Source organism: Thermofilum adornatum, from assembly GCF_000446015.1.
In the GTDB taxonomy this organism is placed as follows: domain Archaea; phylum Thermoproteota; class Thermoprotei; order Thermofilales; family Thermofilaceae; genus Thermofilum; species Thermofilum adornatum.
Genome location: NC_022093.1, coordinates 57,672 through 115,342, shown reverse-complemented (window position 1 = coordinate 115,342; position 57,671 = coordinate 57,672). Strand labels below are relative to the sequence as shown.

Here is a 57,671-nt window from a genome sequence, read left to right as displayed (position 1 = left end):
TCACAAGGCACGAGCAAACAATCCAAGACGTGACGAGGACCATGTTTCTCAATAGTGACGTTGCGAAGAAGTATAATATTCAGAACATAGTTTTCCTCCCGATAAACGCCGAGCAGTGGCCCGACTACATCAAGAACGCGGCCCAGAAGGGCCAGGGAATAGACGTAGCCTGGGGCGGCGGTCCGACACTCTTCAACCTCATTGACGACTTGGGTCTTATTGAACCAATAGATGTCGACAAGCATCCAGAGTTCAAGGTAATACTAGACGAGGTTGCAAAGCTACCAAAGACCATAGCTGGTGCAGAGACATACAAGGTGGGAAGCGACGGGAAAATACACTGGATAGGAGCAAGCGTAAGTAGCTTCGGCTTCACAGTAAACAAGGACATTCTAGCTAGATACAAATTGCCCACACCGCTACGCTGGTCAGACCTTGGAAGCCCCAGCTATGCAGTAACTCTTCCGGCCCTACAAGTAGTGGGAATCGCAGACCCCACAATGAGCACGAGCAATACAAGGATCTTCGAGATTATTCTACAGGCCTACGGCTGGGACAAAGGATGGAGGGTTCTCACACTAATCGCGGCAAACTCCAAGATATATAGCGGGAGTAGCGATGTCAGAGATGCCGTTATACGTGGAGACCTCGCAGTCGGAACAACGATCGACTTCTACGGTTACACTGCACAGCAACAGAACCCGTCGTGCCTCTACATTATTCCGAAGGGTGAAAGCATTGTAAATGCAGATCCAATCGCAGTCCTCAAGGGAAGCAGAAACCCGGCGGCGGCAGCAGCATTTGTAGCATGGGTCCTCAACGAGAATGGGGGACAAATCGTATGGCTTGACCCGAACATCAACAGGTTGCCTATAAATCCAAGGATCTTTGATACTCCACAGGGAAAGCAGAGGCCAGACCTAAAGAAGGCTCTTGACGACGTCATTAATGCTGGGGGAATACCATTCAACGAGACCCTCTCATCTCTATGGGTAACGGCCGTTGTCGACTACTTCAAGGCAACACTCGTAAACGCCCACGACGATCTCCAGCCCGTATGGGCCCAGTTAGTCAAAGCCTACAACGACAAAAAGATTACAGATGCACAGTTCCAGCAACTAGTCAACATGCTTACTGACCCCATAACATTCACAGATCCACTAACAGGGCAACAAACAACATTCACAATTGACTATGCCATAAAGATAAGCCCGAAACTAGCAAGCGACCCCGCAATCTACCAGAGACTCATGAACGACTGGACAAATGCCGCCAGGGCGAAGTACCTCAAGGTACAGGCAACTCTAAAACAAATGACTGGAGGGTAGGCCCCTCATTAATGTATTTATTTTAAAACTATTCTTTCTTTTTGGAAGTATTGGGAACAGAGGTTCTCACACCCTAACTCATTTTCCGAAAAAAATTAAAAATAAAATATTGCATTAAACTTTAAATGGGGCTCCTAATGAGGCTGGGACGCAACTCGATATGGGTCGTGGGAATAGCTCTAGCGCTAACCTACGAATTCTTCTATATTTTTTCTCTTGAAGGAATTACGTCGCTCCTACTTTTGTTGCTAGGTATTCTCTTAGGCCCTATAATTCTGCGCCTCGGGTACGACTATAGGTGGATCAAGTTCAGTTCCACGCTCAGCTTTCTTTCGATTTTTTCCTTCATCTACAACTTCTTCATTTTCCTTATAAATATCCCATCTATACCGAAGGCTTTTGGTTTTTTCCTGCTTCCCTTGCTATCAACTTCTGCGACTGGATACCTATACGAGAAGCTGTCCAATCTGCGGGAAGCAAGAAGAGTTAGGGCAAAGGCAGTTCCGCTTTCTAGGAGGCTTAGAAGCGTCCTTTATCAGCTTGACCCAGTAATGTGGCTCTTTATACTGCTAAGTGCATTTATTCTTGTTACCTTCTTGGTTACCCCGATTCTTCTCGTGCTGATAGGCGCCTTTCAGCCTCCTGCAGGTTTGCCGTGGTATGCAAACTTTCAAAGGATATTCTCGTCTAGGGACTATGTGAGGCTAGAGCTTCTCCCAGGCGAACAGGCAATAACCGCTGTTCCCTATGGGGAAAGTGTACTCTACATCATTAAGGGGGTAAACTATGGAATTCTCCTTAATAGTTTGTTAAACTCTCTTGTTGTAACGATAAGTGCCACTGTTCTCGGTATAATAGTTGCCTTTATAATTGCGAGGTACAGTTTCCCCGGAAAAGAGCTTTTAAGGTTGCTCTCAATGATTCCCCTTTTCGTAACACCATTTGTGAATTCCTATGTGGTAAAGATTCTCTTCAGCGAGTATGGGCCCGTATCGATGATTACCTCTAAACTGTTCGGCTGGAGCATCAGGATAGACGGCCTTGCAGGTGTAGCATTGGCCCAGATAATAAGCTTCTATCCTATCGTATTCATGAATGCATACAGCGCTTTCCTCAACATTGACCCAAGCACAGAGGAACAGGGCGAGAACCTAGGCGCAAAAGGATTCTACCTCTTCCGGACAGTCACGTTTCCACTCGCGTTGCCTGGCATAGTTGCGGGGGCCATCATTGTATACATCTTCAGCATAGAAGATGTAGGCGCGCCGCTAATCTTCCAAGAATGGAACCTTATGAGCGCACAGATTTTCAAAGGCTTTATTACACAGACAGGCATTGTGTCGCCCGAATCAGCGGCATTAGGCTTTGTCATGCTTTTTATAGCCGTCATGGGCTTCCTCGCGATAAGGAACTATGTTGGAATGAGGAGCTACGCTATGATTAGTAGGGGAGGAAGGCTTGTCTCCAGGCAACGTCCCCTTGGAAAGCTCGGCCTGCTTGCCGTGTATTTACTTGTATTCCCATTTGTTCTGGTTACGGTTTTCCCACAGATAGGCGTCTTCCTGTTAGCATTCAACATTATGCCCCCCAGGGGCTTCTCGCTGAGCTTTTCTTCCCTCAGCTTAGACTACTTTGAGAAGCTGTTTCTAGATCCAGGAATCTTCAATTATATCAGGAATACCCTTATCTATGCCACCTTATCAGTTGTAACGGCAGTTCTCCTAGCAATAATGGTCGGCTACAGCGTGAGCAGGGTAAAGGTAAAATGGTTGTCAAACTTGCTCGACACTCTTGCAACGATACCACTAGCTATACCGGGCCTAGTTATAGCTCTAGGCTACTATTTCTTCTTCACGAGGTTCTTCGCGAAGACCCCGCTAGACCCAGCATCCATAGGCGCGTTCCAAGCATGGGTGGTTCTTGTGATCGCATACAGCATAAGGAAGCTCCCATATGTCGTTAGAAGTGTTTTTGCCGGTTTCCAGCAAGTACACGAGGGACTCGAGGAGGCGGCACTTAACCTTGGGGCAACGAGGTCTAAGGTCATCTTCGGCGTTGTCTTGCCATTCATTATCTCGTACGTGTTCAGCGGCGCGGTCCTCGGCTTCATATACATGGCTACAGAGGTCAGCACAAGTATAACGATTGGCAACTTTAATCCGTCCCAGGCCCCCATGACGTACTACATGATGAACGTGTATAAGGGAGGATCCCCCATTGGCGTCCAGATAGCTGCGGCGATGGGTGTGCTATTAATTTTAATACAGCTTGTTGCAATATTGATAGTGGTAAGAGTCTTTAAGCAGAGGTACGCGTTTATAGGAATATAGGTGGGTCCCGTGACAAGGATAAGGCTAGAAGGAGTAACTAAAACATATGGGGCAGTAAAGGCAGTCGACAATGTTTCTCTCGAGATAAGGGACGGCGAACTCTTCACAATTCTCGGCCCAAGCGGGTGCGGAAAAACTACGACCCTCAGGATGATTGCAGGCTTCGAGGTTCCAGACGAGGGAAAAATCTACTTTGACGACGAAGACGTGACTTTCCTAAAACCCTACCTGAGAAACACTGCCATGGTTTTCCAGAACTATGCCTTGTGGCCCCACATGACTGTCTTCGAGAACGTCGCGTATGGTCTCAAAATAAGGAAGAAACAGCTCAAGCTCAGTGACGAGGAGATAGAGAAAAGGGTCAAGGAAGCGCTCCGCCTTGTGAAGCTTGAGGGCATGGAAGACAGGTACCCGTTGCAGCTCAGCGGTGGGCAACAGCAAAGGGTAGCTCTTGCACGTGCACTCGTCGTACAGCCAAAGGTATTGTTGCTAGATGAGCCTCTCAGCAATCTTGATGCAAAGCTTAGGATAGAAATGAGGGAAGAAATCAAGCGTATACAGAAATCTCTGGGAATAACTGCGGTATACGTTACTCATGACCAGCTCGAAGCCATGAGTATAAGCGACAGGATAGCTATCATGGACAAGGGAAAAGTTCTCCAATACGGGACACCTAGGGAAGTATACTTTAGGCCCACAAACCTCTTTACGGCAGAGTTCCTAGGCAGGAGCAACATCTTCCGCGGGAGAATAGTTGAAAAGCAAGACAGCTACCTCGTCGTCAGAGTTGAAGACCTAGACATCGACCTAAAAGCTACACCTATACAGCCAGACCTTACTGGAGAAGTAGCACTCGTAATAAGGCCAGAGTCTTTTAAGGTTGAACAATCCAGCCAGGAAGACAACATTGTTAGGGGAAGGGTCGACTTTGCCATGTTCCTTGGGGACAGGACAGAGGTCAGAATCAAAGTAGGAAAAAGTAGCTTAATAGCATATCTCCCAAACAACTTCTATCCAGAAATAGGCTCAGAGCTAGCTCTCGGAGTAAGCTGGCGCAACGTGATAGCCCTTCCATACAAGTAGAATTCAGAAAAACAATTTATCTTTCTTTCACAACATTATTACTGATTAAAATGCCACCATTCAAACTTGAAGAGTTCTCATACAAGGAACTAGAAGAATTCATCAAAAAAGAAGGAATAGACACCTTCATTCTACCCGTAGGGACAATAGAGCCGCACGGCACCCACCTCCCCCTAGGTACAGATGCACTGATCCCAATCGCGATGGGAGAATATATAGCAGAAAAACTCAAAGCAATACTTCTGCCCCCCATCTATTATGGCGTAACCACAAGCCTTCACGGCTACACAGGCTCGATTAGGATAAAACCAGAAACACTGGAACAATACGTCTACCAGATACTCGAAAGCATGAAAATGCACGGCTTCAAATACGCCCTAATACTAAACGGGCACGGCGGAAACACACAGGCACTAGAAAACGCCGCTAGGAACGCCTGGCTTAACCTCAGAATGGCAGTCATGGTCGTAGACTGGTGGACCCTAGCAAGGGAAAAAGGACTAACACAGAAAATACTTGGAAAAGAAGGCGGCCACGCCGCAACAGACGAGACAGCAATGATCCTTGCAACCTTTCCAAACCTTGTCAAGAAGAAGCTCTACGACCCAAAGTCCATATATGTTTACTCCAATGGCATCAGGGCATATCCAACCCCCGGCACGATCATCAATTATTCGGAGAAAGAGGGAGAGACAGAATTCAAGGACCAAGGCTCCCGAGAATACTTTGAAGCTGTCTCAAAGCTTATCCTCGAAGCCTTCATAGAATTTAAAAGCAAGGTTTCGAGCATAGTTGAGTAGTGTTCGCAGGTTTTTTTATCATTTTTATTTCTAAATAACCAGTTAAAACAAATTTAAGTATAAAACTTTACATAATGATTTTTATATTACCATATCATGATATAAACTCGACCAAACATGACAAAAGGATTAGCAATAATAATGTTCTCAGGAACCGCCGACAAATTCATACCACTAGGAGTACTAACACAAACAGCTGCAAACCTAGGTGTCCCCGTAAGGATCTTTGTAACAGGCTTTGCAACACCCTACTTTACCAAAAACAAGCCCCAGCCACGTTTCCCAAAGGAATTTGAGGACATGGTTCCCGCACTGCTCCAAGGCATGGAAAAACTAAAGGCACCAAGCTGGTACGACATGGTTAAAGAGGCCAAGGAGACAGGAGATGTAAAAGTTTACGTCTGTAGCCTAATGGCTGAGATGCTGGGTATAAAGAAAGAACACCTCGACCCAATCGTGGACGACATTGTGGGAGCAACTTTCTTCATGAAAGAGACAGCGGAATACGAAGTAATATTCATCTAAAGGGTCCATAGACATGCCAGAAATAACTGTTGACGCTAGAGGAATGGCCTGCCCAGGACCCATCTCAGCGTTGACAAGGGCATATAGGAACGCAAACAATGGAGACGTCATAATAGTGATGGCGACTGACCCCGGCTTCGAGCCAGATGTAAAGGCATGGATAGAGAGAACGAAGAACGAGTTGCTGGAGCTGAAGAAGGAAGGAGGAGTAATAACTGCCAAAATAAAGGTCGTAGCTAAAAAGTAATTTTTTTGTGTTTGGTGTTTTTGTATGAAAAAAGTTGTTATTCTAGGTGGCGGAGGAGGCGGAGCAATCCTCGCAAACCTCTTGCCACGTGAAGAGTTCCAAGTGACAGTTGTTGACAAGAGTCCTCTACATTTCTTTCAGCCTGGGAATCTATGGATAGCGTTCAAAGGTGTCAAAAAGGAAAAGTTTCTAAGGCCATTGAGAGAGCTTCTGAAGCCTCATGTAGATTTTGTCCAGGACGAGGTTGTAGAGGTAGATTTGCAGAACAGGTCTGTGAAGACGAAAAATGGGAAGCAGCTAGGCTACGACTACGTTGTTTTCGCAACTGGGGCAGAGCTGGACTACGATGCCCTGCCTGGGCATAGGAAGCTTTTAGAAACCTATGGAGACTTTTATTCTTCACCTGAAAATGCTGAGAAACTCTACAAGACGCTCTTGGGAATGAATTCAGGCAGATTCGTTATTGCTGTTGCTGACCCAATCTACAAGTGTCCCCCGGGACCCCACAAGGGAACATTTCTTTCTTGGGAGCTATTTTCAAAGAGGGGCCTAAGCAACAAGGTGAAAGTTGTCCTAGCTGTTCCCGTGCCACACGCGTATCCATCCAAAACGATTGCCGACATTATTGAGCCCGAGCTCAATGCGAGGGGAATCGAGCTACATACCTTCTTTACAGCCAACGAGATTGATCTAGACAACAAGAAGATAATAAGCCTTGAGGGCGAAGAGCTCTCCTTTGATGTTGCAACAGTTATACCGCCCCATAGGGGTCCCAGCTACATGGTTACTCCTGAAAGCGTCAAGGATGGAAACGGCTACATAAAAATAGACAAATACACAAGCAAGGTAGAAGGCTTCGACGACGCATTCGCCATTGGAGACTGCACAAACGCGCCAACCTCTAAGAGCGGAGTAACAGCACACCTACAGGCAGAGGTTGTAGCTGCAAGGCTCCAGGGCATCGATGCTAGGTACAGTGGCAGGACAAATTGTCCCCTAATAACTGACGGGAAAGGGCTATTCGTTATAAGCGATTATGACCATCCGCCGATCCCTGTACGCTTTTCCAAATTCAAGAGGCTAATGGAGGATCTCTTTGTTGCCACGTACTGGAGTGCAATTAGGTATCCAGAGTTCTGGAGCCCAGTATTTAAGGCATATTTTGAGGCAACAGACGAGATGATTAGAAAAGGTGAAGGGTGGTAAAGGTGGAAACAATATTGACCAAGGAAAGGAGAGAGGCGCTAGAAAAATTCCTAGACATGCTCGTTAAAATGAACGAGCTAGGCCTGCTAGACACCATACGAGACCTACTCGACCCAGAATTCATTGGGAGACTGTCCGAGCTCTTAATGACTCCGGGCACACTTAAACTATTAGACCACATAGACGACCTCCTAGATCTTGCAGGCTCAATAGACGTTGAAGCCATAAAAGGAAACATGCCCGTCATAAAGGCCGCACTAGAGGCTCTATCCCGTGAACCTAAACCAGTTGGCATTACCGGCCTTATGCGTGCAATGTCGGACCCAGACGTCCAGAAGGGTCTCGGCTTAATGGTGGAGCTTCTGAAAGCGATAGGAAAAACCAAAACAAAATAATTTTTTCTTTTTTTTCCTAGCAACCAAGCATTAAAGTAGCTCGCGCTACCAAACACATTCAAGGAGCTTAGCCCCTAACCCTAATACCTAACTCTTTTTCAGGAAACTCTTGGGGAGACATCCTTGTGAGGAGCCTTGCAACCCTGTTTCGTAGATCTGTGGCAAGCGTAGCTAGTTCTGCAAGTTCCCTATTGTCAAATTCATAATTTGGGAAGAATAGCTTAATCATTCCTGACAACAATTTTTTCACGGCTTTCTCGTCACGTATCGTATAGTTGCCAATGAGTTCAAAGTGCTCGTTTACGACTCCCTCGGCAGACTCAGACCTAAATCTGTGTAGAACCTCTGCCAAATAGTCGGAGGCCAGCCCATAGCCAGAAGCTAGGGAAACCTCGCTCTTCATTATTTTTGGAAGCTCCCAGCCAGGGATAAACCCATGTATCCTGTCGAGGAAGGCAGAGTCATGCATAAAGCCTGGTAGGTAGCTTAGTACGGATCCCACGTCCTGGACTTTTTCCATGTCTATGTTGCCTACGAAGACAAGTGAACATGTGCTGTGTGCTCTTTTCAGTGCTCCTCTTTCAAAGAAGCCGTCGACCATGTAGTCCTTCAGCTTGGACGCAAGCTCGTCTGGGTTTTGAAGCTTCACCTTGCTTATCTCGTCGAAGACAAGTATGTCATGGAGAGCCAGGTCTCCTGGGATAGAGAGCCTAGCATCGAAAAACAAGCGGGCAGGAGTAATTGTGCCCCCTGCATAGATCCTCGCATAGTAGACTGTGTTTCTGTAGAGCGACGTCTTCCCAGTAGCCCTCGGTCCGAGCTCCAAAAGGTTTACGTTTGTCTCAATTGCTGGGACGAGCCTAAACAGGAGCAATGTTTTCTGGAGTGGTGAATATGCTTCTGGGTTAAGCCCTATGCTTGTCACGAGCAGGTCTCTCCATTCTTCAAGACTAAAATAACGCCTCCCCTCACGGAAGAGATTCAAGTCAACATAGGAAGCCTGGAACGGCCTGAAATCCTCCAAAACGATGGGTGTCATGCTTCTCTTAGTCTTCAAGGCGTCAGGAGAATAATAGAGGAGGCCTATCCCCCATAGGCCAGAGAATATCCTCTCGTTTTTCTTGACAATTTCATCGTTTACATACGCGTCGAAAATCTGTAGCGATGGGATCTCCAGTATGTATGCGTTGTTTTTCAAGTCGACCCTGACTTTAAATTCGTCTAACAGCTTGAGCTGGCCGTCTTCCTTAAGCTTGCTTAGGAATAGGTCGCGCTGAGAAGGTTCAGGATAAAGCTCGGCTATGTATCTAGAGAGACTAGAGATACAGGAGGCGTCCTGTTTGTCCCCGCACTTATAGCTTATCAGGTACTCTGAGATAAATCTAGGTATTCTGGCAATCGAGGCATTGTTTGATATCTTCTTGTTTATTGCTACAGGTCCAAAAACCCTCCTTATCTTTGAATCTAGATTTTCCCTCATATTTACACCTCACGGCAGAAAATCGTCAATGAGATTTTTCCTTGCTTTATACGTATCTTCGTTATCTTTGCCAGCCTTCCTCTCTTCTGGTTTTGTATTTTCAAGCCCATCAGACATTCTCTCCGCGATAGGCAACCTTTCTTTTCTCGGGACTCGTTTCGCTGACGCCCTCTTTTTCAGCCTATCCTCAATCCTCGCCTTCTTAGGGACACCTCGTAGTTTGTAAACCCTTTCCTCTGTAAAAATCTCTATCTCCTGGAAAGGGGTACGAGTGAAACGGCTAGAAAGTTGATTTTTTGTTCTAATAAGATATTCGCTTGAAAGGTCTACTTTTCTACTCTTAAAAGATAAGTCTTCAACACTCAAGCCGTTAATCACTAGTTCGTTGGCTCCCAGAATGTAAATAGTATTATGTGCCTCAATGTTCAAGAGGACGAGAAATACTAAAGACGTAAAAGACAATACTATGCTGGGGAGAAATTGCTGAAGCCCCTCTATGCCAAAGTTTGGGACGAGGAAAGTTAAATAATAGAGTAGCACCAGTAGCCTCTCCATATTTGTAGTTTTTCCAAAAACAATGCTGGTCAGACCCAAATAGCCTAGGGGTAGCCATGTTAAGGTCTCCGAGAAACTTGTTGCTACGCCGGTGAGGAGTAAGGCAATTATTCTGAGGTAGCTACCAAGCCACCCTAGAGGCACAGGCTTTACGATAGTCTGGTTTGTGCTAGCCATTTAGACCTAGACAGAGAACATGGGACACGTAATAAAACTTACTGGGTTCCGGAAAGCGGGCCTATGCATGAACGATAGATACATCAGATTTATATCCAAGGCAGGAATATTATTAATTGTGGATACAAAAAGGTTTATTGAAAAAGTCAAGAAACGTGTAAGGATCCAGAGGGAATTCTTGGAAGAGCTCTATAGAGCTTTTCTCCCCAAAGAGCTTTTCAAGCCAGAGGAGAAAAAAGAAATAATTTAGGGGCGTGCAGGATATCTTGTATCAACTATTATGGCTAATGCTTTGAAGGTTATAGCCATGAGAAACGGTGACAGGATTAATGCTACTATGTTGCCAAGTGCAGAAACAATTAGATTGATAATGAGGAGCGCTATTAAAATGACTAGGTAGTTACCCAGACCAATTGTCTGAATAAGGCTCCATGCTTCGCCGAAGGCAAATATCTTTGAGGCATCACCAGTTCTTAGAATTATTCCCAGAAGTGGGTAAGCAATGAAAGCAATGGCAAGCAAGAGTATAAAGCCCAGCAAGAAAAATATTCCTCCAGCCAGTAGCCTGAGGAAACCTATGCCAGTCATTCCCATTGGATGGAAGGCCCCGCTGGTAACCATGCCGATACCTATTAAGAGAAGGGGGACGATGAAGTAGACCAGCGATATTAGGATAACCTTGAGACCCTCTACGAAATATTCACCCAGTCTCGATGTTTCTAGCTTCGGCGGCTCCTCGGGATTTTGCCAAACTATTTCTGCAAAGTAGCCTATAACAATAAAGTTAACAATTGGTATAATTGACAGGACAATCAAGATCAACAGGTTGCCAACGTCTTTTGTCAGCTTCACGGAAAAATCTATTGCTCTAGACAGTACATTTCCCGGGTCAATTGTTTGTTGAGTCATACATAATAAATAAAAACCCTGAATATAAAGCTTAGCATGAGTTACGGTTTTTTATTTAAGACGTGGAAAATTCTTTTCAACAATTACAGCTACTGGGACACCAATAATAACAATCGAAACAATGGAGCCGCCTAAAACTCCTAGCACTGACAATATCAGTGGGAGATCAATACCCATAGCCCACTCGAGCAAAAACTTGAGATAAGTACCCACGATAATAGAGACTACAACTGCCTCTGACGCCGCGCCCCAAATCTTAAGCTTAATCCCCGCTCCCCTCTTAGCAATCAAATAAGCCAACATACTCGCCACAAAGTTAGCAATAGATCCAAACACCGCATCAATCATTGATAAAGACAAGCTCCCCCACGGAGCGGCCAAAAAGTTTCCAACGAAGCATCCCAGACTGACGCCGACAGCCACCGGGAACCCATAAACCATGGAAAGAGGGAGCAATGCATCAGCGAGTCTAACCTGGAAAGCCAGGAAAGAAATTGGCTGGAGAACAACTACGAGAACGGCATATAGAGCCGCAATTAAGGCCGAGAGAGCTACATCCTGTGAACGCATGCCTTTGCAACCTTATTCAGTGATGTCTCGCACTTTATAAATGTTGCTTCATCATGAAGGAAGAACAAAATTACGGCTCGCAATGATGGATATAAAATTATACGTTAGAGTGAAATACGAAAAAAGAAATATATTTTTGATTTTACTCGGCTTACTTTGAAATTTCTTTTTCTGTTGAGCGTCTCTTTACAGCCTTGTCAAATATAATCCAGTTCCTGTACCACTCCTCGTTCTCCTTCTTGAGAAGAGTCAACACTTCTTTCATAATTTCTTTCGTAGAAACCTCTGTCACATTACTTTTAAGAATGTCCCCCTCCACAATTTTAGCTATTCTCCTAGCTACATCCAGGGGTGCACCAGCCTTTAGGCAACTAACAACAATTTTTTCAGGAGCGAATTCTTCCTTTGAGCCGTCTCTTTTAATAACATATACAGTCATACTAATCATTAATTAAAAGATTTTCTCATAGTTATAGTTTATCTTTAAAGATATTTATAAAAACGAGTCATTTAAAAATATTTCTTTGCAAGATATACTTTTAGGGGTTCAAAGGCTAGAGGTATCAATGAAGTAGTGGCAACTACTAAGAGAAGGTTTGGAGTTAGCTCCGTAAAGATTATACCAGTATAAGCGAGGAGAGTAAAAACAATCAATGTACCGAGCAATGAAATAGTTAGTTCTCTCCCAGGTCTAGAAGACCATAGCCATTTCCTTTCCCTAACCATAAGTATTCTCACTTGACTCGTGTAGATGAGTGACAATAGCACGGCAGAAACGGTAGCATTCCAAGATGAGTTAAGCACGGAGAGGGAGATATATGTGACAATCACTGGTGGTATGAGCATCGCTATAGATAAGGGGAGCGAGAAAATCATTATATTTTTCACATTCCACGTGGCAGGCTTCATTGATGGCCGAGCATTATCAGTCGAAATAGTCATTGTTAAAAAGTCGTTGGCGAGCAGAAGGACGGCCATCCCCATAGGTGTAATAGTCATTTTTCTTAACCAAAGCATTCCTACGAGGATTACGAGGATGGTCTGGAGTGTCTTAGTAATCTTGTTTATAACCCAGGTTAAGGCTCTTTGATGCAGGATTCTCCCAACTGTAATTGCATCAACTATGACGGATAATCCATCCTCGAGCAAAACGAGGCTTGCAGTCGCTTTTGCCGCGTCCGTAGCTTGTTTAACGGCTATACCAGCCTCTGCTTGGCTTAGTGCAGGTGCATCGTTTACTCCGTCACCAGTCATGGCTACTCTATAGCCTTTAGATTGTAGAGCCTTTACTACGTTGAATTTGTCTTCAGGATATACCTCTGCTAGACCATCAGCCTCATCAATAATATCTTCGAGTTTTACGTCCTTAGACATAATCTCACGTACTGAAAAAATCCTTTCACCAATAGCTACGTTTCTTGCAATCTCCTTAGCTATAGCTACATTGTCCCCCGTAAGCATGACTGGCCTCACGCCGTGTTCGCGAAGCTTAAGTATCATTTCCCGCGCATCCGGGCGAGGCGGATCCATAAGGTGGATAAGTCCAGCAAATGTGACTTCCCGTGAATCGCCTCTTTGGACAGCTACTGCAAGGGTTCGTGCACCTTTCCTTGAAGCTTCCTCGATGTCTTGGAGAACTTTATCTTTAAGGTGCTCATTATTTGTGCATAGAGATAAGACAGTTTTTGGCTCACCAAGGATAGCCCTAACCTTTTCGTTGCCGCAGAGCGCAACGCACTCAGACCTCTTCAAAGATGGTTCAAAAGGAGTAAAGCTTAGCTCCTTGCATAGATCTCTTGTGACACCAATTCTCTTACCATACGTTATAATTGCATCGTTTAATGGATCATGGGCCTCTTCTCGAGACGCCAAAACAGCGTATAGAACTACATCTTTCTCTGTGAAGCCATAGCCTTTAACACCGACAACCTCCAGCTGGTTGAGGGTTATTGTTCCCGTCTTATCAAGGCAGGCAACATTGACGGCACCGATGTCTTCAACTGCGCTTAACCTAGTCACTAAAACGTTTCTCCTAGAAAGCTCCATTGAACCATAAGCCTGCATTATTGTTAATACTGCTGGCAAAGCCACAGGGACACATGACATAAGGAAGACTACGGCTAAGTCTATTAGGGAAAATACGCTCCACTTCTCCATTATTCCTATAGGAATTGAGACTGCGAGGGCTACTAGCCCAGCATAAAGCATGTAACGTGTAATTTTGAGGACGGCTTCTTCCTGCATTGAAGTTGTCTTTGCCTCTTTTACAAGCTCAATTGTTTTACCAAAATATGTCTTTGTGCCAGTAGCAACAACAATGCACCTAGCTTCTCCCCTCTTCACTATGGAGCCAGAATAAATTATTCCTCCCGGTCCAACCTCTACTGGCAGAGACTCCCCTGTAAGTGCAGACTGGTCGACAAGCATATTGCCGTTGATAACTTTTGCGTCCGCTGGCACGATGCTTCCAATCCTTAGAAAAATAATGTCGCCTGGCACGAGTTCCCTTGCATCTACCTCTATCCACTTTCCGTCTCTTAGCACGCTAACCTTAACCGAGAGCTTTTTCTTGAGTAATTGTACCGTTTTCTCCGAGGATCTTGAATGGAGAAAACCTATTGTTGCATTCAGAACCAGGAGAAAGGCAATTATCTCAGCTTCAAGGATCTTTTCTGCAACAATAGAAGTGATAATCGTTATCTCCATAAGCCAGGGAAGCGGCCCCCAGTAACGCTTCAAATATTCGAGCAATGGATTCTTTTTCTTTTCTGGAACCTCGTTAAATCCATACTCCTTGAGCCTACGTGAAACCTCTTCAGAAGATAACCCCTCCTCGCTAGAAGAGAGATAGGCAATGACTTCATTAATACTCATGTTTTCCATGTCTCTGACAGAATACGTTCGGCTTTCTTTCAACATACAAGTCACACAAATTTCCTGAAATTACAAGTAAATACTTAACCCTTTTTCTTGTTCTTAGGTAGATAAACATAGATAATTATAAATAGAAGTGTAACAAAAATAATAACGGTATTGGTTAAATATGGAAGGTTACCGTCTAATGTTTTGGCTAGGTTCATTCGTCCTCGGACTTATCGTTGGCTCTTTAATTTCTCAATTTTTTATCTCGAAAATCCATGAAACATCTCTAGCTCCCTCATTCCAAGCAAATGGGCAAAACACCACCTGGACTCTAACATCTCGTAAGCACGTAGTCCTTAGGATAGCTACAACTACGAGTCTCGACGCGACGGGCCTTCTAGATGTAGTTAAGAAGAGTTTCGAGGACAAGTACCCCTGGATAGAGGTCACATGGGTTGCAGTCGGTACGGGACAAGCTGTTGAGCTAGGTAAAAGGGGTGACGCGGACTTAATAATTGTTCATAATAGAGATCTAGAAGACCGCTTCATCTCGGAGGGCTATGGGGTTCACGGAGTTACTTTCGCATATAATGATTTCGTGCTGGTGGGTCCGCCAGAGGATCCTGCGGGTGTAAAAGGGTCCAAAGGAGCTGTAGAGGCCTTTAAGAGAATATTCCAGGCAGGAGAGCAGGGTAGGGCCATATTTGTCTCTAGGGGAGACAAGTCGGGAACAAATCTCCGGGAGCTATCGTTATGGGCAATGGCGGGGGTGGATCCCTCTGGAAAATCCTGGTACAAGGAAGCAGGCCAGGGGATGTCCCAGACCCTGATGATTGCCGATCAACTTCGCGCATACACGCTGTGTGACAGGTCTACTTTCCTAGTTTTCAAAGACAAAGTAAATTTGGTAATTTTGAGTGAAGGCGACCCATTATACCTAAATCTCTACAGGGCGATACCAGTCAATCCAAAAAAGTTTCCAAATGTTCACTACAACGAGTCCCTGCTGTTCGTATCTTTTCTTGTGTCTCCCGAGGGACAAAAAATCATTGGGACCTACACTAAAGATGGAGCAAAGCTGTTCAATGTTTGCTTTGGAAACTTGACTAGTCTAGGCATATACGACCCATACGAGTACGACGAGGAAAGTGGACAGGTGAGATTTTACAGGGAGCTCCTCTCCAGGAGTTAAGGAAGAGTGGGAGACAAATGGATATAGCAGAGCTAATACAGATTACTTTGCTATCAATCCAAGTATCTGGCGTAGCCGTTGTTCTTTCGTCAATCATAGGGGTATGGCTGGGCGCATATATAGCTACAAGCGAGTTTAAACTGAAGAAACTCACTATCACACTGATTAACACCTTAATGGGTACTCCGCCTGTTCTCTTGGGCCTCATACTTTACCTCCTTCTGTCTAGGTCTGGGCCACTGGGCTTCCTTGGGGTCTTATTTACGCCGGCGGCGATGATTATAGCACAATTCCTCCTAACTTTACCCATCGTGACAGGGCTGGCTATATCTGCGGTGGAATCTCTACCTCGAGAACTCAGGGAATACATTAAATCACTAGCCCTGCCGGCTCACTACGAAGTCTTGTTGCTTATAAACGAGGCTAGAACAGGCATCATTAGTGGTGTTCTGGCAGCGTTTTCGAGGGCTGTCTCAGAGGTTGGAGCCGTAATAATAGTGGGCGGCAATATAAGGTACTATACAAGGGTTCTCACGACTGCGATAGTTTACTACACAAATAGTGGAGAGTTTGACACAGTGCTGTGGCTAGGGCTAGTGCTCACTCTTGTCTATTTCGCTATAAATGCTGTCGTCCTTCTACTGAGATACAGAATGGGTGAAAGAAGTGATTAAGGCATTAAACATTGTAAAATATTTTGGGAAAACAAGGATACTAGACAATGTTTCTCTCGAGGCCCACAGGGGTAGAATCGCCGTAATTATGGGCCCCAATGGCTCGGGTAAATCCACCCTCCTAAAGATACTAGCACTCCTTATTCCTCCCGACGATGGACGCCTAGAAATAGATGATTCGCCCATAGACTTTGATAACGAACTTGAAAAGAGAAGCTTGCAGAAGAAAATTGCTTATCTCCCTCAAAGGCCCCCAGTTCTCTCTGCTAGCATCTTCAATAATATCTACCTTCCCCTGAGACTTAGAGGGGCATCAAAAGAAGAGGCAAAAAAGACAACAGAAAGCATACTTTCAATGCTTAGGCTCAAAGAATATGCCAAGATAAATGCACATAGGCTCTCGGGAGGACAAAAACAGCTCTTAGCAATCGGCAGGACACTAGCCCTTAACCCAGAAATCTTATTATTCGACGAGCCCACGGCCAGCCTCGCGCCTAATACTGCAGAGATTGTCCAAGACATTGTAAAGAGATATGTAAAGGAGAAAAATTGCTACGCGGTAATTGTTTCCCACAGCATCACAGAGGCTAAAAAAATTGCAGATGATCTCTATGTCTTAGTCTCTGGAAAAATAAAGGAGAGATTTAGCGGTCAGATATCTGAAGAAGAAATTTTGAAGTGGATATAGTTTCGTTTAGTGTTTCCTCTAGAAAACCTGGGAGAAATTTTCTGGATCATGTGGCTCGTTGAATTATTATATTTGTACAAGGGATTATCTATTGATTGGTCTTGACGAATGCTGAAACGATGCGACTCTTACGTGAGCTTAAAGACGCAAAGCCAATAGTAAACGTGGAACTCGAAGTCTCCGGTCATAAAATAACACAAGAAGATCTAGAGTTGCTGGAAGCTATACGGGAAAAAGGATCTATTAGAAGGGTATCGGCAGAGCTTAACGTCAGCTACAGGACGATCTGGCTAAGAATAAAAAGAATGGAGGACGAGCTTGGCTTCTACCTCGTAAAAAGGGAGAAAGGCGGGCTCGGCGGAGGAAAAGTCATCCTAACACTACAAGCGCAAATACTAACTGAGAAGTACAGAGTACTCTCGAAGCTTGTCCAGAAAAGGATAAGGGAAACAGACCTCTCGCCAACCCTAAGAATCTCTGGAAGCGACTGTCCAGGGGTTGAGCTCCTTATCCACCTATATGAAGAAAAAGGAAAAGTGGCTGAATATTTGAAAGTGGGCTCACAGCTCGGCCTAGAGCTATTAGTAAATGGCTACTCTGACCTTGCAGGAATACATATCATAGACCCAGAGACAGGAGAATACAACACAAATGTCTTGAGGAAAAAACTGTACCAAGGCCTGGTATTGATACATGGATACTGGAGAGAAATAGGATTCATCGTGGAAAAAGGAAATCCAAAAAACATTCAGAGCCCAAAGGATCTCCTACGAAGCGACGTTGTACTGGCAAACAGGAATAAAGGAAGCGGCACCCATCTCTTTACCCAATACCTATTAAGGGAAATCTCCAAGGAAATAGGCTCTCCGATCCAAGCCTTGACACGCAGAATTAGGGGCTATAGTTCAGAATATTATTCCCATAGAGAGGCATCTCTAGCTGTGCTCATGAAAAAGGCAGACGTAACAATTGGCCCCAGGTGGGTTGCAGATGAACTAGGACTCGAGTTCATACCTTTAGCTAGGGAAAAGTTCGACTTCGCGACAAGAAAAGAGCTTCTCAGAAAAGATGCTATAAGAGATTTCATAAGTCTACTGCAGTCACAACAATTTAGAGAGGAGGCTTCAAGGATAGGTATCTATACATCTCAACAGACGGGAACTTTGCTGAATAAGTAAACTATAATACACACAGAAAGATAGCATAAAAACTGAAGACTAGAGGGTCATCTATAGTATGAGAAAAAAGAATGCTTTATTACGTGTGCGTTTACCTGAACTCTTAGTCCAGGAACTTGACAATCTTGTGGCTAAAGGCTACTTTCAGTCTAGGAGTGAGGCAGTAGCCGAAGCCACACGACGGTTACTACTAGCTTACTCAGTTTCGTCGAGGATCCCCGTATCAATGTTTAAGTTGACTATTGAAGGGTCTTCTCGACAAGACCTGGGACCAGGAGACACCTTTGAAATAGACGTGGAGGAAGCCAGGAAGCACATATTAGAATTTTTCGGATCAGACTCTGTAGATGATATTATTAGGAAAACGAGAATGAGAATTTGATAATTCTTGACTTAAGGCATTTTTGAGATATTGAGTCCTGAAGAATACTTAACAAAGCACCAAGGACAGGATACCTTCTAGCAAAAAATGTAATACACTATTGCAGTATGTAAAATTTAGCGTGCCGGTCAGACAGTAGCGGCTTCTTCACGGGGAGCCGAGCTTTGTCCCCTCTTCATCCCATTAGAAATTGTTTTACCATCCTTAAGTATTTTTCTAGCCTCAACACGTCAAGTGGAAAGCGCCGAGAATGCTCTTTTCACGTGTAGCTATCTCGTTGAATAGCCTAACCGCGTCACGTGTCGGCAGAGCGTATATCTCTATGCCTTTTTCCTCTAAGAAACTGTAAACTTCCCTCTGTACCTTGACAAGTCCATGGTAACCTGTCCCAAAAACGACTATCCTGGGAGAGTATTCTAGCAAAAATTGCTTAATGTCTTCAAGGAAAACTTTGTGGCCCTCTTTCCTCCACCACTTTTCGCATACTACTTTCTCAGGGGTAACAATTACATCGTTAGTGTATGTCTTTCCGTGTACGCGGATTTTGCCGAATGAGTATTCCTCAACAATCATATCTATGTTACATATTGTTCTGGGAGATAAATTTATGTGCCCCCCAGAGTAGTCTTCAAGTACATAACCGTTAAATATCGTGTAGTGTCCTTTCACACATATGAGCTATAGAAAGCTGTTTGCACCAATAATTTTAGTGATTTTCCTGCTGAGCCTTGTCCCTACCTCTTTGTCAGCGCCGTCCCAGGGCCAACTCAAGATAATTGGCTCCGCCTGGATACTAGCGCCGGCAGTGGCACAAACCTCGACAGGAATGATAGGCTCCGCTACAAACATCTCCGTATTTGTGACCGAGGGATGGGGAGACGTGTACGTGTCGACTTATTCACTCACACAGGAAGACTTCCAGGGCGCCGCTACAGCGGCTGCCAGGGTAGTTACGAGGCTTCTTGGTCTCAACTTTTCCAACTACAACTACTACTTCAAAGTCCAGGGAGACGCGGTAATCATTGGGGGTCCAAGTGCAGGAGTGGCCATGTCGATCGCGGTCTACTCGGCCCTAACAGGCAAGCCCATAAACCGCTCTGTAACAGTTACAGGAATGATCTCCCCAGACGGCACAGTGGGTCCAGTCGGAGGTGTATACGAGAAGGCCCAGGCAGTGGCCCAGGCTGGTGCAAAAATATTTCTTGTCCCCCCTGGACAGAGCATTGTCACACAGTACCAGACAGTTGTAAAGAGAATTGGACCCTTCCGCTACTACACAACCCAGCCGGTAGTCATCAATCTTACGGACTACGCCCACAAGAATTGGGGTCTCAGGGTTGTCGAGGTCACCACTCTGACTGATGCTCTGTACTACTTTTTCGGCGTCAAAATTCCTGCAAGCTATACCACAGCACCATATCTGAGTAGCGATGCTATAAAGATTATAGATAAGGTTAGAAGCCAGCTCACACAGATTGCACAAAGGGAGCTTAACGAGGCATACACAAAAGTCAACGCATCGAGGCTGACAAGCGTCGGCAAGTCCACCCTGAACTCTTACTTGGATAGATATGCAAAAAGCTACTTGTCTCGGGCATCCACCAGAGATGTATCATCCATTTCGCTACTCACATCAAGCATAGCCATCTCTAGATGGATAAAGCTCTTAGTAGACTACTATTCAAATGTACAGCTAGACCAACAAGTGCAGGCCATCTCGGACCAGATAACTGCAACAATTGATGAACTAAGCAACAAGGCACCCAGAAACGTCCTAGAACTCAACATCCTTACGCTCTCAATAGACAAGACAGTCCAGGCACTCAAACTATACAACGAGTCAGCAAACATGTGGAATACAGACCCATCAACAGCCCTTCAAAACATAGCTTTTTCGTCGGCCCTCATAGATGAAGCAAAAGCCTGGAGCAACGGTCTACAGGCAGGGGTTTTACCAGACTCTTCACAGGTAGCTGCAACATATATCTCAGTAGCTAGGAGTACGTGGCCATACATATACTCAGTACTCAGCGAGGCTGGTGGAGACCTAACATTAATCGACTCTTCACAGATATACTATACGCTGGCAACCAGCCTCTACTCTTCCAAGAAGCCACTGTTCGCCGCAATAGCGGCTGCTAGAAGCATTGCACTGGCAGAGGCGGCCATGCTCTACTTCCAGGCACAGGCATCAGGAAAAGATCCCTATACAGAAGTCTCGAGGAAAAACGCCATGGCAGTCGCGTCAACATATCCAGACATGATTGCCTCAATATACTATCTAAACCAGTCTAGCGGCGCCGAGCTACAGGATCGCCTGGCATATTTGAAGCTGAGCTCACAGCTTGGAGAACTCGTCCAAGACCTGCTTAAAACCATTAATCTCAAGGAAACAGTCCAACAGCCAAAGCAAGGAGAATCAACTACACCAAGCCAGCCCAGCCAGACACCTAGCGCTCCAAGCAACCCGCAACCCAGCAAAAACATTGGTGACTGGATACAAGACATCTTGCTGAAGATAAGCCTGGCGTTCGAAAATCTAGTAAACTGGATAAGAAAGATTCTAGGCCTATAAAAATAGAAAAGAAAAAATATTTTATTTTTTCCTAGCCGGTCTGCATGCAAATCTTGACTGTGCTATTAGCTGTCTAAGCTCGCCCATAAGCTCGTGGACCTTCTGCAGGTCCTTGTTATTCGTGGCAACCCGTATCTCTTGTACCTTGCTATCAATTAGGGACGCCAAAGTGGCGTTGCATGTGCGGATAACCTTGGCAATATTCTCAGTTTCTCGAAGTGTGGTTTCCACTCTTCCAAGCTCCATTAGACCGGCGACGACATGGTTCATCTCGAAGAAGCTTTGGCGTAGCTTCAATAGGGCCTCCACATTTTTTCCTTGTGATATCAGGGACTGGGCCTCCTTTATCCTGGTATCGCTCCAGTTCTTAAACATCTGGGCAATGTTTGGGGCGAATTTTTCAAGTCTCTCATATATACGTTGCGTAGCGTTGACAAAATGTTCCAAGTCTTTTTGTACCTGTCTGGCCCTAAGCTGTGTCGCTAGGTCCCGTATAGATTTCTCTGCCTGTTTTATTTGTTCCCGTGCTTGTGCTAGGAGCTGTAAAGCTTTCGTGGTGTCATTGTTCTTTAGGGATGTCTGTGCTTGGCTGAGTAGGTTCGAGGCGCTGGTAAGGAGGCTTGTAACGTTAGACACATCAGCTCCGAGGCTCTTGAATTTTTCAGCCACCCTTGACAATGCTGCGACCTGGTTGGTGAGGGCTCTTATCTCAGCCTCTATGAATCTTTGTTTTCTCTCTTGTGCGCGTTCCCTAATCTCTTTTGTAAGCTGGAGAGCTATCGCTCTTAGCTCGGATGATGCTTGCCTAATAAGCTCCCTTGTCTGGTTTAAGTCGCCAGCGGCAAGCGTGTTCTTAGCTTGGTCGAGGATGTTCTTGACACTTGATATTTCTCCCAGTAGTTCTTGTTTCTTTGTTTCATTCGCTACGTGGGAGTTGATGAAGTTCTCCAGCCTAACTGTTTGGTTATATAGGAAGCTAATGTGTCTGCTGAGTTTTTCTTGGTCTGTTGTTCCTGGCTGGGATACTACTATCGTTGATGCGAAGACCTGTGTCACTACTAGTAGGGCTATTACCAGTGCAGCTATTGTTTTGTTCATTGTTTTTCACCAGGGTACATTGTAAAATAAGTTGGAAATAAGGATTAAAGTGGTTTTAAGTGGAATTTGAAATTTACCAAAGAACAAAATTTTAGTTGAGTTTTATAAAACATAAAAATTAATCTACTCTCATTGTTGCCCCTAATGGTTAAAATGAATTTCAAAATGCTTGAAAAGTGGTTCTACGAGAGAAGCCCACAAATTGTAGCGAGGGAACTCTTGGGAAAAATACTCTACAACACAGACTCTCAACGCATGGGTATCATTATAGAGACAGAGCCCTATTTCGGCATAGAAGACCCCGCGTCACGAGCCCGCAGGGGAGGAAACCTCGCAGAAGTAATGAGGGGCCCTGTATGCACGGCTCTTGTCTACGGTATCCATAGACAGTGGCTCCTAAACATTGTTGCACATCCTCCGGGAGAATACGGGGCCGTCCTTGTAAGATCGATTCTGCCAGTGGAAAGACAAGGAGAGGAATTTAACATTTTTAGACCGATATTTGGGCCAGGAAGGCTTACAAGGTATCTTTCCATCGATAAGTCTCTTCACGGATGTTTTCTTTGCCGTGAAGACTCCCGACTAAAGATACTCGACTACCTAGCAATAGAAGACAAATGTGTCCTTAGAAGTCGTAGAGTAGGTGTCAGAGAAGACCTCCCTGAACCATTGAACTTCAAGGTAAATAATGAATGCCTAGAAGCATTGGCAGAACAAATAAAGTGAACAATAATTTTTTTGGATAACACGTTCTCTAATGGGATGTGGCACGAAAAATATTCATTGTAGCCCACAGAGGCTCAAGCACAAAGGCGCCCGAAAACACATTGCCGGCCTTTGAGCAAGCCATAAAAGACGGGGCAGACTTTGTAGAAACAGACGTGTATAGGACACGGGACGGAGCAATCGTATGTATCCATGATCCTTCCCTTAAACGGACAACAAACGGCGAGGGCTTTGTCTTCGAAAAAACAATCGACTATATCAGGAGCCTAGATGCAGGGTCATGGTTCTCAGAGAAATTCAAAGGCGTACAGGTTCCACTCCTAGAAGAATACCTAGACATAATAGCCTCCTCGAATGTAGGCGCCTTCATCGAGATAAAAATGCCTGGAATAGAGGAGGAAGTCCTCGGAAAAGTCCTCCAGTGGGGCCTCGAAGACAGGACAGTAATCCTCTCAGGCAACTGGGGCGTATTGCTCAACGTTAAGAGACTGGTTCCGGGCATACCTACCCTAGCAGACCTGCCAAACCCAACCCCCCAAGCCATTCTCTCCGCCGCAAAGGTAGCAGACATAGTCAGCATTCACAGCCTACTATTCGAGGAACAGTTCTCAGAGATAGCCCACAGAAAAGGGCTTCTAGTCAACGTCTGGAACATAAATACTCCCGAGGAAGCCCTCAGCGCCGTAGAAAACGGAGCAGACTTTATCACAGCTGACAACTCAGAATTAATCAGAAAAACTATTGGAAAATAAGTTGTGACTCTTTATTGGCGGGGGACAGCGAAGAGCCTTTTCGCGTCTAAAGTTATTCTTACCTTTTCGCCTGGCTGTAGCCGTATACTTGTAGACGTTCTGAGCCTTGTCTGGTATTCTCCAAGACCGAGGATGTATTCCATGTGGTCGCCTAGATACGACGAAGCCAAAATCTTTGCCTCGACAACATTTGTTTGTTCTCCACCGCTTGCTAGTTCGACGAGTTCTGGCCTCACTGCTAAGAGTACAGGATTGCCTAAGCTGGCTTTCTCGACACGGGTCCTTGCAACAAGCGTTATGTCGCTGTTCTCTATTTGAACTCTCACAATTCCAGCTGAGGGGTTAAGAACTTCTATGATATTTCCTGGGATAAGGGTTGTGACCCCCATGAACTCAGCTACAAAGGGGGTGGCAGGCGAGCTGTATATCTCTTCTGGTGTTCCAAGCTGTTCTATCCTGCCCTTGTTCATTACTGCAATTCTGTCACACATTACAAGTGCCTCTGCCTGGTCATGAGTGACATAGATAGACGTTATGCCTAGCTCTTTTTGTAGCCTGCTGAGTTCAAACCTAACTTGTTCCCTAAGTTTTGCATCAAGATTGCTTAAAGGCTCGTCGAATAGCAAAGCCCGTGGCTCAACTACAATGGCTCTAGCAACTGCAACTCTCTGCTGTTGTCCACCGCTGAGCTGGTAGGGATACCTATCCAAGAGCTCCTCTATGCGTAGAAGCTCTGCAGCCCACTTAACCTTTCGAGAGATCTCGTCATCTGGAACCTTTTTCAGTCTCAGGCCAAAGGCAATGTTCTCGTATACCGTGAGATGTGGGAACAGAGCCCAGCTCTGAAAAACCATTCCAAGTCCACGTTTTTCTGGCGGCACATAGGTTATGTCTTCACCATCTATCAGCACCTTGCCCCTGTCAGGCATCGTTAGACCAGCAATTATACGTAGTGTCGTTGTTTTTCCGCTCCCAGAGGGACCCAGCAGTCCAAAGAATTCTCTGTCTCTTATCTCTAGGTATGGAATCTCTGCTGCAACCACTTTGCCGCCATAATACCCCTTATATACGTCTACCAATTCTATTTTTACCATTTACCTACCACCTCCTGCAAGAGACAGGGATACACGCAAATATTTTTCAGACAAAATTCCACCAATCAAGCTCGGAAGGAGTATAAACAGGCTCACTGCCGCGGCCCTTGGAGGAGAAATTGCGTAGCCCCTTATAAGCTCGTAAACAACTATTGTGAGCGTCTTTACTGAGGGTGCTCCCAGTAGCTGTGTCATTACGAATTCATTGAGCGAAATCGCCATTGAGAAAATGAATGCAGAAAGCATGCCTCTCCAAGTCAGTGGAAGGTAAACCTTCTGTATCACCTGCAACCTCGTCGCGCCGAATACTCTCGCAACCTCCTCTAAGTCCTTTGGAACCTGCATAAACGAGGCTGTTATGCTTCTAAGGGAAAATGGAATGGCGAAGAACATGTGTGCAGGTATTAGAGCCCACATGTTGCCCCTAAGCCCCAGGAATGTATAGAGGACAAGTATCCCGGTTCCTACGACGATTGCTGGGAATGCCATTGTTAAGTTGACAATAGTCTCTGTTATTATTGCAACTTTGTCTCTTCTTGTTGCAAGATAGTATGCGGGAAGGATGCTTATTAGAATTGTAACTAATGCAGTGAGAGGGGCCAGGATATAGCTGTTTATAAAAGCCGTCTGGACATAGCTGTCGGAAATCATCTTTTGGATCCAGCCAAATCCCAGCTGTGAGGGGAATAAGTCTGTTCCAAAATACCATTTTTCTGCCAAGGCATAAATGATGGTCATGACTGTTGGAAGCAAATAAAAGATCGCCAGGAACCCAAGGACAATGTAGTCCCAAACCTTGACGTTATTCTTCATCTTATCTCACCTGGTACACAATTGCTTTTGTGGTAAACCTGAAGAAGAAGTACCCAGCAAGAATAGATAATACGAGGTAAACAAATCCCGAAGTAAAAGCCATCAAAAAGTTGTTAAACAATGTGACATCGTTGAGGATAACAACGCTTAAGTATTGAGGCCAAGCGGCGCCCAAAACAAGCGGCACAGATACCCCGGTCAGGTTGTCCAAGAATACGATCGAAGCAGATGCAAAGAGAGCATACCTCGATAATGGGAAGTAAATTCTCCTTATAATTGTCCTCGTTGATGCTCCAAGCATCCTAGCCGCTTCAACTATTTCCGGGTTTATTAATTGCAATGGTCCATATGTAAGCAAGAAAGTCAATGTAAAAGTATACCACACCTTGCCAAGAATTATACCTATACCATATGGATCGTTCACTAGATATAGTGGTTCCTTTATAACCCCTAAAGCTTGTAGCACGCCATTAACAAAGAGCGCAACATACCCCCGGGGCCAAAGCAGGGTCCACCACATAAATGCGGCTATAAGGTAAGGCGTATATATAGCGATTAATGGGATAAAGGAGAACTTGCCCCACCATGTCGGCTTCCTAATAGTAAGGTAAAGCGCAAACATGTAGCCTGCCACCACAGCTATTAGAGTCGCAACCGCACTGTTCCAAAACGTGAAGTAGAGCGACTCGAGATATTTGCTTCCACCCGAGAAGAACTGTTTAAATCCGTCAAGAGTAGGTCCACTGCCCTGAATTAAAGGCGAAATACCGAAAGCACCTAGGATGACAGTAATTAAAGGTGCCACAAGGTATATGGCTAAGTAAACATAAAGTGGCAAAAGATACCAAATAGATACACGCCGGGCCTCAGACATTAAAACCACCGAGAAAAATAAAAGAAAAAATATTTTTTATTTTTTGGCAACCTCGTCGATCCATTTCTGCATCATGTAGTTCATGTATTCTGCATGCCTAAAGTAGAATGGCCCATAATAGAACCAGGCTGTAAAGTTGCCATACGGGATGTTCACTGGCCACGCCGGGTTCTTCTTCACGTCCGCTGGAACGAGATCCCATGCTTTTGGAACAACCGGGAAGGTTCCCTCGTTAGCCGCGATATAAGCCTGGACATCATCTTCAAGCAAATAGTTGATGAAGAGAAGCGCAGCAGCCTTGTGAGGTGCATTGAAGGCAACTATTACCCCGTCCCATGGCTCTGGCATTCCAGGGTCTGGTATATACATTCCGACCCATTCAGGCTTCAGCCTGCCTTCGTTGATTTCAGCTAGCACGGTGTCTATCCACTGAGGCTCTAGCCATACTTCTCCTGCTTCAAAGAGCTGTACAGCTGCAACGTTGCCTTGCGGATAGTTTCCAGGCTGATACATGTATTTCTCTATCTCGTTTAGATAGTCCCAGAAGTTCATTCCACTCTTTCCGGGCGAATACATTATGTCGTGTGCTCTTTGCTCGCTGTACCCTGCAAATGAGAATTTGTCATAGCCGTACTGGCTGTAAAGCAGAGCCATAAGGAAGGTATGACCGCTTCCTCCCTTGTTAGGGTCACAGTAGGTAAACTTTCCTGGGTGCTTCTTTACCCAGTCAAGCAACTGGTCAAGGCTTTTTGGAACATCTGCGTTGGGCCACTGTCCGAGAATGTCTTTGCGGTATAGCATTACGACTTGCCACCATACTATTGGAATGTATCTTCCGTCAGTGGGATACATGTCTGTCCCGAACATATTGGCAAGCAAGGGGACTTTCTTTGCGTTTGGAAGAATTTCTCTGAGGTTAACATCCCAAAGAACGCCGTTTTCCTTAGCCATCTTGAATGGCAAGCTCCAAAGGAAGACCACGTCGTATTGTCCAACTGTTTTTCCAGCCTGCTTGTCAGCGATCAAGGCCTGAACAGTGCTGTACCAGTCACCTAAAACAACCTGACACTCAATACCGTATTTAGCCTGGAAGTTTTGACACACATGATTGAAAACGTCCTGTTCATGTGTGCCTCCAAATATGGCGAAGACAACTTTGCCCTCCTTTTTAGCCATTGCCTCTATGTCTGACCAGCTATACGTGTAGACTGTCTTCTCATTTATTCCCGTGGTCTGGGTTGTTGAAGAAGGTGTTGTAGTTGTCGTGGGGGTTGTGGGCTTAGGTGCAAGTAGCAAAGCGATGCCATATCCAATTATCAAGAATATTATGGCAACAGCTATGAGGGTCGCTAATTGTTTATTCTTATTTTCTTGCTTCGCCACAAGAATGTTATGCATATTCCTCCTTATAAATTTTTTGGGATTTATTTTATAAATCAAAAATTATGAATTAAAATGCATTTTAAAGTGATATAAAACATAAATAGTTAACATAAAAATTTTATATCAAAATATGAAGGAAATTTTCCCCATGCTAAAATAATTTTAGAAAATGTCCTTTAAATTCGCATATATTTTCAAGTATTTCTGATATAGTTCTTGATATACAAAAACTTCCTCCTTTTTTGGAAAGAAAATTTTTCTCATTGAAATATTTCCCATAAAGTCGCTCCACTTGTAGAGACCAGACATTACCTTTGCAACTATTGTGTCCCCTAACGGCTCAGAGGCCTCGCTGACGAAATATATCTTCTTGTTTAATACACTTGCCAATGTTTGGACAATTTCTGGCGTCTTTGTCATGCCTCCCGTGACTAGAGTAATGTTTGTCTTATATCCAAGTTTCTCTATTTCGTCCACGTTGTGTCGAATAGAGTATGCAACTGCCTCGACAGATGCTCTTATAGTGTCTTCCCTTGTTGTAGTGTTGGAGATCCCAAAGAAGATAGACCTGGCTCTCGGATCCATAATAGGGGTTCTTTCCCCCACTAAGTAAGGTAAAGCTACGAGTCCCCCAGCTCCAGGCTTGGTTCTCCTCAGCACTGATCCCAAGATGTGATATTTTCCTGTTAGATTCAACAAGTCTAGCATGAAGTCCACAAAGCTACCCGCGGAGGAAGTGGCGCCACAAACATAGTAAAGGTCTGGAACAGGGCTAAGGTCTATAAAGAGCTTTGAGCTTGGGATCGGCTTCTTCGTTGAATAGAATATTATACCCGTGGTTCCCAATATGATTGCCAAGATGTTTTCCCTCATGAGTCCCAGCGAAACTGCACCAGCAATGGCATCCACAGTTCCAGCATTTAACGTGATGTTGTTTCCGTTGTGGATTTTTCCAACAGCGTCGACCGTGTTGGCTAGCCCTGGAAGTTTATTTTCATCTAGACCCACGATGTCCAGAATCTCTCCTGAAAGTTTTTTTGTTCGGTAGTCAAGGAACCCCTCTTCTAGCATAACTGTTGAGTCTACTACTGTTTCCCCTGTGAGTCTATAGACAAGATACGAAGTTAAATCGAGAAGCTTCCACGCGTTTTCGAGCACTTTTGGTTTGTTTCTCTTGAGCCAGAGAATTTTTGGAAGCCATTGTTGCTGGTTTACAGGGTTGCCGTTGACTCTCAATATAAGATCTCCATATTCCCTCTTAAGGTCTTCTTGTTCTCTCCAAGTCCTCGCATCATTGTATAGGAGACCGTTCATCAGGGGCCTGCCATTTCTGTCCACTGGTATTAGAACGGGAGCCATAGCTGATAGGCCAAGGTATACATCGTAGCCTGAAAGACCCTTAAAGAGATCGTTAAACAGGCTTGAAAAAGAGGAAAAATACGCTTCAGGATCTACCTCTGCGTAGCCTGGCTCAGGCGTAGTTGGCTTCTCGGCCTGTACACTGTGCCTCCTGACGACTTGGCCGGTCTCGTCTACAATTATTCCCTTGATCACGGTTGTGCCAGCATCTATGCCGGCGAAAAGCGTCCTTGACATATTTACCTCGTCAAGATTATTTTTACAGAGTTCTCTTTGTCGTCCCAGGTTGCGACAGCCTTTTCAAATTCGTCTATATTGAACCTGTGAGAAATTATCTTTGAAAGCTCCCTTTGATACATTGAGACGAATTTCAGTGCCTTCGCGTATTCCACGTATAGGTAGCTAGAGCTCCCAACAAGTGAAACCTCGTCGTAGTGTACAATGTTGGGGTCTAAAGAAAAGCTTACAGAATTTGCCGGTACACCGGCAAAAATAACTACGCGTCCACCCTTCTTTACTAGTCTGAGGGACTCTTCCAGTGTTGTCTTATTAACAACTGTCAAAAACACTTTGTCGAAGCCGTCCGGGTTTTCTCTGAGTATATCCTCAATATTAGGATAGTTATTCCTATTGTAAAGCTTCTCTGCACCCAGCTCTTCTGCCAGCTTAAGCTTCTTGTCTACGAGACCCAAAACAGCTATGCTACCTGCTCCATAAATCTTGGCCAGAAGGACATGAAGGAGACCCATGGGCCCCTCGCCCACTATGGCTACAGAGTCTCCAGGAGAAACTTTTCCAGCATTCATCGAGTGCACAACACAGGCTACCGGCTCAGTCATACTGGCAACCTCTAGGCTCAGCCCATCGGGAACCTTGAATATAGCCTTTGGAACGCCCTCTCGGGGCACAAGCAAGTAGTCCGCATGTCCCCCGTCAATATTATAGCCAAAAGTCAGTGGTCTCTCGCATAAGTTTTCTCGCCCAGCCCTACAATACTTACACGTGCCACAGTAAATGTCAGCGGCGACGTTGACTCTCTCCCCGACCTCTATCCCTTTTACGCCCTCTCCCACTTCTTCAACTATTCCAGCCATTTCGTGGCCCAAGACGACGGGGTACCTTACAAGACGACCACCATGCCTAATAATCTTGATGTCTGAGGGGCAGAGACCAGAATACTCGATTTTGACAAGTACTTCGCCGAATCCTGGCTCAGGCCTTTCTCTCTTCTCAACTCTAAAATTATTTATGCCGTAAACCACGACAGACCTATTAACGCTCATAGTAGCTCACTCATGGCTTCATCCACAGAGGCCCCCCCTCTAACTATCCTCTTCATGGCCCTTATCATCTTTGAGGGGCTCTCTTGTTGCCACACATTTCTCCCAATACAGGTACCAACAGCACCAGCATCCATAACTGCCTTGACAAATTCGAGAACCTTCCTGGGAGAATCCATCTTTGGTCCTCCAGCCGCGATGACCGGAACGATTGAATATCTCACGAGGTCCCGGTACAAGCTGAAATCACTTGGGAAGCCAGACTTAACGATTGCAGCACCCTCTTCTCCAAGAGTCCTGACCCCTATCCTCAAATACTCGAAGGCATCCACCTTGGCATTTTCCCAAACAAGAACTTCGCCTATAACGGGCAGACCATAGTACTCGGCCTCCTCAACCAGCCTACTGAAGACCTCGTACATATCGTTTTCCTTGGGATGAGCCACATACACAGTATACGCTATCGCGTCTGCGTCGTACCTAACCGACTCTTCCACCGAAGACGTCAGTCTCTGGTCCCCCATGTCTCCAGACGTAAACGTGGCCCCACTAATCCTGTAGACAATGGCTAGCCTGCCAGCCACTAGGTCATAGGTTTTAGCCAGCGAGCCTCGACGTAGAAGAACACCATCTGCACCGCCATCGATAATTTCCTGCACTATACGCCTTGGTTCTTCCAATTCCCTAAAATAGCCCTCGATGGGATGATCAATAGGGACGATTATAGTTTTTCCTTCTTTCAAAATTTTCTTTAAACGTATCATTTTACCGATGGTCATTTGACGTCAACGTAAAATCGCACTCAAAGATACATAAGTATTATTCACTATAAAAATATATAAAAATTTAAAAAATAAAATAGCTTTTTATGCCATTGTGATATTATCTATCATGCAAATCGAAAATCAGATTATTTCTACGATTTCCCTAACAAAGAGTGTCTTCGACAGCACGGTGAGCTTGTTCAAGCCTCGATGTATTACAACTTTTCCACAGTCAACTATCCTTAGGATCTTCTCCTCGAACAGCTTTGTGTCCACAGAGGGGTCAAAGATAAGCTCGTCCACGCCTATAATGAAGAGGGGACCTTCTGCATTCTCGAGGTCTTCTCTCGAAAGCTCGAGCCGTCCTACGTGTCTGATAAATACGGGTCTCCTAGACTTTTCCAGTGCTACGAGGCGTCTGAGTATTCCGGGCGTGTCCTTTTTAAGTCCTATCAGCTGGGGACCGGCGTCTGCGAGGGCAATAAACGTTTTTAATGCCTGTGAGACAAGGTAGCCGACACTCACACCCATGTTTTTTGCAAGGCTGGAGATTTCCTCGTATGCATCGCTATCGACACCCCTAATCAGCACGTTCCTCTGCCTCTGGCTAGACATTCGACCCACCCATGATTCTCGAAATCTTGTCCCTTAGGGCATAAAGCCTGGCAAGCTTCTCCTCGTCGATGCTACTAGTCTGTTGTCCTTTTCTACCGATAAAGAAGGCTACACCCAGAACAACAGCTATAAGTGCTACAGGCCAAAGTGAAGCTATTCTTTTCTGAGGTGTTTCTAGTATAACATTTGAAACGTCTGGCTCGCTTCTCTTGATCTTTATAGAGGGCAAGGCAAAGTAATATGCTTCACCCATAAAATCTGTCCTGACGGAGACGCCCGGGGTCTCGCTCACTGCTATTTGTTTATAGAACGTCTCATTGAAGCTTTTGAACCCCTCGGGAAAATACTCTGCAGTCTCGATCTTGCTCATCTTTGCAATCATAGAGTCCAAGAGATCTGCCGCCCTAGCTAGGCCGTCTGCAAGCTGGTTGAGGTTGTAAGATGCCTCGCGGAGCATGTTAGCCATCAATATCAGCTTGTTGGCGGCTGTTGCCATGTTTTCTGCCGCAGCTGGGGACTGGTCTATAAGCCTGTCTAGGTCTCGGATTGTAGACCCATATTTTTCGAGCAAAGTCTCGATTTCGCCAATGCTTGAAAGTGAAGAGTCTATCATTTGTTTTATCTCTGTAAGGGTAACATTGCTATTAGTCAAGTTGAGTGTTTGAAGTATCACTTGTAGTTGTTCTTCGGTAACGGTAACGTTTTTAGAAACTCTTTCCAAGACAGCCCTGGTCCTGTTTATTAATGTAGATACGTTTCCAAGTTGCCCAGCAACATTGTTTCTCATCTCTTGTGTCATTTGGGCCAGAACCTTGAGCTGAGAAGAAGCCGTAAGTATAATGCTGGCCGCTGATTCGGCTTGGGAACCAGCCTCGCCTAGAAGCCTTGCCTGTTCCCTAAACCCCTTACTAAGATTGTAGAGAAGATCCCGAAGCTGTGTAGCGTTTTCCTGGAATGCCGACAAGTTTCCGAGACTGCTTCCTAGAAACTTCTTTGTGTACTCCTTATACTTCGAGATTAGCATCGACTGGACCCTAGGATCAAGAGTAATAGTGATTATTGGCGAAGGCACGAAAACCTCTCCCCATGGATTCTCGCCTCTAACCTCGAACACAACGCTTAGATAATAGGAGCCGTTCATTACAGAGCTCCACTGGAAGCTAACCTCGCTGCTCGACTCTCTCATGCTTTGGGGAGAATCTGAAAAAGCCACGGGATAAAGATACATGGGGTCTACACTCCAGCTGACTGAGACTGGCAACTGGAGATTACTGAACATGGGGTCTAGAGGCACTATTGTCAACGAATAGTTGATTGACCTTGCCTTGAGAGCTACACCAACGCAATAGCCACCGGAGCAGTTTAGTGTAACCTCTTTGCCGTCCGCCAAGATGTTAATGGAGATGTTAAACAGGTTCCTGACGGGGACACTATATTTCAAGGTATAGCCCTTGGTTACGTTTAGGTTTCTGAAGGACGTGGCCCTAAAGCCATCTACAAGCCGAGAACCATAAATGTCAACAGTTGACGATGCGTCTCCCTCGGAGCCATAGGCAACATAGTCCGTAAAATTCAGCACAGTATCGCTGTCGAAAACCAATGTGACAGTAGCTGTAGTATTGTACGTGCATCCAGGCAACACGTCCATTTCCCTAACAACCATCTTTTTGACTCCTACCACAGGCTGTCCAAAAACTTGCACGAGTATGAGTAGCGTAATGAGATACGATACCAGCAGTTGCCTCTTCATATCGCTCTTGTGTTTTTATTGTATATCATATATTTAAGTCTATCTCTTTTATTTGCTTAAAAATTCGTTCATTGTCGAAAAATCAAAAGCAATACAAAAAGAATAGCTATTTCTCGATAAATTTCTCAAGCCTCGCTATCCTGGCTTCTAGGGACTTCAGCTCTGCATCTAGGATTTCTGGGCTTATCTTCCCCTCCCTGGCAGCAGACTCAAGCGCGTCGAGCTTGATTTTTAGGAGCTCCAGCTGTAGCTTTTCAAGTTCTCCTTTCTTTGTCGAAGCTTTGACTTCTTTTACTTTATCTGCCAATGTTGTTGTCGGTGGCTGTTCAAAGATTTGTCCACCCCTAATATAGAATGTTCTCGAGGCCAGCTCAGCTATCTCTGGGTTGTGTGTAACTATAACTATTGTTTGTCCGAAGGCCTCGTTAAGCCACTTGACGAGGGAGAGCACCCTAGATGCAGAGTCCACGTCAAGGCTACCTGTAGGCTCGTCCATTAGAATGATGTCTGGGCTTGGTGCAAGTGCCCTTGCGATTGCTACCCTTTGCTGTTGACCGCCGCTCAGCTGTCTCGGGAACTTTTCCTCGTGTCCTTTTAGGCCGACGATTTCAAGCATCTTTTGGGCTATTTCTCTAGCCTGTTTCCACGAATATATGCCCGTAAAGATTAGGGGCATCATTACGTTTTCTAGGGCTGTCAAGTTTCTAATCAGGTTGAATGACTGGAACACGAAGCCGATCTTTCTAGCCCTTATCTTTGTTAGCTCGTCCTCGCTTAGATTAGTTATGTCTACTCCGCCAACAATCACGTTTCCACGGGAAGGGTTCTCGAGGCCCCCAGCTATTGATAGAAGTGTGCTTTTACCGCTTCCAGAGGGACCCATAATGATTGCTAGTTCTCCCTGGCGGACAGTGAGATTAATGCCTTTGAGTACTGGTATCTCCTCTGTCGCGGTCTTGTAGATTTTCCATACGTCCCTCAAGACAAGCGCGTCTTCACTCACTCTTTAGCACCTCTACTGGTCTAATAGACGTGGCCCTCCACACGGGATAAATCGAGGACAGAACACTGAGTATGGAAGCCAGGGCAAAGCTCAGCAACAAGCTCTGGGGCTCAAGTATTAGTGGAGGATTTAGGAACCCATACGAGGCAACTATCTCTATTCCCACTTGTGCCCCCATGATGCCGAAAACTATTCCCAGCAAGCCTCCTGCAACCCCGTAGACAAGAGCCTCGAGCATAAAGATGAGTGCTATATCTCTCCTCGAAGAGCCGCCCGCACGCATGATAGCTATTTCCCTTTGATGCTCCCTGACGGTCGAGGTAATAGTGCTTGTAGTTCCAAAGACAGCCACAGCCAGACCCACCATTGTGGTGGAGAGGAGAAGCCCCTCGATCAATGACATCACCTTGAAAACTATGCCTATCACTTCTTCCCGAAGCATAACCCTCGACCCTGGGAACACGACTGATATGAGGCTCTTAACCTCGTTTGGGTCCACCCCGTCCTCAACCTTTACTACAGCCATGCTCACATAGCCTGGCCTACCTAGTAGGTTTTGAGCTTCACGGAGAGGCAGGATAAGGTAGCCACCCGCGGCTCCAATCTCCTCGATCTTCATTGTGACCTCTGCTATGCCAATTATCTCGTATTGCCTGAAGGATGTTCCATAGGGAGGCTTAACAGTGACCTTGTCCCCAACCTTAAGGCCCAGCTTCTTCGCTAGACCAATATCTGCGATGGCATAGGGCCCACTGAGACTGGTAAATGCCTGGCCGCTCTCAAACTTCGAGACAACGTTTCCAATATCCTCTGGGCGAACACCCAGCAAGAAGACTGCGTTACGCCCAACGTAGCCAGTTACCAGAATAGCTGGGGTAACATCCTTTACTCCTGGGAGACGCTTGATATCTGCCAACACGTCTTCAGAAACATCGTATAGCCCTTGCCCATAGACAACAACCTCGCCGGGCAAGACCTGTTGGACAATGTTCATTGCCGCCGTCCTGCTGCCGATACTAAGAATCCTCAGGCTGACAAAGGTAGCCACGCCGCTCGCTATGGCTAGTATGGTCAAAACAGCTATCAGCTTCTTGAACAATATGTCCCTCTCGACAAACTTCAACGCGAGCCGCCATATACTCATATTGGTCACTTTTCATTAATTGAAGCAGTTAAAAACATTTTAGAACATTTTTATCTGTCTTGCTTTCTCTAGCTATCACGTGTTTTAATCCACGAGATCTGGATAGTATTCTCTCAGTACTCTTTTCATGTCAACGCGTGATGTTGTTGTTAGGACTGCGCTAAGCGATATTTTGCAGAATTCTTCCCTGTCGTTAACATAGAGGTTTTTGGCTGTTAGGAACTTTTCCTTGAATTCTTTGTAGTCTCTTTCGTCTATCTCTGGTACTCTCGGATCCCTTCCGAAGTCTATCAGCTCTCTTATGTCTTCTCCGAAGAGCCAAGAGTTTACGCCGTCCTCGAGAAGCTCTACCACTGCGCCGTCCCGTGAAGCAATGGACGGGACGCCGTTTATCGCGGCTTTCATGAAGCTTGTGCCTGAGGCTTCCCATCCCTGGAAAGGTGTAAAGGCCAGGACGTCGCTCCCGGAGAGTATTGTTTTAGCGGTTTCTATTCCATAGTCGTGGAAGTAGACTACGTTGGGCTTCTTTTTCTCGAGCTCCTTGAATTTCTTTATGTACTGTATGCCTTCCTTGTCTTCTGGGTGTGACTTGCCGCCGAGGACGAATACTACGTCTCTGTTTTCTAGCTCTTCTATGAGCCTTATTGGGAAGTATGGTCTCTTGTACTTTGTGACTCTCCTCGCCCAGGCGAAGATAAATGTGTCTTCCGTGATGTTCATCGGCTTCCTTGAGCTAATAAGCTTTACAAGTTGGCTTCTTGCCTCCTTCCTTGCTGTCTTGAGGGAGGATAGGTCAAGCTCGCCACGGTAGAGTAGCTCTCTCAGCTTGGGGTTCATCCACCTCTCGACGTCTACTCCGTTTGTTATGAACCGTGCCTTGTAGAGGAGGTGTGGAATAACCTTGCGCATGATGTCAAAGTGCTTGGAGGAGACCATTATCACCTCGTTGGCCATCGCGGCACCTATGCTTGTCAGGACGACTGGGTTGTCGATAAAGTGGTATCCAAGCTCCTTTGCGAAGAAGCTCCTCGGGAAGCTTGGATGCCCCCAGGGGCCAGGCGTGTGGATTATGAGTCTGTACCTGCCAGGTATCTTGAGGACTATGGGTATTATTGCCGTGTATGCTTCCTGGAGGTCGATGTAGGCGATATTCTCGAGCCCTATGACTTCTTTTATGAAGGCAACGGCTCCCTTCGCGAGGAAAAGATACTTGTAGAACCTCTCTTCCTCGCTCTTCTCAATAAAAACCCTTTCTGCAAGGGGCTTGGCCCATTCGGGTGAATCAGGCTCCAGAAAGATTGCTTTAGCCGTCTTGTACCTGTACTCCCAGGCCTTGACTTTTACCTTCTCGCCTCTCAATGTTATTTCGAGTTCACCTGATAGGCTTAGAGACTTTAGGAATTCTTCTGGCTGTCTTTGTGGAGAAGGGATAGGATTTCCATTCTCGTCCCAGGAATAGTCGATGTAGCCGCTCCTGTATAGCAAGCTGATCACGTAGTAGTCGAGTCCCAGCCTGCCTGCAGTATAGAACTTGTCCCCTTCCAAGACTCCTAGGCCGCCAGCGAAGGTATAGCCGTGGTCGAGAGCTATTTCTGGAGTAATGCTCACGATAGTTTTAGGCTCGCTATCCATGTGTAATAGTAACGAAAGCCTACACTAAAAAACCTTTAGTGATTAAGAAATGTTACTAAGAGAACAATTTTCCCAATACAGCTCCATTAGAAGATATCAATGTTTAATAGATTCCTAAGAGCATAAAAAGCAACTGTACCATGAGGCCAGTATACATTTGCACCAAATGCGGAGCACCCACAGAAGAGACGACTCACTGCGGGACAAAAACCAGGCTACTGCTTAGCGCCGAGTCTCGAGAAAAACTCAGCCACCTCATGAGCTACCTTCTAAGGCACAACCCAGGCATAGTTGGCCTGAATATGGACAAAGAGGGATGGGTAGAAATCAGCGAACTCGTTGAGGCAATTAGAAACAGGTGGCCCAAGGGCAACTACTCCTGGGTCAGGCAGGGACACGTCCTAGCAGTGGCCCTCCTAGACCCAAAGGGTAGATACCAGGTCGAAGCAAACAAGGTCAGGACGATATATGGTCACAGCAGGGAGCTTGGCATAAACATACAATACGAAGTCGACAACGACTCTAAAGTGCTCTACCACGGTACAGCACTCAAAAACCTAGAAAAAATCATGAGAGAAGGCGTAAAGCCAATGAAAAGGAAATACGTACATCTCACCACAGACCCCAGAGATGCCTACGAGGCCGCAACTAGACACAGCACGAACACAGCAATACTCACAATAGACGCGGAATGCCTAAGGAAAAGCGGCTACAAGGTCTACATCGCAACACAGAGGATACGCCTCGCAAAATACGTCCCACCACAGTGCATAATCACAATCAACTATTTCTAAGCTACATAAGCAAGGCCTCCACAGGCTTAAGCCTCTTAGCAATAGGGTCAGGGGCAAGCCCCAACTGCTCCATAGTTACACTGCCAAGCAGATATACCTCATCCTCTCCAAAAACAACTGGGGTAGCGCTCGCCCTGTAACCCTCGACCTCTATTCCCACTTCTCCCAAAGACTTTTCAAGGATACGGTTATCTGCAAGCCTTAGCCGGGCTACTCGGAAGGGCTTCACGCCGAGAGACTTCAACAAGCTCTCTGGCAAAACAGTATATGTAGCCCCGGTATCTACTAGTAGCTCAAGTAACACTTTCTTCTCGGGAGCCGAAGGGTTCCAAACCCAGGCATTAACTTTGAAGACGCCCATAGATACCTCTCAAGATTCTATTCATTGATATCAATTAAAAAACTTGCCGAAGAGATTCCAAAAATCGTTCCTACATGAAATTTGAAAAAGTTCAGGGAAGTAATCAATGTAAGAGCTTTTAGAACTACTAGAGCGTTGCATATAGCGCTCTCTCTATATTTGAATCTATTTGTAGTTAGATCAGAATATTGCAAATAGTTTAGTTTTCCTAATAAAAAGCATCTCCTTATGATGCACAAGGTTTTTTGCATTTTGGTTATGCTTCAATTTAATGTGATCACAACGTGTAGTTTGAGTGAGCCTTTTAGAGAATGTTCATGTATTCTGCTTTAGGAAAACTTGTTATATCCTAAAACAAGATTACTTTTAGGTGAGATGTTTGAGTAGGCTTGTGAATGTAATAATCAAGGTTCCCATAGAGCTAAAGAAACGCATGAAAGAAGTAAACATCAACTGGAGTGAATATCTTAGAGGGGTTATAGAGGCCAAAGTTAGAGAAGAGCTAGCAAAGAAGGCATCTCGAAGACTAGAAGAAATTCAGAGCAGAGTTAAAGAGATACCTACGGAGGAGATAGTTAAATAAATAAGGAAGGATCGACAACGATTCTAAGAGCTGTAGTCGATGCCAGTGTTGTCGTAAAGTGGGGTTTCCTGGAAAACCGTGGAGAGAAGAAGCTAATCTCTTAAAATAGAAAATAGTTTTTGGAGAAGTAGAAGCATATGCACCTTCCCTTCTCTTATACGAAGTGTCCTCAGTGATGTATAAGGCTCTTTCAAGTGGCGTGATTAGTATCGATGACGCATGGGAAATTCTCAGTAGTCTAAAGGACATAGGAATTAGGTTGGCTAACTTCTATTGGGATGAGTTACCCAAACTCCTTGAATTAGCACAGCAAAGCAGGCTTACCGTATATGATTCATCCTACCTTCTGCTCGCGAAGAAAATAAATGCTATTCTTGTGACAGCTGACGAAGATTTAAAAAAAGAAAGGAGAAAAAATCGCACCAGTGATACTAATAAGGGATATATCGAATTACTTATAATCTCTTCCTCCGCTAATAAACATTGTATTGCTGGCCAAAGTATCATTTAAATCTATGTGCGCGTTCCTGAAAAATTTAAATATTCACCTTAGAGATTCCTCGCCTGTGAATATTGGCATGGATATTCCATACCTGGACAACCCCATAGTTGTTAGCCTTTATCTTGGACTGTTGGCTGCGGCGACAACTAGCCTCGGCGCTTTACCTGTCGCCTTTTCGAGGTCAACTACTTGGCGTCACTTGGACGTTGCTTTGGCTTTCTCGGCGGGAGTAATGCTTGTGTCTAGTTTTACCAGCCTGATCTTGCCAGCTATTGAAATCTCGAAGTCTTTCCTGATTGTTAGTCTCGGCATATTGGCGGGCGTAGTTGCTATTAGGCTCATTGACAGGTTTGTTCCCCATGAGCACCTATACGCTGGCTACGAAGGGCCAGCTATAGGCAAGAAGCTCTTGAAGAAGGTCTGGCTTCTAGCCTTGGCCGTAATTATACACAACTTGCCTGAGGGTCTAGCTATAGGTGTCTCGACTGCCTACTCAATACCAGTAGGAATAGCGACTGGTATAGCTATATCTATCCAGGACGTGCCAGAGGGTCTAGCAGTAGCTCTGCCCGCATCTGCAACTGGAGGAGTCAGAAAGGCAACAGTAATAGCTATTCTCAGCGGTCTCTCAGAAACACTCATGGCTGTGCTTGGGGCAGTCTTGTTCACCACTTTTTCGATTCTGCTCCCAATAGGGATGGGCTTTGCTGGTGGAGCGATGCTGTACGTGACAGTCAAGGAACTCGTCCCCGAGATATACCGCGAAGAGCACTCGGAGCTAAAGGTTACAGCGGGCTTCATCACGGGTTTTCTGCTGATGCTTTTTCTTGACTCAGCCTTCTAAATCGGCGAGTAACAATCTTTTTATTTTTTTGACACTAATCATGAAGCATGTCTAGTGACAGGTATAACGCTATATTTACAAATCCACAGGTAGAGTCCGAGATACGCGACTTCGAGGAATGGCTGAACAAGTACGGGGAACACCTCCTGGCATATGAGCCATCAAAGATTGTTGTTAGAACCGCATGGGTCGTAAGGATCGCGCTAGACGAGGCCTACAGGTCTTTTCCAGGCGAAGAAAAAGAGCTAAGAGAATACGTTGCCAGCTATATGAGGGAGAAGCTCCTCCAACACAACGTACCAGTAGAGGCGATTACACGGGGAGACATCCACGGGACAAGGCAAGACGTAGTCGAAGTGCTGAAAACTATATTTCCAAACCTTTCACAGACACAGAGGCCCAGTCTTCCAGTTATCCTCAGGGAGGAAGAGGAAAAGAAGACCCACAAGCCGATACCTGTCCCTCCAACACCCAGAAGAGAGCTCTATTTGTCCAAGTATATCTATGCCTGGATAGCCACACTCCTAATTTCTGCAATCCTCATCCTTCTCCTAACACGGATATAACTCTTCTCTACATTTTCAGTTAATTATTTAAGATACCCTTATATTGTGCGCGCCAACATAGAACTTAAGCTCTGCCGAAGGGGTAGTAGATTTTCTCACGATAAGCGAGAGATAAAAGTTGTTTAAAAACAATCAATACATATTCATTCCACCCTTAGAGATGCAGATAGTCTATAAGGAAGAAGTATTAAAATCTGAGAAAGACCTGGAAGACGTCTTCCACATAAGAGAAGTCTTCAAGGAAAAAATAGACGAGAAAAAACTCGAGGAATAGCGCGCGCTTTCTCTTATAAATCCTTATCATATGCTTGACCATTTTTAGCGAAACATTTCAGGTGTATAACAATGTTATCATAGCTTTTTATGATTTTCCTCTGAATCTCTCATGCTGGGAGCAATATCCCAGACCTGGATTTCTGTCATAACCATATATTTTTATTCTTCTCTTTATGGAAATCTCTCGAAGAGACGCTTATTCAACGATTTTTTGTAGATACCTTGTTGCCAGGAGAAGAACTATTGAGGAGAATACAAGTGTAACGAGAAGTCCATTGATAGCAGAAACTATGTCTCCGTAGATTAATGTGTCTCGGAGGCTCGAAATGATATATGTCATTGGGTTTACTTTGGCAAATGCCTGGAGTGGCGCCGGCATTATCTCTATCGGGTACAAAGCGTTGCTTGTGAAGAAGAGAGGCATAACTATTGCCTGTAATATTCCCATGAATCTCTCTCTTGTTTTCATGAAGACTGCAAGGATTATTGATAGAGAGGTGAAGCCAACTGATCCAATAAGCAGTGCGAGTGTAGCAAATGTTAGGCTTAATGGGTCGATTTTTAGTTTAGCACCAAATAGGAGAGCCACTGGTAGAACAATAAAGAGCTGTGTAACTGCCCGAACAGCCCCAGCGAGGGAGCGTCCCAAGACAATTATGAATCTGTCCACCGGCGATGATACAAGCTTCTTCAATATTCCGGACTCCCGCTCCCAAACAAGCATTATCCCGTAAGCAAGGGCTATAAAGCTTGAAGACTGTAGAACGACTCCTGGAGAAATAAACGTCAAATAGTCTACATTGGCTGTGGGGATGCTACGTAGCCTCTCCATTGTGGTGCCAAAAACAGTAAGCCATAGTATTGGCTGAACTGCCCTAGTGAAGACTTCGGTTGGGTCGTGCCATAGCCTTCTCAGCTCTAGCTCTACAAATGCAACTGTCTGCTCCCAATACGACTTAAGGCTCATGTCAACCGCCCGCCCTTATTGCTCTCCTTACTGCGCGGACTTCTCGCAGCCCACTAGCCTTCTCGGCCTCCTCGATGCTCATACCTGTCAGCTTTATGAAGACATCTTCGAGGGTCGGTCTACTTACAGTGGTCGATCTAACCTCTATGCCCGTCTTAGATAGTGTCTGGACAATTTTTGGAAGCATGACAGAAGAGTCAGGCGTTACAATTATAAGCTGATTGCTTTTGGCTGACAATACCTGAATACCATCAATGCTTGAGAGGATCTGTGAAGCTCTCTCAGATTCCCCCTCTATCCATACTTTTAGGGTTTCTCCGCCAAGCAACCTAACCAGTTCTTGTGGAGTACCCTCGGCTATGACCCTACCCTTGTTTAGAACTGTAACTTTTTCCGCGTACCTTTCAGCCTCGTCCATATAATGAGTATTGAAGAGAACCGTTACTCTGTACTCCTTCTGGTATTCGAGCAACTTTTCCCAAACAACCTCGCGCGCTCGAGGATCAAGCCCAATGGTTGGTTCATCTAGAAATATGACCTTTGGCTTGACCATCAGGGCGGCTGCTATCTCAAGTCTTCTAATCATTCCGCCCGAATAAGTCCTAACCAGTCTACCAGAAGCCTCCGAGAGGCCCATCAATTCGAGGGCATCGCTTATAATGCTGTAACGCTTGTCGCTTGGTATCCCATATATCTTGGAGTAAAAAAGCAGGTTTTCATACCCAGTAATATCAGTCCACACAGAGAACTCCTGTGGCACATAACTTATCAGCTTCCTAACAGCGCCGCTCTCACTCCTAACGTCGTAACCTAGAACACGGGCATGGCCAGACGTGGGCTGGATCTGTGTTGTCAATATCCTCATAAGGGTTGTTTTTCCGGCGCCATTTGGGCCAACAACCGCGTGTATTTCGCCTTCGTTTACCTCAAGAGAAACGCCATCCAAGGCTTTTAGACCACCAGAATACACTTTTATCAAGTTCTCGACATAAATAGCGTATTTTTCGTCCTTTCTTTCAGACACGAAACCCTTAAACCCTTCAATCTAATAAAGGTTTTTTATATAGCTCTACAAAAATATCTACAGACCTAGCATTTACTGAAGCTATGAGCGTGCTGTAAGAGAAAAATACCTTCAAAAACATGGAAAAGGAAAGGACAAATGGGATGTTTTTATAATGAAAGAAAAAATTGTTTATTTCTAGAGCCTTATTCTTCTATTACAACGATTGGCTTACAAAGGTCTGGCAGGTCTTTCCTTCTCATTAACTCAAAAGCCTCTGGAATAGCGTCGAATCCCTTTAATCTATGAGAGATCATCTTAGAGGGATCCACACGGCCATATTTAATTAAAGCAAGAAGTCTCTCCATGCGCAGTCTTCCACCAGGACATAAACCGCCTCTTATTGTTTTGTGCGCCATACCTACTCCCCACTCAATCCTAGGAATCGGCAAGTAGTCGCCCGCTCCAAAGTAATTCACATTACCAATTGTTCCTCCCGGTTTAACAACCTTAACTGCATCAGCAATTACTGAAGAATCGCCGCCAGCAATGATAGCACTGTCTACTCCTTCGCCATTAGTAAGTTCAAGAATCTTTTGGACAGGATTTTCTCGCTTATAATTGACTATATCTGTGGCTCCATAATATCTTGCCAGCTCTATGAGACGTGGTCTACTTCCAACGGCAATGATTCTTGCGGCTCCAAGTAGCTTGGCGCCTGCTATTGCCATTAACCCTACAGGACCTATCCCGAAAACAGCCACTGTGCCTCCTAGGGGAATATCTGCCAGCTCTGCTCCATGGAACCCGGTGGTCATCATGTCGGTTGCGAAAACTGCCTGTTCTAGAGATACTCCCTCAGGTATCTTTGCCAAGTTCATGTCGGCGTCATTTACATGGAAGTATTCCGCGAAAACTCCATCTTTGCCGCCACTCTTAAGCGGATTACTAAACTTCCAACCTGCCAGCATCCCTCCCGAATGCTGGTGGTAGCCCCTTTGAACATCAAGCGTTCTCCAGTCAGGTGTTATTGCGGGAACAGCCACACGATCCCCAGGCTTAAAGTCTCTTACTTTTTCTCCTACTTTCACGACTTCTCCAACGGCTTCATGGCCTAGTATTCTTGGAAAATCGCACAATTCCCGAGGAAATGCACCCTCATAGACCGTATGAATATCTGAAGTGCATGGAGCTACAACCAAGGGTCTCACCAATGCATCGTATGGTCCCAAAGTGGGTACAGGTTTTTCAACCCAGCCAGTTTTCCCTAAATCTAACATTGCAAAGCCTTTCATTTTTTCTTTCATGGTCATCGGGTAAACATATGTCCAAACTTATTTATATTCATTTTTTAACATGTATTTTTATTCTATATCAACAAAAAATCTTTTAAAGATTGTGCGCAAAATTTTAATGGAAAAAGAACTGGGTTAAAGGATGCAAGAACTCTTTTTCCATCCCTAGAGAGAATTAAAAAAACTTTACTGAAAAAAAGATGCAAAGTCCCAATATACACTAACTTGTTCGCCCCTATTAGGAACTGTGCATAGTATTTCAAACAGTGTTTTACTCTGGGATTGATTTGGAAGAAAATGTAGACAAGGAGATCTTCACATCCATGAGTTCTCTGTAGATGTGAATTTAACTATTGGCAAAATTTATTTGGCCTTTTGGCGAAAAAATAGTGATTATATGAGTGTACTCCCTACGTATGAATGGATAGAAAAAAAGGCCAGTGAAAGCAAGTTTCTCAGCGACCCACACGTGAAAAGGCTCTTTGAACTCTCACAGGACAAAACTCTCTTCGAAAAGTCTCCAGACTACCTCGCTAAGCTTAGACGTGATTTGCTTAGGAGCTCTCTAGACTTCTTTGCTAGGAACAGCGAATTCTATCAGAGGATGTTTGACTCCCTAGGAATCGACCCCAAAGCCGCAGAAGTCGAAGACTTGGCGAAGCTGGCTGTCCCATCGGACTTATTGAGGGGAAACGGTATAGAGAAGTTCTACATCCCCAACAAGGACGAGGGAGGATATGTCTTCAGGTCTAGCGGTACAACTGGTAAGGATCCAGTAAGGGTCTACAGGAGCCCAATCGAACTTTTAATGATGACTATGGCTAATGCCAATCTATTCGAGTATGTATATGGGCATTTCCTTGAACCAGGCAAGGGTCTAGCCTTGTTTCTAGCCGCAGAGGAGCTAAAAAACCACTTGAACTTTGTAGCCTTTGTAGACCTTGCCTTGCAGTACAAGAAGATCCCCCTCCTTTACGGGATGGATCTCTTGCCTGAGTCCTCTGGCGGGCCACTATGGAAGAGGCTTGTTCCCAACAAGCAAAGGATACTAGAATTTATAAAAAGCAAAAAAGAGCCAAAGCTCTTCTTCTCTGCGCCTGCCGGAGTCCACCTGTTGTCAGAGCAATTTGGTAATCTTGGCTTTCTAAAGAGGATAGCCTACAAGCTTGTTGCAGGTGCGCCACCAATTAACCTGGGAAGGGGCGGAGTCATAGTTACAGGCGGCGGTTCAAAGGGCTTCAACATTCCCGAATACGGAGTCATAGTTGAAAAAGCTAGAAAGGTTTTCAGGGCCGAGGACCCCGACACGGGCCAGGAAGTTCCAGTTCCATTCATGGATGTTCTAGGGATGACTGAGACCCTCACGGCTCATCTAGACAACTACGGCGTAATGAACAAGATTCCTCATCCACTACAGGAGGTTTTCCTGTTGGACCCCAAGACCTACAAGCCGATAAACGATTACAACGTCGACGGCATCCTCGGAATCTTCGACCCCATGGCTATAACATGGCTGGAGGTATTTATTCCTGGAGACATTATGAGGCAGGTCCCTTCAGATAGGTACTATGGAAGAGAGTTCATCTATGTCAGGAGACTAACTGAGGATGAGGGATGGAGCCTTCAGAGGGCTTGCGGCGGGACACTGGAAGAGCTCATGGTTAAGGGTGGAAAAATAAATGCAGAGTGAAGTTTTTCCGCTTCATCCTTTGATCCAAAATGAAGCTGTTGAGGAAATCAATCTAAACGGGAATAAAATTTACGAGCCCAGGACAGACTGGCTCTTATCTTTCCTAAAAGAAGCACGAGGACTACAGCAGGAACTTTCAAGTACGCCCCTATCGAAAAGGCTCGGCGTCCTTGAGCACCTGAGGGAGATATGGCTTGAGAAACTTGAACATGGAAGGCTTGACACGTTGAAAAGGGAGCTTGCAAAGTCAACTGGTTACAGCGAGACACTGATAGGTCTAGAGCTAGAATTTGTAGGAGAAGTCCTAAGCCAGGACAACCTAAGGAGACTACTAAATGTTAGCTTAGTCGGAGGCTCCAGAAGCCTAGAGGAACCCGTAGAACTAGCCCCAGGAGAATATGTCAGAAACCTTCCGGCAGGCCCAGTACTCATAATAGGCTCCGGCAACTCTGTAGTCCCACCTCTGATACCTGGAACAATCTCCCTAGCTACAGGCAACTTCACAATCCTCAGGCCTTCTCTAACAAACTTCAAAGCCGTGCGCGAAGTTTTCCAACCACTCCAAGATATCCCATCGGACGAGCCAGTGAGGCGAGCCCTTCTCGTCGCCTACTTTACACATGAAAGCAGGAACCTGAAGACCCTCTTGGAAAAAGCGCCGCTAGGCGTAGTCAACTATTGGGGTGGCGAGCCGGGCAGAACCGTGATAGTTAGGACTATTTCCTCAAATCCCAACAGGCCGAGGCTCGTTGTAAATGGTCCAATGACGGGCTTCTCGATAATCGATGCGGAAAAAGCAACAGACGAGACAGCCGAGAAACTTGCCCTAGAAATGGTTCTCTACGACCAGCAACTATGTAGTTCACCAACTCAGGCGGCGTTCATTGGTACAAGGCAGGAGCTACAATTCTTTGCAGAAAAACTAGCCTCCTCGCTGGACCGTATAGGCAGGGAGTACCCCATAAAAATGGAAAGCCTCCCATACCAACTCTTCGTGTTACGGAGAAGCCTTGAACTAGCGGGAGCAAAAGTCATCGCAAGTCAGGACCCCAGCAATCCTTGGACCATAGTCTTGTCCGAGGAGAAGAGCCTTCTAACCACCTTGCCGCGCGGCTCTCTGCTACCCCTATATGCCAGGAGGAGATTCCTCGAAATAATAAGGGTTTCATCAATAAAGGAAGCTTTAAGCCTCGTATCCGAGCTTCCATCAAATCCCGCATATGAGGGGGTCGACAGGGTGCAGACCCTTTCCATAGCTGTCTCAATAGAAAAACTGCAAGAAATTATGCAGAACATCTATAGGACAGGCGTCTACAGGGTTGTCCCACTCGGAGAAAGCTACCTGAGAACCCCAAGCGAGCCATACGACGGGACTTTTATACCTTCGGCCTTCACCTATACAAGTTATATCAGGGTGAGGGACCAGTGAAGATACTAGTCACAGGGTCTACAGGCTTCCTTGGAGGACACCTCGTCGAGGAGCTCGTGGCAAAGGGATACAGCGTTAGAGCACTTGTACGCAGGACAAGCAACACGGCGCTCCTCAGAGAACTAGGAGTCGAAATGATAGAGGGCGACATAACGAAGCCTGAAACCCTCGGACCAGCAACACGTGGCGTAGACGTAGTCGTGCATCTAGCTGCCTACTACACATTTTTTGGCAAGAAAGAGCTATACGAGCTTGTAAACGTTAAGGGGACAAGGTGGCTCGCAGAAGCCTCCCTAAAAAACAATGTAGACCGCTTCATATACTGTAGTAGCACAGAGGCAATAGGGCCAGTGAAAAACCCGCCGGCAGACGAAACTACTCCACTAAACCCGCAGTTCGAATACGGGCGATCCAAGGCAAAGGCTGAAGCAGAGGTAAAGGCCTTGGCAGAGAAAGGGCTAAAATACACGATTATTAGACCTTCGGGGATATATGGCCCACGAAACGTTGACGACGTGTCGTACTGGTTTATCACGAGCTACGCCAGCAGGGGGCTTGCCAGCCTCGTGAAGATAGGGACAGGAGAAACACTTATCCAGTTCGCACATGTGAAGGACGTTGTCCAAGGCTTCATGCTTGCACTGGAAAAAGACGTCGCTGTCAACCAGACATATATAATCACCGAGGACAAGTGGTACACGTACAACCAGGTATACGAGATACTCTATGAATTAACAGGGATAAAGCCACCCAAGATAAGTGTACCACCTCTACTAGCGAAGATCCTTTTGGCACCCCTAGAAGCCTATGACCGTCTAACTGGAGAGGGAAACCTGATGCACAGGACGGCGCTTGTAGACTCCGTAACCACGAACAGGGCCTACAGCATACAAAAAGCCAGAAAGGAACTAGGCTACCAGCCAAGATACGACCTCAAGACTGGGCTCCGTGAAACAATCCAATGGTACAAACAAAACAACTATATCAAATAGTAAGAAAAACGAGTAAATAACTAAAGAGCCAAATAATAAGCCAAATCTCGTGGAATATACGATTTATTAAATTTGGTAGAAATAACTGAGCTAAGAAAATTTTTAAGCTAAGATTTCTTATAATTCTTAGGATTAGTTACGGAGCATAGCAAAGTAAGTAATAAGTATCTTACAAGTGATCCAGCAGGCATCAGGAAAGTTTTAGGATTAGAGGTCGGGGACATTCTAGTATGGAGGGTGGAAAATGGTAAAGTAATCATAGAGGTAATTAAGAACCCTGCAAAAGCTTTGCGCGCTAAGTACGAGGATCCCCTTCTTACTTATGACGTTGTAGAGGAAAAGGCCGACGAAGTCATCATGAGGGAGGCTGGAAAATGATTGTGGAGGTAGACTCACTGATTGCCTATGTTAACAAGAATGATAATTATCGCTAAGTTGTTTGCAAATTCTTTGAAAAGGTAGCTACAGGAAAATACAAAAATGTACGAGTTGCCTCCTCGGCTTATTTAGAATATTCCTTGCTCCTTAGGTAAAGGGGATACGGCGAGCGTGATATTAGGGAAGACCTATTCTACTTTTGGAACTCTCCAAACTTGAGAGAAGCGCCTCCAACGCTTGAAGTACAAATTAGGGCTTCAGTGCTAAGAGAGAAGCATGACCCTTCATTTTTTGATTCGTTGCACGCTGCTACTGCCTTGCTCTTTGACGGAATTATAGTCTCGCTTGACGGTGCTTACAAGTCAGTTCAGGGTCTACATGCTCTTAGGCACGACGAAGTTTGAGTATATTCTTTCCATTATGTTATTATTAAAGGTGCGATTACTACTAAAAGTGAAGGGAGTTGCGAGAAACTTATGGCTTGATTTCTCTTTCCAAGAATTCTTCCGTTGACTGGATAAGTTCCTCCACGTTAAGTATTATCGCGCCGTATTTTTCTAGACCCGTGTATCTCTCTGGGTCCCCAGTTACAAGAACCATTTTTCTCTGCAGGGCTATGACTACGTTGGCTACGTCTTCAAAAGTGGCAGGTATAGAGTAGTGAGTAAGCTCTCCCATCAGCATTGCGATTTTTTCAATGAGTGCATCGTCGAGGGTGTCAATCACGTTGTATATTTTCCGCATGACCTGCATTATACTTGTGGAGGGCGGTGTTTTTCTCGTATAGTATATAGACGCTGCGAACTCTACCAGCGAGAAAATTGTAACGTGAACATTGAATCTAGAAACAATTATGGGTATAAAGTCCCTATACTTTGAGCTGTGAAGTACAGCCAGAGCTGACGCGTCAAGCAACAGGTCGGATTGTTCGAGGAGCTCTTCACTGTTTGTCAATGTTTGGCGCCCTCATTTTTCTCATGCTTTTAAGTATGGAGACGGCTTCTTGCGGCTCAAGATCCAGGCTCAATGTGTCTACGGCTTCTTTTATTTCAGTGACGTGCCATCGCTCAACCAGGATGTTTATAACGTCGTTGTAGGACTGCAGTCCAAGCTTGTCTTTAAGTGCCCTTAGCTTTTTCCAGGTAGCCTCGTCTACCGCTATGGTTTTGGTCATATATTTTCACTGCTATGTTTGTTGAAGGATATGAGGGCTGATAAATGGTTATCTCTAAGGGAGTTCCCGGAGATTATCTCCTGCATAAGGCTTACTGACTTCCGCGGCCTCCGCTCCTTTGTAAGCAAGTCAACCTCGTAGAGACCGAAGCGCTGTCTAAATCCGTGGGGCCACTCATAGTTGTCTGTTAGGGCCCAGTGTAGATACCCCCTAACTGGGATGCCGCTTTCGATTGCCTCATGCAAGATGTAAAGGTGGTTTACGATTGACTTTGACCGAAGTATGTCCCTAGCGTCTGATACCCCATGCTCTGTGACATATATCTTGCTGGCGTATTTGTAGCCTATCTTTAGGGCATCTAGAAGACCTTCTGGATACATTTCCCACCCCATACCGTCACATGGTCTTCCAATCTTTGAGAAGCCGAATGGGACGCATGCATATCCGTAGCCTGCTACTCCGTCAAAGTCTAGGACTGGTCGACCGGGGAACCTCCCTTTCTGTTCTCTGACAACTATCCTTGTATAGTAGTTTACACCTAGCCAGTCAAGCTTGTTGCCTAGAACATTTGCCTTAACAATGGTTTTCTCGTCTAGTTCTAGGTCTACTTGTCCCTTTGTAATAGCGTCCAAAATATAGGTATTATGGAAATAGTTGTAGTGCTCAACAGCCCTATCGTTGCCTGCCGTGTCTGCAGGATAAGCTGGGATAATGTTGTGGATAATGCCCACCTCCGCGGGGGAAGAAGAGTCCGCATCAGCCTTGGCGGTGTCAAACCTCTTTATTTGTTCGTAGGCAAGTGCATGTGCAAGGGCAATATTAGCCATGGCTCTTGGTACAACGTCTGGTCTCATCACGCCTGGCGGAAAACCTGTATAGGGCCCAATAAGGCCGAGCTCTACTGGCACCATTGGCTCATTCATTGTCGACCACATGTCCACAAGGTCTCCGATTTTCCAGGCAATGTATGCAGCGTATTTTGCAAATTCTATCGGGAAGCTTTCCTCTACGAGCCCCCTTCTGTCGTTGTTGAGGTTTGTCTCCCTGGCCTTGATTGGATCGTGTAGCCAGAATGGCAGAGTGAAGTGGAACAAGTTTACAATTACTTTGAAGCCTCTCGACCTGAGGTCCTGTATTATTGCACGGTACATTGCAACGGCGTCCCTGTTGGCTATCTTGTCAAGCTTGGCTAGAGTCTCTTTATCTATCTTTACATCCTGGACGAGACCGTTCCCGTCGTAGGATACATCCGTCTCAATAAATGTTGTCGGATAGGGGAAAATACGGCTCCACTCTATACCCAGCCTATAAATATTCATTCCAAGGTTTTTCGCGTATTCGTGGTCGTGCCTGTAGAACTCGATATAGTTTATACCTTCCTCGGGCAAATCGCCACTAACAAGTTTGCTCGTTATGTTTTTGGGGTCTCGTACCCAGTGCCACCAGTCAGTGTTTACATCGATGTATCTCCTGTACGGGTCGCCCATCTCGAACTGGAATCCCGACTGAGAGACGCCCCATTTAAAGTTCTCAGGGAATTCCTTTCTAACCATTTTAGTCAATTTAGGTTTTTCTGAGGATGCTTATAAACCTATCCTCTTGCTGTAAATCAACCGAGGATTATAAAAAAATACTCAGTCTATACTTTTAAATACGTTCCAAGGTAACTTTTACCTTAAAAATAACTACCACAAAATTTATAAAGAGCCATGCTAATTATAACATGCCTAAAAAATACAACCGTGATAAACATGAACAAAGGGAAAATATCCCTGGCAATAGCCATACTCCTGATAGCAATCATTGTCGCTGTACCCGTCTTAGCGCAACCGCCAAACATCCCAAGAGAACAGACGCTAATAACTGGTGGAGCATGGTGGGAGCCCCCCAAGAAATTCAATCCACTCAATTATGGCGGCTCTGTCTCAGGAACAAACGGCCTAATCTATGAGCCGCTATACCTATGGATCCCAATCAAGCCTGAGAACGAAAGGTTCCAGCCGTGGCTTGCCGCAGCACTGCCCAACTGGATATCTCCAACCGAGGTCGAGATCAAGATTAGGCCAGAGGCCAAATGGTGGGATGGCAGCCCCGTAACAGCAGACGACGTAAGGTTTACGTTCTACGATGTTCCAAGGAAAGTTACTTCTGCCGCTTGGGCAGGAGTAAGAAACTACATCACAGATGTCGTTGTTGTTGATAGCAAGACCGTCCGCTTTAAATTTGACCCGCAGAACGTTAACTATGGAGATTTCCTGTACCAGCTCTACAGTGCACCAATTCTCCCCAAGAAATACTATGAACCCTATGTAAACCAGTACGGAAACGAGCTGACAGACCTCGGCAAGTGGCCCGTCATTGCCGAAAACAAGGATCCCACAAAGCTTCTGGGAAGCGGAATGTACAAGGTGCTATACACAGGTGACGACTACTTCATACTGGAAAGAGTCGACAACTGGTGGGGCAAAGACGTCTTCGGAAAGCTTCCAGGCCCCAAGTACATAAAGGGAGTAATTGTCTACAGCAACCAGGTAGCTGCCAACATGCTGGGAGCCGGCGAGCTCGACTGGAGTACCTTCTACATACCTGGAGGACCAACAATGGTTCAGAAAGGCTACGTAGTTTCATTCTATTCAAAGAGCCCATACTACTTGTCGGCAAACGTTGCATTCCTCTTCTTGAACACGGCTAAGAAGCCATTTAACGACCCCAACTTTAGGAAAGCACTTTACTATGCAATAGACATAAACAAGATAATTAACTCGGCTTATGAAGGTGCAGTCGTCGCCTCAAACCCTGTTGGCCTCCTACCATATTGGCAACAATACCTTGCCACAGACTTGTTGAACCAGTATGGATACAAGTATGACCCACAGAAGGCGAAGCAGATCCTAGACCAGGCTGGATACAAGGACGTCAATGGGGACGGCTGGCGCGAGACCCCAGACGGCAAGCCACTAAAAGTAACAATAATTGTTCCCTATGGCTGGACAGACTGGATGTTCGCCGCAATCAGCATAGCAGACGACTTGAAGGCTGTCGGAATAAACGCGGAAGCTGTCTTCCCAGACTTCGGCGCATATGTTGAGCAAATAGACAAGGGCACATATGACGCAGCTATAAACAACTTCGGAAGCTTCGCCGCGCCCACTCCATACCAGCTATACTACTGGGCCTACAACGCTACGCCTGGCATATGGACAGGAAACATGGGTAGATACCAGAACGCGAAGCTACAGCAACTGATTACCCAGCTCGGCAAGATACCTCCAGACCAGACGGACAAGATGAAGAGCGTCCTGAGGGACATCCAGCAGATCTTGCTAGACGAGATGCCAGCATTACCACTCTGGCTGAATGGTTACTGGTTCCTTGCTTCCCAGAAGTACTGGACAGGGTGGCCGAACGATAATAACCCATACGCTGTTCCAACAAACTGGAACGGACAATGGCAACACGGCGGCTTGCTGGTGCTCCTCAACCTCAAGCCGGCAACACAGCCAGCACAGCAACAGCCCCAGCCAACTACACAGCCAACAGCTCCTGCTGGCCCAGACTACACTACAATAGGCATAGTCATCGTAGTGCTTGTCATCATTGTCATAGCTGTCTACATGTTCCTTAGAAAGAAGCCCAAAAAAGAAGAGGCGGGAAAGAAATAAAGAAAATTAAAAAATATATTTTTTTGTTTTATATTTTTAGGTGTAGAAAACATGTCTGTTAAATCCTATATTCTAAAGCGCGGAGCAACATATCTAGTCGTTTTCGTTATTGCCATAACTATTGTATGGCTACTTATCCGCTTCGCCCCAGGAGACCCAGCCCTTACCAATGTAATGAGGTCCATGATGGCTCCAGGCGTAAGATACACAGAGGAACAAATCGAAGAATACAGGAGGAGAGCTATAGAGTTTCTAGGGTGGAACCTTCCCCTGCCACAGCAGTACGCACTGTTTTGGAGCAGGCTAATAATGGGTGACCTGGGCTACAGTACCTATTTCTCTGCACCGGTAACAAGCAAGTTGCGTGAGATACTCGTTAGAGATCTCTTACTCTTGACGCCAAGCGTCCTCGTTAGCTGGTTCATCGGGAACTATGTCGGTGCTCTAGCCGCTAGGAACAGAAAGCTCGACAAGTTTCTTTTGCCCATATTCTACGTTTTGACAGCTACTCCCTATTTCCTACTTGGGCTCCTCTTTGCCTATGAGCTCGGCGTGGTCTATCCCGTATTCAAGGCAACGATTATGTCTAGCGACATAGACGCTATTTTCACTTCTTTCAACGGGGAGACCCTGACAAATTTCTTGAAAGCTTACACTCTCCCCTTCTTGTCACTGACCCTCATAGCTATTGGTGGATGGGCGTCTGGAATGAGGTCTATGATGATTCAGGAGCTTGGCTCAAACTATTCCAGGTACATGGAGATGCTAGGCTTCTCCGACAGGAAAATTGCAGAGTACGCGTTCAGATACGCTATTAATCCACAGATATCTGGTCTCGGAATACAGCTAGGAACGATAATAGTCGCGGGCATCGTTGTCTCCTCTGTGTTTAATTATCCTGGAGCAGGCATAGCTTTGATTTATGCAATTAACTTCAGGGACGTCTTTCTCATCCAGGGCATAATTGTCGCATACACATTGATGGTTATTGTGGCCAATTTTATTGTGGACATTTTGTACGCAATGCTAGACCCAAGGATAAGGCTCGGCATATCGGGTGTGTAAAATGTCGAGAAGCATAACTATCTATTTGTTAAAGAGGAATAAGATGTTCTGGTTCTGCGTTTCAGCAATCTTCGCAGTAATCGCTTTAGCCATAATTGGGCCTTTTTTGACGCCATACAAGCCCAACCAGGTTCTCCCAGTGAGGTCCCAGCCACCCTCATGGGAACACCCCTTCGGTGTCGATAATATGGGATACGATGTCTTCAGTGCAACTGTGTATGGGCTAAGGGTATCTCTATCAGTAGGACTTATTGCCGCGCTAATTGCAACAATAGTCGGTGTCGGCCTCGGCATCATAGCCGGCTACGTAGGTGGAGTAACAGACTCAGTTCTAGACGGTTTAACAATTCTCTTATTGATGATTCCGCCGGCTTTTCTCTTAGTCATCCTGGGGACATTCTACATCTTGGGAGCCCCAGTGACAGGGCCATTTAAAGACCTATATACAATAGTGCTCCTCGGCGTTATGACGGGTCTGCTTTCTTGGCACTGGACTGCCAGGGCTACAAGGTCTATAGCTTCGGCACTAAAGGTCAGCGACTTCGTAGCCGTCTCGAAGCTTAGCGGCAACTCTACATTGAAAATAATCTTTAAGGATCTGTTGCCCAACATGGCGTCGTATGTCCTCCTAGTCTTCGTTATACAGCTTGCCAATGCCCTGGGAACCATCGTTACATTAGAGTTTCTCGGCATCAAGGCATCAGACTGGTCCCTATTCGCAAGGGTACAGCAGTGGCTCCAGATGGGGGCACTGGTATCAGGGGTATGGTGGGCATGGCTCCTTCCAGGAATAGTGATAGTCGTCCTGATAACTTCGCTTTACCTCCTCGTCAATTCGCTTGAGGAGGTATTCAATCCTAGGGCTAGAGGTGAATAGATGTGTCGGCAAATACGCTTGAGGTTAGGGGCCTTACTGTCCACTATAGGACACTGTTTGCAACCATCAAGGCAGTGAACAAGGTTTCATTTGATGTCCCCAAGGGAAGCATAGTTGGTCTAATAGGAGAGTCTGGTAGCGGAAAATCTACACTGGCCCAGTCACTTGTGTTGCCGAAGCCCCCAATGCATATTGTGGACGGCTCAGCCGTATTAAACGGGGACATAGACCTCGTAAAGATAGGTCCAGCTCTGCGCCGCAAAATACTCTTAAAAAAGGTCTCGATAATACCGCAGTACGTCTTAGATGCGCTTCCTGTGATAAGAAAGCTTAGAGTATTCCTACACGACTTGGCAGTCGAGAAAGACGTTGACCCCAAAGAGCTAGAGAAAATATTCGTCGAGAGGCTCAACATGATGAATTTACCAGAAAAGGTTCTAGACATGTACCCACTGGAGCTCTCAGGAGGCATGAGACAGAGGGTTGCAATAGCAATTGCGACACTTTTCAATCCTAGCTTGCTAATCGCGGACGAGCCTACCTCGGCATTGGACGTCGTTAGCCAGAGATACGTCTTGGAGCTTCTAAAAGACCTAAGAGACAGCGGCATCGTAGAGTCTATCCTCATAATTTCACACGACATCTCGTCAATTAGGCAGATCGCCGACAGAATAGTTGTAATGTATGGAGGAAAAATCGTTGAAGAAGGACCCATAGACGAAATTATCAGTAACCCGCTCCACCCCTACACGAAGATGCTAATCAAGGCTATTCCACCCAAAGGCGTACACTATACAACTACTAGGCTGGAGGGCGTAAAAGGTGTCCCGCCAAACCTCGCCGCTCCGCTGCCAGGCTGTGTTTTCCATCCAAGGTGCCCATACGCTGTTAAACGTTGCTTTACGGACGAGCCCCCAGTAGTCACTCTGGCAAACGGTCGCAGGGTTTCTTGTTGGTTATATTATGAGGTGAGAAAGGAATGAGTGAAAAAATAATTGAGCTCCGGAACGTGTCGAAGACATTTAAGCTCGGACTATTCGGCTCCACGGTCGTGCAGGCACTAAGTGATGTGTCCTTTGACGTGAAGAAAGGCGAAATCGTAGGCTTGCTCGGAGAGTCTGGTAGCGGAAAATCAACAATATCCAGAATAATACTCAAAGTATACAAGCCCTCGAGTGGCCAGCTACTTTTCAGAGACAAAGACATCACTAACATTTATTCTGCTAGCTTCCTCAAAAACTACTATAAACATGTCCAGGGAGTCTTCCAAGACCCCTACGGCTCCTTTAACCCCAGGAGAACAGTCCTCGAGCCCCTTTTCGACGTGGTGAACAACTACGAGCTTACACATGACAAGGTCGAGGCAGAGGGCATGATAAGGCAACACTTAGAAATGGTTGGGATTAACTACGACGAAGTTCTCCACAAGCATTCGCACGAGCTAAGCGGTGGACAGCTTCAGAGAATATCCATAGCAAGAGCACTTCTTGTCAAGCCCGACCTAATAGTTGCAGACGAGCCTGTCTCCATGGTTGATGCCTCAACCAGGGTAGACATACTCAACATCTTCTTGGATCTCAAACAGAAACTTGGGATATCGATCCTCCTCATAGGACACGACCTGGCAACAATGCACTATGCCTCAGACAGGATTCTGGTTCTCTACAAGGGCCAAGTAGTAGAAGAGGGTCCTGCCAGCATCTTATTGGACCCGCTCCACCCCTATACCAAAATGCTGTCAGAGTCTACTCCAAGCATCGACAAGCCATG

58 protein-coding genes (2 of these 58 cut by a window edge) are annotated in these 57,671 nt (G+C 45.6%); 31 read left to right on the top strand and 27 right to left on the bottom strand.

What is annotated here, in order from left to right; genetic code table 11:
• The 8 genes from N186_RS00595 to N186_RS00560 all read left to right on the top strand — a co-directional run.
• Positions 1 to 1,328, top strand: partial view of an ABC transporter substrate-binding protein gene (locus tag N186_RS00595; RefSeq protein ID WP_020961819.1) — the 3' portion only. The gene continues 235 nt to the left of window position 1, outside the view; only the last 1,328 of its 1,563 coding nucleotides appear in the window; its start codon lies off the left edge, out of view; its stop codon occupies positions 1,326 to 1,328.
• A gap of 125 nt (positions 1,329 to 1,453) precedes the next feature.
• A complete protein-coding gene (locus N186_RS00590) occupies positions 1,454 to 3,658 on the top strand; it encodes an ABC transporter permease (protein ID WP_020961818.1) in 2,205 nt (734 codons plus the stop codon).
• 9 nt (positions 3,659 to 3,667) lie between these two features.
• Positions 3,668 to 4,741: an ABC transporter ATP-binding protein gene (locus N186_RS00585; RefSeq protein WP_052885602.1), complete on the top strand. Its 1,074-nt coding sequence runs from the start codon at positions 3,668 to 3,670 to the stop codon at positions 4,739 to 4,741.
• Between the two features lie 50 nt (positions 4,742 to 4,791).
• Positions 4,792 to 5,541, top strand: a complete 750-nt coding sequence (locus tag N186_RS00580; RefSeq protein ID WP_020961816.1) for a creatininase family protein — start codon at positions 4,792 to 4,794, stop codon at positions 5,539 to 5,541.
• Between the two features lie 117 nt (positions 5,542 to 5,658).
• Entirely contained in the window at positions 5,659 to 6,066 is a 408-nt protein-coding gene (locus N186_RS00575; RefSeq protein ID WP_020961815.1) for a DsrE/DsrF/DrsH-like family protein, read from the top strand.
• Positions 6,067 to 6,079: 13 nt separating this feature from the next.
• Positions 6,080 to 6,313 (top strand): sulfurtransferase TusA family protein, encoded by a 234-nt coding sequence (locus N186_RS00570; protein WP_020961814.1) that lies wholly within the window; start codon positions 6,080 to 6,082, stop codon positions 6,311 to 6,313.
• 24 nt (positions 6,314 to 6,337) lie between these two features.
• Positions 6,338 to 7,519, top strand: a complete 1,182-nt coding sequence (locus N186_RS00565) for an NAD(P)/FAD-dependent oxidoreductase (protein ID WP_020961813.1) — start codon at positions 6,338 to 6,340, stop codon at positions 7,517 to 7,519.
• 2 nt (positions 7,520 to 7,521) lie between these two features.
• Positions 7,522 to 7,914, top strand: coding sequence for a helical membrane plugin domain-containing protein (locus N186_RS00560; protein ID WP_148681929.1), 393 nt, complete (start codon positions 7,522 to 7,524; stop codon positions 7,912 to 7,914).
• Positions 7,915 to 7,981: 67 nt separating this feature from the next.
• Here the strand turns inward: N186_RS00560 and brxL are convergent, their stop codons facing one another.
• Together brxL and N186_RS00550 are read right to left on the bottom strand one after the other, a co-directional pair.
• On the bottom strand, positions 7,982 to 9,394 hold the full coding sequence (gene brxL, locus N186_RS00555; RefSeq protein WP_020961811.1) for a BREX system Lon protease-like protein BrxL: 1,413 nt from the start codon (positions 9,392 to 9,394) through the stop codon (positions 7,982 to 7,984).
• A gap of 9 nt (positions 9,395 to 9,403) precedes the next feature.
• Positions 9,404 to 10,126: a hypothetical protein gene (locus N186_RS00550; RefSeq protein WP_020961810.1), complete on the bottom strand. Its 723-nt coding sequence runs from the start codon at positions 10,124 to 10,126 to the stop codon at positions 9,404 to 9,406.
• Between the two features lie 118 nt (positions 10,127 to 10,244).
• Between N186_RS00550 and N186_RS09850 the strand changes: the two genes are divergently transcribed.
• Complete coding sequence (locus tag N186_RS09850) at positions 10,245 to 10,376, top strand: hypothetical protein (RefSeq protein WP_020961809.1); 132 nt, start codon at positions 10,245 to 10,247, stop codon at positions 10,374 to 10,376.
• Here the strand turns inward: N186_RS09850 and N186_RS00545 are convergent.
• From N186_RS00545 to N186_RS00530, 4 genes are all read right to left on the bottom strand, one after another.
• A complete protein-coding gene (locus N186_RS00545; protein WP_020961808.1) occupies positions 10,373 to 11,035 on the bottom strand; it encodes a DUF4013 domain-containing protein in 663 nt (220 codons plus the stop codon). The genes N186_RS09850 and N186_RS00545 overlap by 4 nt on opposite strands.
• Positions 11,036 to 11,086: 51 nt before the next feature.
• Positions 11,087 to 11,605 (bottom strand): QueT transporter family protein, encoded by a 519-nt coding sequence (locus tag N186_RS00540; protein WP_020961807.1) that lies wholly within the window; start codon positions 11,603 to 11,605, stop codon positions 11,087 to 11,089.
• Positions 11,606 to 11,756: 151 nt separating this feature from the next.
• On the bottom strand, positions 11,757 to 12,044 hold the full coding sequence (locus N186_RS00535; RefSeq protein ID WP_020961806.1) for an ATP cone domain-containing protein: 288 nt from the start codon (positions 12,042 to 12,044) through the stop codon (positions 11,757 to 11,759).
• Positions 12,045 to 12,115: 71 nt separating this feature from the next.
• Positions 12,116 to 14,524: a plasma-membrane proton-efflux P-type ATPase gene (locus N186_RS00530; RefSeq protein ID WP_020961805.1), complete on the bottom strand. Its 2,409-nt coding sequence runs from the start codon at positions 14,522 to 14,524 to the stop codon at positions 12,116 to 12,118.
• A gap of 142 nt (positions 14,525 to 14,666) precedes the next feature.
• On the opposite strand from N186_RS00530, the gene N186_RS00525 reads away from it, so the two are divergent.
• The 5 genes from N186_RS00525 (at position 14,667) to N186_RS09625 (ending at position 18,581) form a co-directional block, all read left to right on the top strand.
• On the top strand, positions 14,667 to 15,659 hold the full coding sequence (locus tag N186_RS00525) for an ABC transporter substrate-binding protein (RefSeq protein ID WP_020961804.1): 993 nt from the start codon (positions 14,667 to 14,669) through the stop codon (positions 15,657 to 15,659).
• Between the two features lie 17 nt (positions 15,660 to 15,676).
• Positions 15,677 to 16,333 carry an ABC transporter permease gene (locus tag N186_RS00520; protein WP_020961803.1) on the top strand — a complete coding sequence of 219 codons (657 nt, stop codon included), beginning with the start codon at positions 15,677 to 15,679 and terminating at the stop codon, positions 16,331 to 16,333.
• Complete coding sequence (locus tag N186_RS00515; protein WP_187147031.1) at positions 16,326 to 17,021, top strand: ATP-binding cassette domain-containing protein; 696 nt, start codon at positions 16,326 to 16,328, stop codon at positions 17,019 to 17,021. Before N186_RS00520 ends, N186_RS00515 begins: the two co-directional genes overlap by 8 nt.
• Positions 17,022 to 17,122: 101 nt before the next feature.
• Positions 17,123 to 18,199, top strand: a complete 1,077-nt coding sequence (locus tag N186_RS00510; protein WP_148681927.1) for a substrate-binding domain-containing protein — start codon at positions 17,123 to 17,125, stop codon at positions 18,197 to 18,199.
• Positions 18,200 to 18,257: 58 nt separating this feature from the next.
• Positions 18,258 to 18,581, top strand: a complete 324-nt coding sequence (locus N186_RS09625) for a ribbon-helix-helix domain-containing protein (protein ID WP_187148131.1) — start codon at positions 18,258 to 18,260, stop codon at positions 18,579 to 18,581.
• Positions 18,582 to 18,803: 222 nt separating this feature from the next.
• Here N186_RS09625 and N186_RS00500 read toward each other — a convergent pair whose 3' ends face one another.
• Complete coding sequence (locus N186_RS00500) at positions 18,804 to 19,154, bottom strand: Mth938-like domain-containing protein (RefSeq protein ID WP_020961799.1); 351 nt, start codon at positions 19,152 to 19,154, stop codon at positions 18,804 to 18,806.
• 100 nt (positions 19,155 to 19,254) lie between these two features.
• On the opposite strand from N186_RS00500, the gene N186_RS00495 reads away from it, so the two are divergent.
• The gene (locus N186_RS00495) at positions 19,255 to 21,156 is read left to right on the top strand and encodes a S16 family serine protease (RefSeq protein WP_020961798.1); all 1,902 of its coding nucleotides are present in this window, start codon (positions 19,255 to 19,257) and stop codon (positions 21,154 to 21,156) included.
• Positions 21,157 to 21,177: 21 nt separating this feature from the next.
• On the opposite strand, the gene N186_RS00490 is transcribed toward N186_RS00495, so the two are convergent.
• Complete coding sequence (locus N186_RS00490) at positions 21,178 to 22,254, bottom strand: hypothetical protein (protein ID WP_020961797.1); 1,077 nt, start codon at positions 22,252 to 22,254, stop codon at positions 21,178 to 21,180.
• Positions 22,255 to 22,398: 144 nt separating this feature from the next.
• On the opposite strand from N186_RS00490, the gene N186_RS00485 reads away from it, so the two are divergent.
• Both N186_RS00485 and N186_RS00480 read left to right on the top strand, forming a co-directional pair.
• Positions 22,399 to 22,980 (top strand): DNA-3-methyladenine glycosylase, encoded by a 582-nt coding sequence (locus N186_RS00485; RefSeq protein ID WP_240366741.1) that lies wholly within the window; start codon positions 22,399 to 22,401, stop codon positions 22,978 to 22,980.
• A gap of 38 nt (positions 22,981 to 23,018) precedes the next feature.
• Entirely contained in the window at positions 23,019 to 23,732 is a 714-nt protein-coding gene (locus N186_RS00480; RefSeq protein WP_020961795.1) for a glycerophosphodiester phosphodiesterase, read from the top strand.
• Between the two features lie 11 nt (positions 23,733 to 23,743).
• Here the strand turns inward: N186_RS00480 and N186_RS00475 are convergent, their stop codons facing one another.
• The 12 genes from N186_RS00475 to N186_RS00420 all read right to left on the bottom strand — a co-directional run bounded on the left by N186_RS00475 (position 23,744) and on the right by N186_RS00420 (position 37,443).
• Entirely contained in the window at positions 23,744 to 24,826 is a 1,083-nt protein-coding gene (locus N186_RS00475; protein WP_020961794.1) for an ABC transporter ATP-binding protein, read from the bottom strand.
• Positions 24,827 to 25,639, bottom strand: a complete 813-nt coding sequence (locus N186_RS00470) for an ABC transporter permease (RefSeq protein WP_020961793.1) — start codon at positions 25,637 to 25,639, stop codon at positions 24,827 to 24,829.
• Between the two features lies 1 nt (position 25,640).
• Positions 25,641 to 26,513, bottom strand: coding sequence for an ABC transporter permease (locus tag N186_RS00465; protein WP_020961792.1), 873 nt, complete (start codon positions 26,511 to 26,513; stop codon positions 25,641 to 25,643).
• Positions 26,514 to 26,549: 36 nt separating this feature from the next.
• Positions 26,550 to 27,896, bottom strand: a complete 1,347-nt coding sequence (locus N186_RS00460) for an ABC transporter substrate-binding protein (RefSeq protein WP_187147030.1) — start codon at positions 27,894 to 27,896, stop codon at positions 26,550 to 26,552.
• A gap of 162 nt (positions 27,897 to 28,058) precedes the next feature.
• Positions 28,059 to 29,492, bottom strand: coding sequence for a xylulokinase (locus N186_RS00455; RefSeq protein WP_020961790.1), 1,434 nt, complete (start codon positions 29,490 to 29,492; stop codon positions 28,059 to 28,061).
• A 2-nt stretch (positions 29,493 to 29,494) separates the two neighbouring features.
• A complete protein-coding gene (locus N186_RS00450; RefSeq protein WP_020961789.1) occupies positions 29,495 to 30,538 on the bottom strand; it encodes an alcohol dehydrogenase catalytic domain-containing protein in 1,044 nt (347 codons plus the stop codon).
• The gene (locus N186_RS00445) at positions 30,535 to 31,314 is read right to left on the bottom strand and encodes a class I fructose-bisphosphate aldolase (RefSeq protein ID WP_148681926.1); all 780 of its coding nucleotides are present in this window, start codon (positions 31,312 to 31,314) and stop codon (positions 30,535 to 30,537) included. The genes N186_RS00450 and N186_RS00445 overlap by 4 nt, the downstream gene beginning before the upstream one ends.
• Positions 31,315 to 31,440: 126 nt before the next feature.
• Positions 31,441 to 31,914, bottom strand: a complete 474-nt coding sequence (locus N186_RS00440; protein WP_020961787.1) for a hypothetical protein — start codon at positions 31,912 to 31,914, stop codon at positions 31,441 to 31,443.
• Positions 31,907 to 33,664: a hypothetical protein gene (locus tag N186_RS00435; RefSeq protein ID WP_020961786.1), complete on the bottom strand. Its 1,758-nt coding sequence runs from the start codon at positions 33,662 to 33,664 to the stop codon at positions 31,907 to 31,909. The genes N186_RS00440 and N186_RS00435 overlap by 8 nt, the downstream gene beginning before the upstream one ends.
• 106 nt (positions 33,665 to 33,770) lie before the next feature.
• Positions 33,771 to 34,667: an ABC transporter ATP-binding protein gene (locus N186_RS00430; RefSeq protein WP_020961785.1), complete on the bottom strand. Its 897-nt coding sequence runs from the start codon at positions 34,665 to 34,667 to the stop codon at positions 33,771 to 33,773.
• Positions 34,660 to 35,811 (bottom strand): ABC transporter permease, encoded by a 1,152-nt coding sequence (locus N186_RS00425; protein ID WP_020961784.1) that lies wholly within the window; start codon positions 35,809 to 35,811, stop codon positions 34,660 to 34,662. The genes N186_RS00430 and N186_RS00425 overlap by 8 nt, the downstream gene beginning before the upstream one ends.
• An 84-nt stretch (positions 35,812 to 35,895) precedes the next feature.
• On the bottom strand, positions 35,896 to 37,443 hold the full coding sequence (locus N186_RS00420; RefSeq protein WP_020961783.1) for a glycogen/starch/alpha-glucan phosphorylase: 1,548 nt from the start codon (positions 37,441 to 37,443) through the stop codon (positions 35,896 to 35,898).
• A 140-nt stretch (positions 37,444 to 37,583) separates the two neighbouring features.
• Here N186_RS00420 and N186_RS00415 point away from each other — a divergent pair, with 140 nt between their 5' ends.
• Positions 37,584 to 38,237 (top strand): RNA 2'-phosphotransferase, encoded by a 654-nt coding sequence (locus N186_RS00415; RefSeq protein ID WP_020961782.1) that lies wholly within the window; start codon positions 37,584 to 37,586, stop codon positions 38,235 to 38,237.
• A 1-nt stretch (position 38,238) separates the two neighbouring features.
• Here the strand turns inward: N186_RS00415 and N186_RS00410 are convergent, their stop codons facing one another.
• On the bottom strand, positions 38,239 to 38,598 hold the full coding sequence (locus N186_RS00410) for an aspartyl protease family protein (protein ID WP_020961781.1): 360 nt from the start codon (positions 38,596 to 38,598) through the stop codon (positions 38,239 to 38,241).
• A 379-nt stretch (positions 38,599 to 38,977) separates the two neighbouring features.
• Here N186_RS00410 and N186_RS00405 point away from each other — a divergent pair, with 379 nt between their 5' ends.
• From N186_RS00405 to N186_RS00390, 4 genes are all read left to right on the top strand, one after another.
• Positions 38,978 to 39,181, top strand: coding sequence for a hypothetical protein (locus N186_RS00405; RefSeq protein ID WP_020961780.1), 204 nt, complete (start codon positions 38,978 to 38,980; stop codon positions 39,179 to 39,181).
• A gap of 175 nt (positions 39,182 to 39,356) precedes the next feature.
• Positions 39,357 to 39,692, top strand: coding sequence for a type II toxin-antitoxin system VapC family toxin (locus N186_RS00400; RefSeq protein WP_052885482.1), 336 nt, complete (start codon positions 39,357 to 39,359; stop codon positions 39,690 to 39,692).
• A 55-nt stretch (positions 39,693 to 39,747) separates the two neighbouring features.
• Positions 39,748 to 40,527 (top strand): ZIP family metal transporter, encoded by a 780-nt coding sequence (locus tag N186_RS00395; RefSeq protein WP_020961778.1) that lies wholly within the window; start codon positions 39,748 to 39,750, stop codon positions 40,525 to 40,527.
• Positions 40,528 to 40,574: 47 nt separating this feature from the next.
• Entirely contained in the window at positions 40,575 to 41,093 is a 519-nt protein-coding gene (locus N186_RS00390; RefSeq protein WP_020961777.1) for a hypothetical protein, read from the top strand.
• A 472-nt stretch (positions 41,094 to 41,565) separates the two neighbouring features.
• Here N186_RS00390 and N186_RS00385 read toward each other — a convergent pair whose 3' ends face one another.
• The 3 genes from N186_RS00385 to N186_RS00375 all read right to left on the bottom strand — a co-directional run bounded on the left by N186_RS00385 (position 41,566) and on the right by N186_RS00375 (position 44,634).
• The gene (locus N186_RS00385; RefSeq protein ID WP_020961775.1) at positions 41,566 to 42,336 is read right to left on the bottom strand and encodes an ABC transporter permease; all 771 of its coding nucleotides are present in this window, start codon (positions 42,334 to 42,336) and stop codon (positions 41,566 to 41,568) included.
• Position 42,337: 1 nt separating this feature from the next.
• Positions 42,338 to 43,360: an ATP-binding cassette domain-containing protein gene (locus N186_RS00380; protein WP_020961774.1), complete on the bottom strand. Its 1,023-nt coding sequence runs from the start codon at positions 43,358 to 43,360 to the stop codon at positions 42,338 to 42,340.
• 185 nt (positions 43,361 to 43,545) lie between these two features.
• A complete protein-coding gene (locus N186_RS00375) occupies positions 43,546 to 44,634 on the bottom strand; it encodes an NAD(P)-dependent alcohol dehydrogenase (protein WP_052885599.1) in 1,089 nt (362 codons plus the stop codon).
• A 397-nt stretch (positions 44,635 to 45,031) separates the two neighbouring features.
• Between N186_RS00375 and N186_RS00370 the strand changes: the two genes are divergently transcribed.
• The 4 genes from N186_RS00370 to N186_RS09620 all read left to right on the top strand — a co-directional run bounded on the left by N186_RS00370 (position 45,032) and on the right by N186_RS09620 (position 49,123).
• On the top strand, positions 45,032 to 46,324 hold the full coding sequence (locus N186_RS00370) for a phenylacetate--CoA ligase family protein (protein WP_020961772.1): 1,293 nt from the start codon (positions 45,032 to 45,034) through the stop codon (positions 46,322 to 46,324).
• Entirely contained in the window at positions 46,314 to 47,753 is a 1,440-nt protein-coding gene (locus N186_RS00365; RefSeq protein ID WP_148681924.1) for an acyl-CoA reductase, read from the top strand. The genes N186_RS00370 and N186_RS00365 overlap by 11 nt, the downstream gene beginning before the upstream one ends.
• Positions 47,750 to 48,745 (top strand): NAD-dependent epimerase/dehydratase family protein, encoded by a 996-nt coding sequence (locus N186_RS00360; RefSeq protein WP_020961770.1) that lies wholly within the window; start codon positions 47,750 to 47,752, stop codon positions 48,743 to 48,745. The genes N186_RS00365 and N186_RS00360 overlap by 4 nt, the downstream gene beginning before the upstream one ends.
• A gap of 237 nt (positions 48,746 to 48,982) precedes the next feature.
• Positions 48,983 to 49,123: a hypothetical protein gene (locus N186_RS09620; protein ID WP_020961769.1), complete on the top strand. Its 141-nt coding sequence runs from the start codon at positions 48,983 to 48,985 to the stop codon at positions 49,121 to 49,123.
• A 474-nt stretch (positions 49,124 to 49,597) separates the two neighbouring features.
• On the opposite strand, the gene N186_RS00350 is transcribed toward N186_RS09620, so the two are convergent.
• The 3 genes from N186_RS00350 to bgaS are packed head-to-tail and all read right to left on the bottom strand — an operon-like array spanning position 49,598 to position 51,850.
• Positions 49,598 to 50,077: a PIN domain-containing protein gene (locus tag N186_RS00350; protein ID WP_020961768.1), complete on the bottom strand. Its 480-nt coding sequence runs from the start codon at positions 50,075 to 50,077 to the stop codon at positions 49,598 to 49,600.
• Complete coding sequence (locus tag N186_RS00345; RefSeq protein ID WP_020961767.1) at positions 50,064 to 50,297, bottom strand: hypothetical protein; 234 nt, start codon at positions 50,295 to 50,297, stop codon at positions 50,064 to 50,066. The genes N186_RS00350 and N186_RS00345 overlap by 14 nt, the downstream gene beginning before the upstream one ends.
• Positions 50,294 to 51,850 (bottom strand): beta-galactosidase BgaS, encoded by a 1,557-nt coding sequence (gene bgaS, locus N186_RS00340; RefSeq protein WP_020961766.1) that lies wholly within the window; start codon positions 51,848 to 51,850, stop codon positions 50,294 to 50,296. The genes N186_RS00345 and bgaS overlap by 4 nt, the downstream gene beginning before the upstream one ends.
• Before the next feature lie 198 nt (positions 51,851 to 52,048).
• On the opposite strand from bgaS, the gene N186_RS00335 reads away from it, so the two are divergent.
• The 5 genes in view from N186_RS00335 to N186_RS00315 are tightly spaced (at most 51 nt apart) and all read left to right on the top strand, a layout consistent with a single transcriptional unit that may run on beyond the window.
• Positions 52,049 to 53,959, top strand: a complete 1,911-nt coding sequence (locus tag N186_RS00335; RefSeq protein ID WP_187147029.1) for an ABC transporter substrate-binding protein — start codon at positions 52,049 to 52,051, stop codon at positions 53,957 to 53,959.
• Between the two features lie 51 nt (positions 53,960 to 54,010).
• A complete protein-coding gene (locus N186_RS00330; protein ID WP_020961764.1) occupies positions 54,011 to 55,024 on the top strand; it encodes an ABC transporter permease in 1,014 nt (337 codons plus the stop codon).
• A 1-nt stretch (position 55,025) separates the two neighbouring features.
• Positions 55,026 to 55,901 carry an ABC transporter permease gene (locus N186_RS00325; protein ID WP_148681922.1) on the top strand — a complete coding sequence of 292 codons (876 nt, stop codon included), beginning with the start codon at positions 55,026 to 55,028 and terminating at the stop codon, positions 55,899 to 55,901.
• 2 nt (positions 55,902 to 55,903) lie between these two features.
• On the top strand, positions 55,904 to 56,884 hold the full coding sequence (locus tag N186_RS00320) for an ABC transporter ATP-binding protein (RefSeq protein WP_020961762.1): 981 nt from the start codon (positions 55,904 to 55,906) through the stop codon (positions 56,882 to 56,884).
• Positions 56,881 to 57,671, top strand: partial view of an ABC transporter ATP-binding protein gene (locus tag N186_RS00315; protein ID WP_020961761.1) — the 5' portion only. Its footprint extends 166 nt past the window's final position; only the first 791 of its 957 coding nucleotides appear in the window; the start codon lies at positions 56,881 to 56,883; the stop codon falls past the right edge of the window. Before N186_RS00320 ends, N186_RS00315 begins: the two co-directional genes overlap by 4 nt.

Bases quoted from the DNA above. Each gene is read 5' to 3' on its own strand.
- N186_RS00490 (WP_020961797.1), bottom strand. From the start codon at position 22,254: ATGAACAAAACAATAGCTGCACTGGTAATAGCCCTACTAGTAGTGACA.
- bgaS (WP_020961766.1), bottom strand. From the start codon at position 51,850: ATGGTTAGAAAGGAATTCCCTGAGAACTTTAAATGGGGCGTCTCTCAG.
- N186_RS00390 (WP_020961777.1), top strand. From the start codon at position 40,575: ATGTCTAGTGACAGGTATAACGCTATATTTACAAATCCACAGGTAGAG.
- N186_RS00520 (WP_020961803.1), top strand. From the start codon at position 15,677: ATGGATATAGCAGAGCTAATACAGATTACTTTGCTATCAATCCAAGTA.
- N186_RS00465 (WP_020961792.1), bottom strand. From the start codon at position 26,513: ATGTCTGAGGCCCGGCGTGTATCTATTTGGTATCTTTTGCCACTTTAT.
- N186_RS00410 (WP_020961781.1), bottom strand. From the start codon at position 38,598: ATGGGCGTCTTCAAAGTTAATGCCTGGGTTTGGAACCCTTCGGCTCCC.
- N186_RS00580 (WP_020961816.1), top strand. From the start codon at position 4,792: ATGCCACCATTCAAACTTGAAGAGTTCTCATACAAGGAACTAGAAGAA.
- N186_RS00540 (WP_020961807.1), bottom strand. From the start codon at position 11,605: ATGCGTTCACAGGATGTAGCTCTCTCGGCCTTAATTGCGGCTCTATAT.
- N186_RS00535 (WP_020961806.1), bottom strand. From the start codon at position 12,044: ATGACTGTATATGTTATTAAAAGAGACGGCTCAAAGGAAGAATTCGCT.
- N186_RS00500 (WP_020961799.1), bottom strand. From the start codon at position 19,154: ATGATTGTTGAGGAATACTCATTCGGCAAAATCCGCGTACACGGAAAG.
- N186_RS00370 (WP_020961772.1), top strand. From the start codon at position 45,032: ATGAGTGTACTCCCTACGTATGAATGGATAGAAAAAAAGGCCAGTGAA.
- N186_RS00440 (WP_020961787.1), bottom strand. From the start codon at position 31,914: ATGTCTAGCCAGAGGCAGAGGAACGTGCTGATTAGGGGTGTCGATAGC.
- N186_RS00470 (WP_020961793.1), bottom strand. From the start codon at position 25,639: ATGAAGAATAACGTCAAGGTTTGGGACTACATTGTCCTTGGGTTCCTG.
- N186_RS00325 (WP_148681922.1), top strand. From the start codon at position 55,026: ATGTCGAGAAGCATAACTATCTATTTGTTAAAGAGGAATAAGATGTTC.
- N186_RS00345 (WP_020961767.1), bottom strand. From the start codon at position 50,297: ATGACCAAAACCATAGCGGTAGACGAGGCTACCTGGAAAAAGCTAAGG.
- N186_RS00425 (WP_020961784.1), bottom strand. From the start codon at position 35,811: ATGAGTATATGGCGGCTCGCGTTGAAGTTTGTCGAGAGGGACATATTG.
- N186_RS00530 (WP_020961805.1), bottom strand. From the start codon at position 14,524: ATGTTGAAAGAAAGCCGAACGTATTCTGTCAGAGACATGGAAAACATG.
- N186_RS00525 (WP_020961804.1), top strand. From the start codon at position 14,667: ATGTTTTGGCTAGGTTCATTCGTCCTCGGACTTATCGTTGGCTCTTTA.
- N186_RS00450 (WP_020961789.1), bottom strand. From the start codon at position 30,538: ATGAGCGTTAATAGGTCTGTCGTGGTTTACGGCATAAATAATTTTAGA.
- N186_RS00570 (WP_020961814.1), top strand. From the start codon at position 6,080: ATGCCAGAAATAACTGTTGACGCTAGAGGAATGGCCTGCCCAGGACCC.
- N186_RS00375 (WP_052885599.1), bottom strand. From the start codon at position 44,634: ATGAAAGGCTTTGCAATGTTAGATTTAGGGAAAACTGGCTGGGTTGAA.
- N186_RS00550 (WP_020961810.1), bottom strand. From the start codon at position 10,126: ATGGCTAGCACAAACCAGACTATCGTAAAGCCTGTGCCTCTAGGGTGG.
- N186_RS00415 (WP_020961782.1), top strand. From the start codon at position 37,584: ATGAGGCCAGTATACATTTGCACCAAATGCGGAGCACCCACAGAAGAG.
- N186_RS00435 (WP_020961786.1), bottom strand. From the start codon at position 33,664: ATGAAGAGGCAACTGCTGGTATCGTATCTCATTACGCTACTCATACTC.
- N186_RS09625 (WP_187148131.1), top strand. From the start codon at position 18,258: ATGAGAAAAAAGAATGCTTTATTACGTGTGCGTTTACCTGAACTCTTA.
- N186_RS00400 (WP_052885482.1), top strand. From the start codon at position 39,357: ATGTATAAGGCTCTTTCAAGTGGCGTGATTAGTATCGATGACGCATGG.
- N186_RS00445 (WP_148681926.1), bottom strand. From the start codon at position 31,314: ATGACCATCGGTAAAATGATACGTTTAAAGAAAATTTTGAAAGAAGGA.
- N186_RS00475 (WP_020961794.1), bottom strand. From the start codon at position 24,826: ATGGTAAAAATAGAATTGGTAGACGTATATAAGGGGTATTATGGCGGC.
- N186_RS00590 (WP_020961818.1), top strand. From the start codon at position 1,454: ATGGGGCTCCTAATGAGGCTGGGACGCAACTCGATATGGGTCGTGGGA.
- N186_RS00420 (WP_020961783.1), bottom strand. From the start codon at position 37,443: ATGGATAGCGAGCCTAAAACTATCGTGAGCATTACTCCAGAAATAGCT.
- N186_RS00565 (WP_020961813.1), top strand. From the start codon at position 6,338: ATGAAAAAAGTTGTTATTCTAGGTGGCGGAGGAGGCGGAGCAATCCTC.
- N186_RS00545 (WP_020961808.1), bottom strand. From the start codon at position 11,035: ATGACTCAACAAACAATTGACCCGGGAAATGTACTGTCTAGAGCAATA.
- N186_RS00495 (WP_020961798.1), top strand. From the start codon at position 19,255: ATGAGCTATAGAAAGCTGTTTGCACCAATAATTTTAGTGATTTTCCTG.
- N186_RS00455 (WP_020961790.1), bottom strand. From the start codon at position 29,492: ATGTCAAGGACGCTTTTCGCCGGCATAGATGCTGGCACAACCGTGATC.
- N186_RS00485 (WP_240366741.1), top strand. From the start codon at position 22,399: ATGGTTAAAATGAATTTCAAAATGCTTGAAAAGTGGTTCTACGAGAGA.
- N186_RS00575 (WP_020961815.1), top strand. From the start codon at position 5,659: ATGACAAAAGGATTAGCAATAATAATGTTCTCAGGAACCGCCGACAAA.
- brxL (WP_020961811.1), bottom strand. From the start codon at position 9,394: ATGAGGGAAAATCTAGATTCAAAGATAAGGAGGGTTTTTGGACCTGTA.
- N186_RS00385 (WP_020961775.1), bottom strand. From the start codon at position 42,336: ATGAGCCTTAAGTCGTATTGGGAGCAGACAGTTGCATTTGTAGAGCTA.
- N186_RS00335 (WP_187147029.1), top strand. From the start codon at position 52,049: ATGAACAAAGGGAAAATATCCCTGGCAATAGCCATACTCCTGATAGCA.
- N186_RS00365 (WP_148681924.1), top strand. From the start codon at position 46,314: ATGCAGAGTGAAGTTTTTCCGCTTCATCCTTTGATCCAAAATGAAGCT.
- N186_RS00330 (WP_020961764.1), top strand. From the start codon at position 54,011: ATGTCTGTTAAATCCTATATTCTAAAGCGCGGAGCAACATATCTAGTC.